General features: G+C 62.5%; 54 protein-coding genes, 1 other RNA gene and 1 pseudogene (2 of these 56 cut by a window edge). 33 read left to right on the plus strand and 23 right to left on the minus strand.

What is annotated here, in order from left to right:
• Positions 1–1,282 carry the 3' portion of an efflux RND transporter permease subunit gene (locus ABIE33_RS12100; RefSeq protein WP_429125132.1) on the plus strand. Its footprint begins 1,856 nt before the window's first position, so 1,282 of the gene's 3,138 nt are visible here — the last part of the coding sequence; the start codon falls outside the window, past its left edge; the stop codon is at positions 1,280–1,282.
• 160 nt (positions 1,283–1,442) lie between these two features.
• Here ABIE33_RS12100 and ABIE33_RS12105 read toward each other — a convergent pair whose 3' ends face one another.
• Entirely contained in the window at positions 1,443–1,883 is a 441-nt protein-coding gene (locus ABIE33_RS12105) for a DUF1772 domain-containing protein (protein WP_429125135.1), read from the minus strand.
• A 405-nt stretch (positions 1,884–2,288) separates the two neighbouring features.
• Between ABIE33_RS12105 and ABIE33_RS12110 the strand changes: the two genes are divergently transcribed.
• Both ABIE33_RS12110 and ABIE33_RS12115 read left to right on the plus strand, forming a co-directional pair.
• Complete coding sequence (locus tag ABIE33_RS12110; RefSeq protein ID WP_429125136.1) at positions 2,289–3,695, plus strand: FAD-binding oxidoreductase; 1,407 nt, start codon at positions 2,289–2,291, stop codon at positions 3,693–3,695.
• 164 nt (positions 3,696–3,859) lie between these two features.
• Positions 3,860–7,597, plus strand: a complete 3,738-nt coding sequence (locus tag ABIE33_RS12115) for an AsmA-like C-terminal region-containing protein (protein ID WP_429125139.1) — start codon at positions 3,860–3,862, stop codon at positions 7,595–7,597.
• A gap of 200 nt (positions 7,598–7,797) precedes the next feature.
• Here the strand turns inward: ABIE33_RS12115 and ABIE33_RS12120 are convergent.
• Positions 7,798–8,061, minus strand: a pseudogene (locus tag ABIE33_RS12120) (hypothetical protein); the annotation flags it as partial.
• A gap of 296 nt (positions 8,062–8,357) precedes the next feature.
• Here ABIE33_RS12120 and ABIE33_RS12125 point away from each other — a divergent pair.
• Positions 8,358–9,242 (plus strand): GGDEF domain-containing protein, encoded by an 885-nt coding sequence (locus ABIE33_RS12125; protein ID WP_429125142.1) that lies wholly within the window; start codon positions 8,358–8,360, stop codon positions 9,240–9,242.
• Here the strand turns inward: ABIE33_RS12125 and ABIE33_RS12130 are convergent.
• From ABIE33_RS12130 to ssrA, 4 genes are all read right to left on the minus strand, one after another.
• Positions 9,222–9,458: a ribbon-helix-helix domain-containing protein gene (locus ABIE33_RS12130; protein ID WP_429125145.1), complete on the minus strand. Its 237-nt coding sequence runs from the start codon at positions 9,456–9,458 to the stop codon at positions 9,222–9,224. The genes ABIE33_RS12125 and ABIE33_RS12130 overlap by 21 nt on opposite strands.
• A 301-nt stretch (positions 9,459–9,759) precedes the next feature.
• The gene (locus ABIE33_RS12135) at positions 9,760–9,969 is read right to left on the minus strand and encodes a DUF4169 family protein (RefSeq protein WP_429125148.1); all 210 of its coding nucleotides are present in this window, start codon (positions 9,967–9,969) and stop codon (positions 9,760–9,762) included.
• A 20-nt stretch (positions 9,970–9,989) separates the two neighbouring features.
• Positions 9,990–10,505 (minus strand): SspB family protein, encoded by a 516-nt coding sequence (locus ABIE33_RS12140; RefSeq protein WP_429125151.1) that lies wholly within the window; start codon positions 10,503–10,505, stop codon positions 9,990–9,992.
• A gap of 111 nt (positions 10,506–10,616) precedes the next feature.
• Positions 10,617–10,980: a transfer-messenger RNA gene (ssrA, locus tag ABIE33_RS12145) on the minus strand.
• 142 nt (positions 10,981–11,122) lie between these two features.
• Between ssrA and ABIE33_RS12150 the strand changes: the two genes are divergently transcribed.
• From ABIE33_RS12150 to ABIE33_RS12190, 9 genes are all read left to right on the plus strand, one after another.
• A complete protein-coding gene (locus tag ABIE33_RS12150) occupies positions 11,123–11,431 on the plus strand; it encodes a DUF2853 family protein (protein WP_429125154.1) in 309 nt (102 codons plus the stop codon).
• Positions 11,432–11,596: 165 nt separating this feature from the next.
• Positions 11,597–12,391, plus strand: a complete 795-nt coding sequence (locus ABIE33_RS12155; RefSeq protein WP_429125157.1) for a thymidylate synthase — start codon at positions 11,597–11,599, stop codon at positions 12,389–12,391.
• A 155-nt stretch (positions 12,392–12,546) separates the two neighbouring features.
• Positions 12,547–13,152, plus strand: a complete 606-nt coding sequence (locus tag ABIE33_RS12160) for a glutathione S-transferase (RefSeq protein WP_429125159.1) — start codon at positions 12,547–12,549, stop codon at positions 13,150–13,152.
• Positions 13,145–13,681 (plus strand): dihydrofolate reductase, encoded by a 537-nt coding sequence (locus ABIE33_RS12165; protein WP_429125161.1) that lies wholly within the window; start codon positions 13,145–13,147, stop codon positions 13,679–13,681. Before ABIE33_RS12160 ends, ABIE33_RS12165 begins: the two co-directional genes overlap by 8 nt.
• A 155-nt stretch (positions 13,682–13,836) precedes the next feature.
• Complete coding sequence (gene hflK, locus ABIE33_RS12170; protein ID WP_429125163.1) at positions 13,837–14,928, plus strand: FtsH protease activity modulator HflK; 1,092 nt, start codon at positions 13,837–13,839, stop codon at positions 14,926–14,928.
• The gene (gene hflC / locus ABIE33_RS12175) at positions 14,925–15,848 is read left to right on the plus strand and encodes a protease modulator HflC (protein WP_429125165.1); all 924 of its coding nucleotides are present in this window, start codon (positions 14,925–14,927) and stop codon (positions 15,846–15,848) included. The genes hflK and hflC overlap by 4 nt, the downstream gene beginning before the upstream one ends.
• Positions 15,849–15,855: 7 nt before the next feature.
• Positions 15,856–16,041, plus strand: a complete 186-nt coding sequence (locus ABIE33_RS12180) for a DUF2065 domain-containing protein (RefSeq protein ID WP_025427670.1) — start codon at positions 15,856–15,858, stop codon at positions 16,039–16,041.
• Between the two features lie 6 nt (positions 16,042–16,047).
• Positions 16,048–16,434 carry an ACT domain-containing protein gene (locus tag ABIE33_RS12185; RefSeq protein ID WP_429125168.1) on the plus strand — a complete coding sequence of 129 codons (387 nt, stop codon included), beginning with the start codon at positions 16,048–16,050 and terminating at the stop codon, positions 16,432–16,434.
• Between the two features lie 362 nt (positions 16,435–16,796).
• Complete coding sequence (locus ABIE33_RS12190; RefSeq protein ID WP_429125550.1) at positions 16,797–18,236, plus strand: DegQ family serine endoprotease; 1,440 nt, start codon at positions 16,797–16,799, stop codon at positions 18,234–18,236.
• A gap of 365 nt (positions 18,237–18,601) precedes the next feature.
• Here ABIE33_RS12190 and ABIE33_RS12195 read toward each other — a convergent pair whose 3' ends face one another.
• A complete protein-coding gene (locus tag ABIE33_RS12195) occupies positions 18,602–18,724 on the minus strand; it encodes a hypothetical protein (protein ID WP_429125171.1) in 123 nt (40 codons plus the stop codon).
• 95 nt (positions 18,725–18,819) lie between these two features.
• On the opposite strand from ABIE33_RS12195, the gene ABIE33_RS12200 reads away from it, so the two are divergent.
• A complete protein-coding gene (locus ABIE33_RS12200) occupies positions 18,820–19,722 on the plus strand; it encodes a LysR substrate-binding domain-containing protein (RefSeq protein ID WP_429125174.1) in 903 nt (300 codons plus the stop codon).
• 76 nt (positions 19,723–19,798) lie between these two features.
• Here ABIE33_RS12200 and ABIE33_RS12205 read toward each other — a convergent pair whose 3' ends face one another.
• Complete coding sequence (locus ABIE33_RS12205; RefSeq protein WP_429125177.1) at positions 19,799–20,374, minus strand: GNAT family N-acetyltransferase; 576 nt, start codon at positions 20,372–20,374, stop codon at positions 19,799–19,801.
• The gene (gene serB / locus ABIE33_RS12210) at positions 20,371–21,258 is read right to left on the minus strand and encodes a phosphoserine phosphatase SerB (protein ID WP_429125180.1); all 888 of its coding nucleotides are present in this window, start codon (positions 21,256–21,258) and stop codon (positions 20,371–20,373) included. Before serB ends, ABIE33_RS12205 begins: the two co-directional genes overlap by 4 nt.
• Between serB and miaA the strand changes: the two genes are divergently transcribed.
• Positions 21,257–22,168: a tRNA (adenosine(37)-N6)-dimethylallyltransferase MiaA gene (gene miaA, locus ABIE33_RS12215; RefSeq protein WP_429125183.1), complete on the plus strand. Its 912-nt coding sequence runs from the start codon at positions 21,257–21,259 to the stop codon at positions 22,166–22,168. The two genes, serB and miaA, sit on opposite strands and share 2 nt — an antisense overlap.
• A gap of 163 nt (positions 22,169–22,331) precedes the next feature.
• On the opposite strand, the gene ABIE33_RS12220 is transcribed toward miaA, so the two are convergent.
• Entirely contained in the window at positions 22,332–23,810 is a 1,479-nt protein-coding gene (locus tag ABIE33_RS12220; RefSeq protein ID WP_429125186.1) for an arylsulfatase B, read from the minus strand.
• 515 nt (positions 23,811–24,325) lie between these two features.
• Between ABIE33_RS12220 and ABIE33_RS12225 the strand changes: the two genes are divergently transcribed.
• Together ABIE33_RS12225 and cax are read left to right on the plus strand one after the other, a co-directional pair.
• Positions 24,326–24,559, plus strand: a complete 234-nt coding sequence (locus ABIE33_RS12225) for a potassium channel family protein (protein WP_429125552.1) — start codon at positions 24,326–24,328, stop codon at positions 24,557–24,559.
• A gap of 77 nt (positions 24,560–24,636) precedes the next feature.
• Complete coding sequence (gene cax, locus ABIE33_RS12230) at positions 24,637–25,737, plus strand: calcium/proton exchanger (protein ID WP_429125189.1); 1,101 nt, start codon at positions 24,637–24,639, stop codon at positions 25,735–25,737.
• Positions 25,738–25,879: 142 nt separating this feature from the next.
• Here the strand turns inward: cax and ABIE33_RS12235 are convergent, their stop codons facing one another.
• The 3 genes from ABIE33_RS12235 to ABIE33_RS12245 form a co-directional block, all read right to left on the minus strand.
• Positions 25,880–26,680, minus strand: a complete 801-nt coding sequence (locus ABIE33_RS12235; RefSeq protein WP_429125192.1) for a transporter — start codon at positions 26,678–26,680, stop codon at positions 25,880–25,882.
• 135 nt (positions 26,681–26,815) lie between these two features.
• Complete coding sequence (locus ABIE33_RS12240) at positions 26,816–27,217, minus strand: VOC family protein (protein WP_429125195.1); 402 nt, start codon at positions 27,215–27,217, stop codon at positions 26,816–26,818.
• Between the two features lie 266 nt (positions 27,218–27,483).
• Positions 27,484–29,535, minus strand: coding sequence for an ATP-binding protein (locus ABIE33_RS12245; RefSeq protein ID WP_429125198.1), 2,052 nt, complete (start codon positions 29,533–29,535; stop codon positions 27,484–27,486).
• 437 nt (positions 29,536–29,972) lie between these two features.
• On the opposite strand from ABIE33_RS12245, the gene ABIE33_RS12250 reads away from it, so the two are divergent.
• On the plus strand, positions 29,973–30,506 hold the full coding sequence (locus ABIE33_RS12250; RefSeq protein ID WP_429125201.1) for an SRPBCC family protein: 534 nt from the start codon (positions 29,973–29,975) through the stop codon (positions 30,504–30,506).
• 251 nt (positions 30,507–30,757) lie between these two features.
• On the plus strand, positions 30,758–31,975 hold the full coding sequence (locus ABIE33_RS12255; protein WP_429125204.1) for an MFS transporter: 1,218 nt from the start codon (positions 30,758–30,760) through the stop codon (positions 31,973–31,975).
• A gap of 192 nt (positions 31,976–32,167) precedes the next feature.
• Here the strand turns inward: ABIE33_RS12255 and ABIE33_RS12260 are convergent, their stop codons facing one another.
• The gene (locus ABIE33_RS12260) at positions 32,168–32,689 is read right to left on the minus strand and encodes an ABZJ_00895 family protein (RefSeq protein ID WP_429125207.1); all 522 of its coding nucleotides are present in this window, start codon (positions 32,687–32,689) and stop codon (positions 32,168–32,170) included.
• Between the two features lie 326 nt (positions 32,690–33,015).
• On the opposite strand from ABIE33_RS12260, the gene ABIE33_RS12265 reads away from it, so the two are divergent.
• The 3 genes from ABIE33_RS12265 to ABIE33_RS12275 all read left to right on the plus strand — a co-directional run bounded on the left by ABIE33_RS12265 (position 33,016) and on the right by ABIE33_RS12275 (position 36,844).
• Positions 33,016–34,794 (plus strand): acetolactate synthase 3 large subunit, encoded by a 1,779-nt coding sequence (locus ABIE33_RS12265; RefSeq protein ID WP_429125210.1) that lies wholly within the window; start codon positions 33,016–33,018, stop codon positions 34,792–34,794.
• Between the two features lie 23 nt (positions 34,795–34,817).
• A complete protein-coding gene (gene ilvN / locus ABIE33_RS12270) occupies positions 34,818–35,390 on the plus strand; it encodes an acetolactate synthase small subunit (protein ID WP_429125213.1) in 573 nt (190 codons plus the stop codon).
• 404 nt (positions 35,391–35,794) lie between these two features.
• Entirely contained in the window at positions 35,795–36,844 is a 1,050-nt protein-coding gene (locus tag ABIE33_RS12275) for an NADP-dependent oxidoreductase (protein WP_429125216.1), read from the plus strand.
• 305 nt (positions 36,845–37,149) lie between these two features.
• Here ABIE33_RS12275 and ABIE33_RS12280 read toward each other — a convergent pair whose 3' ends face one another.
• Entirely contained in the window at positions 37,150–37,995 is an 846-nt protein-coding gene (locus ABIE33_RS12280; protein ID WP_429125219.1) for an aldo/keto reductase, read from the minus strand.
• A 128-nt stretch (positions 37,996–38,123) separates the two neighbouring features.
• Positions 38,124–39,032, minus strand: coding sequence for a LysR family transcriptional regulator (locus ABIE33_RS12285; protein WP_429125222.1), 909 nt, complete (start codon positions 39,030–39,032; stop codon positions 38,124–38,126).
• Positions 39,033–39,154: 122 nt separating this feature from the next.
• On the opposite strand from ABIE33_RS12285, the gene ABIE33_RS12290 reads away from it, so the two are divergent.
• From ABIE33_RS12290 to ABIE33_RS12315, 6 genes are all read left to right on the plus strand, one after another.
• A complete protein-coding gene (locus ABIE33_RS12290) occupies positions 39,155–40,066 on the plus strand; it encodes an MBL fold metallo-hydrolase (protein WP_429125225.1) in 912 nt (303 codons plus the stop codon).
• Positions 40,067–40,447: 381 nt separating this feature from the next.
• The gene (locus tag ABIE33_RS12295) at positions 40,448–41,041 is read left to right on the plus strand and encodes a LysE family translocator (protein WP_429125228.1); all 594 of its coding nucleotides are present in this window, start codon (positions 40,448–40,450) and stop codon (positions 41,039–41,041) included.
• Between the two features lie 172 nt (positions 41,042–41,213).
• Positions 41,214–41,852: a nitrile hydratase subunit alpha gene (gene nthA, locus ABIE33_RS12300; protein ID WP_429125231.1), complete on the plus strand. Its 639-nt coding sequence runs from the start codon at positions 41,214–41,216 to the stop codon at positions 41,850–41,852.
• A complete protein-coding gene (gene nthB, locus ABIE33_RS12305) occupies positions 41,849–42,508 on the plus strand; it encodes a nitrile hydratase subunit beta (RefSeq protein WP_429125232.1) in 660 nt (219 codons plus the stop codon). The genes nthA and nthB overlap by 4 nt, the downstream gene beginning before the upstream one ends.
• Positions 42,477–42,866, plus strand: a complete 390-nt coding sequence (locus ABIE33_RS12310; protein WP_429125233.1) for a nitrile hydratase accessory protein — start codon at positions 42,477–42,479, stop codon at positions 42,864–42,866. Before nthB ends, ABIE33_RS12310 begins: the two co-directional genes overlap by 32 nt.
• Before the next feature lie 95 nt (positions 42,867–42,961).
• Entirely contained in the window at positions 42,962–43,207 is a 246-nt protein-coding gene (locus ABIE33_RS12315; RefSeq protein WP_429125235.1) for a hypothetical protein, read from the plus strand.
• A gap of 108 nt (positions 43,208–43,315) precedes the next feature.
• On the opposite strand, the gene ABIE33_RS12320 is transcribed toward ABIE33_RS12315, so the two are convergent.
• From ABIE33_RS12320 to ABIE33_RS12335, 4 genes are all read right to left on the minus strand, one after another.
• Positions 43,316–44,140: an anti-sigma factor family protein gene (locus ABIE33_RS12320; RefSeq protein WP_429125237.1), complete on the minus strand. Its 825-nt coding sequence runs from the start codon at positions 44,138–44,140 to the stop codon at positions 43,316–43,318.
• Positions 44,137–44,691, minus strand: a complete 555-nt coding sequence (locus ABIE33_RS12325; RefSeq protein ID WP_429125239.1) for an RNA polymerase sigma factor — start codon at positions 44,689–44,691, stop codon at positions 44,137–44,139. Before ABIE33_RS12325 ends, ABIE33_RS12320 begins: the two co-directional genes overlap by 4 nt.
• Positions 44,675–45,046, minus strand: coding sequence for a COG4315 family predicted lipoprotein (locus ABIE33_RS12330; protein WP_429125241.1), 372 nt, complete (start codon positions 45,044–45,046; stop codon positions 44,675–44,677). The genes ABIE33_RS12325 and ABIE33_RS12330 overlap by 17 nt, the downstream gene beginning before the upstream one ends.
• A gap of 137 nt (positions 45,047–45,183) precedes the next feature.
• Positions 45,184–46,272, minus strand: a complete 1,089-nt coding sequence (locus ABIE33_RS12335) for an AbrB family transcriptional regulator (RefSeq protein ID WP_429125243.1) — start codon at positions 46,270–46,272, stop codon at positions 45,184–45,186.
• Between the two features lie 397 nt (positions 46,273–46,669).
• Between ABIE33_RS12335 and ABIE33_RS12340 the strand changes: the two genes are divergently transcribed.
• Positions 46,670–47,797, plus strand: coding sequence for an ATP-dependent DNA helicase (locus tag ABIE33_RS12340; RefSeq protein ID WP_429125554.1), 1,128 nt, complete (start codon positions 46,670–46,672; stop codon positions 47,795–47,797).
• A gap of 53 nt (positions 47,798–47,850) precedes the next feature.
• Complete coding sequence (locus ABIE33_RS12345) at positions 47,851–49,254, plus strand: M20 family metallopeptidase (protein WP_429125245.1); 1,404 nt, start codon at positions 47,851–47,853, stop codon at positions 49,252–49,254.
• Positions 49,255–49,305: 51 nt separating this feature from the next.
• Here the strand turns inward: ABIE33_RS12345 and ABIE33_RS12350 are convergent, their stop codons facing one another.
• From ABIE33_RS12350 to ABIE33_RS12360, 3 genes are all read right to left on the minus strand, one after another.
• On the minus strand, positions 49,306–49,980 hold the full coding sequence (locus tag ABIE33_RS12350; protein ID WP_429125247.1) for a hypothetical protein: 675 nt from the start codon (positions 49,978–49,980) through the stop codon (positions 49,306–49,308).
• A 204-nt stretch (positions 49,981–50,184) separates the two neighbouring features.
• A complete protein-coding gene (locus ABIE33_RS12355) occupies positions 50,185–50,865 on the minus strand; it encodes a MerR family transcriptional regulator (RefSeq protein ID WP_429125249.1) in 681 nt (226 codons plus the stop codon).
• 416 nt (positions 50,866–51,281) lie between these two features.
• Positions 51,282–52,394: a hypothetical protein gene (locus ABIE33_RS12360; RefSeq protein ID WP_429125251.1), complete on the minus strand. Its 1,113-nt coding sequence runs from the start codon at positions 52,392–52,394 to the stop codon at positions 51,282–51,284.
• 456 nt (positions 52,395–52,850) lie between these two features.
• Between ABIE33_RS12360 and ABIE33_RS12365 the strand changes: the two genes are divergently transcribed.
• The 3 genes from ABIE33_RS12365 to ABIE33_RS12375 form a co-directional block, all read left to right on the plus strand.
• Positions 52,851–53,603 carry a pyridoxine 5'-phosphate synthase gene (locus ABIE33_RS12365; RefSeq protein ID WP_429125253.1) on the plus strand — a complete coding sequence of 251 codons (753 nt, stop codon included), beginning with the start codon at positions 52,851–52,853 and terminating at the stop codon, positions 53,601–53,603.
• Between the two features lie 299 nt (positions 53,604–53,902).
• Positions 53,903–54,526, plus strand: a complete 624-nt coding sequence (locus ABIE33_RS12370; RefSeq protein ID WP_429125254.1) for a histidine phosphatase family protein — start codon at positions 53,903–53,905, stop codon at positions 54,524–54,526.
• A 161-nt stretch (positions 54,527–54,687) separates the two neighbouring features.
• Positions 54,688–55,620, plus strand: the 5' portion of a protein-coding gene (locus ABIE33_RS12375; RefSeq protein ID WP_429125256.1) for a multidrug effflux MFS transporter. Its footprint extends 282 nt past the window's final position; only the first 933 of its 1,215 coding nucleotides appear in the window; its start codon is at positions 54,688–54,690; the stop codon falls past the right edge of the window.

A 55,620-nucleotide genomic window follows, 5' to 3' on the forward strand; every position in this document is an offset into this window, starting at 1 on the left:
TAGCGGTTTCATGGTGCTGACGCTTGCGCCCTGGGACAAGCGCGACCGCAGCCAGCAGCAGATCGTCTCCGAGATCAACAAGGTGACGGCACGCATCCCCTCGGTGCGGGTGTTTGCGATGCAGCCCAACAGCCTTGGCATCCGCGGCGCCGGCAGCGGCCTGCAGGTGGCGCTGGTCGGCAACGACTACACCAAGCTCGGCGATGCCGCGGCAAAGCTCGTGCGCCAGATGGAAGACACCGGGCGCTTCGAGAATGTGCGGCTGAATTACGAGGCCAACCAGGCGCAGCTTTCGATCACCATCGACCGCGAACGCGCGTCCGACATGGGTGTCGACATCGGCGGTCTCGCCTGGGCGCTGCAGGCGATGCTCGATGGCAACAGCGTCGTCGACGTTTTCGTCGATGGCGAATCCTACCCGGTCAAGCTTCTGTCCTCGACCAACCCGGTCAACGACCCGACGGACCTGCAGAACATCTTCCTCAAGGCCGGCGACGGCAAGATCGTGCCGATGTCGACGATCGCCAGCGTCGAGGAAACCGCTGTGGCGCCACAGCTCTCGCGGGAATCCCAGCTTCGCGCGGTATCGTTGTCGGCCGGGCTCAAATCCGACCTGGCGCTCGGCGAGGCGCTGACGATGGTCGAGCAGATGGCCGAGCCGCTGTTGCCGCCGGGCTCGCGCATCATGCCGCTGGCCGAGGCTGCGACCCTCAACGAGAACGCCAACGGCCTCGTCATCACCTTCGGCTTTGCCCTCGTCATCATCTTCCTGGTGCTGGCGGCGCAGTTCGAGAGCTTCATCAGCGGCTTCATCATCATGGCGACGGTGCCGCTCGGGCTTGCCTGCGCGATCTTTGCGATGATCATGACCGGCAACACGCTCAACATCTACAGCCAGATCGGTCTGGTGATGCTTGTCGGCATCATGGCGAAGAACGGCATTCTGATCGTCGAATTCGCCAACCAGCTGCGTGACCGCGGGCAGGATGTGCGCACGGCTATCGAGAACGCCGCCAACATTCGCCTGCGGCCGGTGATGATGACGATGATCGCCACCATCGTCGGCGCGGTGCCGCTGGTGATGGCAAGCGGTGCCGGTGCCGAGGCACGCATTGCGCTCGGCTGGGTGCTGGTCGGCGGTCTCGGCCTTGCCGTGGTCGTGACGCTCTACCTGACGCCCGTCGCCTATCTCGTCATTGCCGGGCTCACCAAGCCGCACGCGGATGAGGAGCGCAAGCTGCACGAGGAAATGGAAGCGGCAGCCGCGCTCGAAACGAAATAAAGGCGGCCGCGCGGCGGTCAGGCCTGCGTCGACAACCAAGACGCCGACGCTGAAAGCGCGCTTTGGCGTTGCAGATCGTTTCGACTTGAGGTGGTCGCGTGGGTGCGTTTGGGCGGAACCGGACGTGCCGTGCGACGCTGGCTCCGTAGCCGAATGGAAGCTAGCCCTGAAGCTCGATCCAGGCGGCAACAAGAAAGACCGCCGCCGCGATCGCGCCAAGCGCGCTCCTGCCGGCGTGAAGCCTGCCCCACCGAAGGAGAAGCTCGTGGGTTTCCTTGCTCACTTCATCCGGGCGCGTTGCCTCGAGGCGTCGATTGACCGGCATGACGAACAGCATCGTATAGGGCCAGTTCAGGATGATAATTGCTGCCCCGAGACCCCAGAGCGCATTGCCGCTCTGCCACCATGCGGCAGCGCCGAGCAGGCCCGAGATAATTGCAAGTGAGGCTTGCATCTCGAAACCTCGCCGGTAGGCCGGAACCCATTCCGCCAGAGCCGCGCGATTATCGAGATGGAGCCTTGCCGGGTGTTCGGCCACGTTGATGTAGATGGCGGCGCCGAAGAATACCGAGGCAGTGAGCAAAGCGAGCAGACCCAGCATTTGACCTTCTCCTCCCTTCCTTCAGCATATTACGCCACAGGCGGCTAAACGACAGGTGTTTTCCCTAAAATCGCATCTTTCGCGAGTGGCATCGGAAAAAGGGTCGCCCGGCGCTTTGGCAGGACCTCGTGGCAGGCCAGTGTCGTCAGCACACAACGCCGACTGAGTAGGTCGCGGCCCCGGATCGATTTCGGGAGAAGATTATCGCGCCGGTTATCCGCCGCAACACGAAAGCTTTGTGACACTCAGGTCTCACCACCGGCGTTTTCACGCGATAGTCTGCCAGAGCCTGCGTGAACGTCTGGACAAAGTGATTCCGATTTGCACAGTAGCGCCTTGAAATGAAAGCGCTTCCCCATGGTCGGATCGGGGCGGTGGGAATGGCATGAAGAAGGGACGTTTTCCGTGGCATTGAAGGCGATCAGAGCTGGCTCGAGAAACGAAACCGGGATCGATACCGCAAAGGGACAGCTTGCTGCCCGATTCGGCGATCGGTTCCAGACGGGCGAGGCAATCCGCGCTCAGCATGCCCACACCACCACCTATATCCCGGCGCAGCTTCCCGATGGCGTCGTCTTTCCTGAGAATGCAGACGAGGTGCGCGAGATCGTTGCGATCGCCGCCGCAAATGCTGTGCCGCTCATTCCCTTCGGCACCGGCTCCTCGCTCGAGGGCCACGTTAACGCGCCGAATGGCGGCATCTCCGTCGACATGATGCGGATGAATCGCGTGCTCGAGGTCAACGCGGAAGACCTGGATTGCCGGGTCGAGCCCGGCATCACCCGAGAAGAGTTGAACACCTATCTGCGCGATACCGGCCTGTTCTTCCCGATCGATCCCGGCGCCAACGCCTCGATCGGCGGCATGGCCTCGACGCGGGCGTCCGGCACCAATGCGGTGCGCTACGGTACGATGAAGGACAATGTGCTGGCGCTGACGGTGGTGACGGCCGACGGGCGCGAGGTGCGCACCGCGCATCGGGCGCGCAAGTCGTCTGCCGGCTATGACCTCACCCGGCTCTTCGTCGGCGCCGAGGGCACGCTCGGCATCATCACCTCGATCACGCTTCGGCTGCAGGGCATTCCCGAAGTCATCTCCGGCGGCGTCTGCCCGTTCCCGACGATTGCCGACGCCTGCAACGCGGTGATCCTGACGATCCAGTCCGGCATTCCGGTTGCCCGCATCGAGCTTTTGGACGCGCTGCAGATGAGGGCGTGCAACAACTATTCCGGCCTATCCTATGAGGAGACGCCGACGCTTTTTGTCGAATTTCACGGCAATAGCGAGAGCGTCGAGATGCAATCGCGGCATTTTGCCGAAATAGCGTCGGAATTCGGCTCTAGCGGTTTCATCTGGACGACCAACCCGGAAGAGCGGGCGCGGCTGTGGAAGGCACGGCACAACGCCTACTGGGCCCAGAAGAGCCTGATCCCCGGGGCAGCAATTCTCTCCACGGATGTTTGCGTGCCGATCTCGCGGCTGGCCGATTGTGTTGCGGCAACCCATGAGGATATCGCAGCGCACGGTCTGACGGCGCCGATCGTCGGACATGCGGGCGACGGCAACTTCCACGTCGGCCTGCTGTTTGACGACAAGGACGCCGCCGACGTGGCGCGGGCCGAGGCCTTCGTCGAGCGGCTGAATGCGCGGGCGCTGTCGATGGACGGGACCTGCACGGGCGAACACGGCATCGGTCAGGGCAAGATGCTGTTCCTCGAAGCCGAACTCGGCGATGCGCTGGATCTGATGCGGCAGGTCAAGCGTTCTCTCGACCCGCAGAATATCTTCAACCCCGGCAAGATCTTCGCCTGACGCGAGATGACGGGCGAGGGGAAAGCGGCCGCGGCCGCTACCGCTTTGGGGCAAAGGCGGGTGCGCCCGCGCAATTGTGATGGACGGAAACGTCCCTTTGGCGTTCATATGGACGCAGGCGGCGCCGACAGGCGCTGCGAGAACTTGATGGGAATGTAGGCACGGTGCTTTCGCGAATTCTGGTTGCCATCGGCGGTCTTGTGGTCGTTGCGCTCTTTGCGGCGCTGATCGCCCCGTGGTTCATCGACTGGACGGGATTCCGCAAGGAATTCGAGCGCGAGGCAAGCCGCATCATGGGCAAACCCGTCGTCGTGCACGGCAGCGTCGACGCACGCCTGATCCCATTCCCGACCGTGACGCTCCACGACGTGCGCGTCGGCGGCAACGATGCCCGCGAGCCGTTGATCCAGGTCGAAAAATTCTCGATGAGCGCGGAGCTTGCGCCGTTCCTGAGCGGCGAAGCGCTGATCTTCGACATGCGCCTCGACCGGCCGAAGGCCAAGGTCAGGCTGCTTTCCGACGGCACACTCGACTGGGCACGCGGCACGCGCACGGCAATCCCGGCCAAGACCGTGGTGCTCGAAAACGTCGAGATCACCCAGGGCGAGATCGAATTCATTGACGAGCAGACTGGCCGCACCCGGCGCGTGACCGACCTTTCGGCCGATCTTTCGGCCCGGTCGCTGGCCGGTCCCTGGAAGGTCGAGGGCCGCGCGGCTCTGGACGGCGAAGCCGGCAGTTTCGCCTTTTCCAGCAATGAGGTGGACGAGGCGGGGGCGCTCAGCCTCAAGGCGCGGGTGACGCCGGACAAACGTCCCTTTGGCGTCGAGCTCGACGGCGCGCTCAAGATCGTCGACTTCAAGCCGGTTTACGGCGGCCGCTTCACGCTGACGGAAAACCGCCCGCAGGGCGAGGCGAAGGACGTCGACGGCCATGCGCCGCTGCGCATCAACGGCGATTTCCAGCTGACCAATGAGAGCATCCGCGTGCCGGAATATCGCTTCGAAGTTGGCCCTTCCGATGATCCTTACGTGGTGACCGGCGAGGCGACGCTCGACACCGGCAAGGACCAGAAGTTCCTGCTGATCGCCGACGGCCAGCAAATCGACGTCGGCCGCATCGGCAACAACGGCAACAACGGCAAGACCGGCCGCGACCCGGCGATCTCGATGCGTCAGCGGCTGGAAGCGATGCTGGCGATTGCCGCCGACATTCCCATTCCGCAGGTGCCGGGACGGGCCAGCCTGAAATTGCCGGCGATCGTCATCGGCGATACGACGGTGCGTGACGTGCGCATCGACGTGCAACCGGATGGCGCCGGCTGGGTGATCGACAATGTCGTGGCGCTTCTGCCCGGCCGCACCCAGCTCGAGGCCAAGGGACGCCTCAACCTCAAGGGCCAGCGCTCCTTCCGCGGCGACTTGCTGCTCGCGTCCAACCAGCCTTCGGGCCTGGCGAGCTGGCTGGCGGGCTCCGTCGATCCGGCGATCCGCAAGCTGAAGACCGCGGGCTTTTCGGCAACCGTCAACCTGACCGATACCCTGCAACAGTTCGAGAACCTGGAAGTTGCGGCCGGCGATGCCAGCCTCAGGGGCCGGCTTGAGCGTCAGTCCTTCGCCGAGCAGCAGCCGAACCTTTCGCTGCAGCTGAACGGCAATCGCATCGATCTCGAAGCCCTGCAGGCGCTGGCAGGCCTGGTCGCCGGCGACGCCTCGGCCTCGACGCTGATGCAGCATGCGATCGCCGCCGACCTTTCCGCCGACGAGTTCTCCGCCTTCGGCGAAGACGCGCGAGACGTTCAGGCGGTCGTGACCCTGAAGAACGGCCAGCTTCAAGCCGAGCGCGTGGCGATCGGCTCGCTTGCCGGTGCGCAGCTTGCCTTTTCCGGCCGCGCCAGCGGTGATCTCGCAAAGCCCGTCATTTCCGCCAAGATGAAGCTTGCGGCCAACGACCTGACGCCGTTCCTGGAAATGATCGGCCGGCACGCCGTCGATCATCCAGCCCTTCGCCGCCTGACCAAGGCCGGTCCATACTACACGGACGCCGCCTTCGACGTGACGCTGACCGCCGGCAATAAGGAAGGCAATGCGCCTGCGACCTTCGGCATCTTCGGTACGGCCAACGGCACCAAGATCGCCGCCAGCTATCAGGCGCCCGACATGGCCCAGGCGCTTGCCGGCAAGGGCATGCTGCTCGAAGCGACGCTCGAAAACCCGCAGACGCTGCTGTTGCTCGGGCAGGCCGGGTTCGATCCATTGCCCTTCGATGCGGACGCCAACGGCATCCTCTCCGTCAAGCTGCAGAGCACCGACGGGTCCAACGCCAATGGCACGGTGACCTTTACCACCGAAAAGACATCGCTTGCCGCCAAGGGCAGCTTCGATCTCTCGCGCGACCATTTCCTCGAGGGCCAGGCCAAGCTGACGCTGCAGACGGAAGACCTCGAACCCTATCTCTTGCAGCAGGGCATCGCCCTGCCGCAGACGGGCAGCGGCCTGCCGATCTCGGTTTCGGCCGACGTGGCGACGACGCCGGAGGCGATCGCCCTTACAACGGTCGAAGGCAAGGCCGACAACAACGGCTTTGCCGGCGCGCTGACGATCGACCGAAAGGTGCCGGGCAAGGCGGAGGGCCAGATCAGCCTTGCAACGCTCGATCTCGCCTGGCTCGCCGAAGGCATTCTCGGGCAGGTTCAGGACATGTCGAGCGGCGCGCTGTCGAAGACGTCGGTGGCGCAGGCCGCCTGGACCGGTCTCAACGTCGCGCTCGACGTGCAGGCGGCCAATTTCTGGCCAGGCTTCTATGGAGCCGTCGGGAATTTTGCCGGCAAGATGGAGTGGAAGGGTGACGAAATCGCCTTCACCGATGCGACGGGCGACTGGCTCGGCGGCAAGCTCGAGGGCCGGGTGCAGATCGGCAATGCCAATGGATCCGGTTTCCTGCGCTCGCGGCTCGACGTCAAGGGCGGCGATCTCGCACAGGCGGGCTGGATGCGGGCAGGCGCGCCCGTCGCCACCGGTACATTCGATCTGTCGGTCGCGCTCGAGGCATCGGGTGCGAACGCGGAAGCCATGGCGCATTCGGCAAGCGGCTCGGGCACCGCAACCTTCAACGGCGTGACGCTCAATGGCGTCAACAGCGCGGCCCTGCCGAAGCTGATGGCAACGGCCGATGCGCTGAAGACGGAGATTTCGGCCGACGCGATCCGCCAGGCGGCGGAAGTGGCGGTGTTTTCCGGTCAGTCGGTTGTCGGTGTCGTCAAGGTTCCCTTCAGCATCGCCGGCGGCGTGCTGCGCGCACAAAATGTGACGGCGGCTGACGGCAACGCAGCCTTTGCGGGTGAGGCGTCGCTCGACCTTGCGGCTGAACGCATCGATGCCGGCATCGACATGACCTTCCGCGCCGGAGAAGAGGCGCTTGCCGGCGCTGAGCCGCGCGTGCGGCTCGGGTTTGCAGGGTTGCTGGCTTCGCCGGGCGTGAGCCTCGATGTTGCCGATCTCTCGAATTTCCTGTCGCTTCGGGCCTTCGAGCGCGAGCGCCGGCGTGTCGAGACGCTGCAGGCCAATGTGCTTGAAAAGCAGCGGCTGCGCCGCGAGGTGCAGCTTTACAAGGCAAAGGCGCAGCAGCGTGAAGTCGAGCGCCTGCGGGCGATCGCCGAGGAACGGCGGCGTGCGGCGGCAGCAGTCGAGGCGGAACGGGTAAAGGCCGATCTCGCCGCCCGCGCCGAGGCGGCCCGCAAGGCCGCCGAAGCTGCAGCGCAGGCCGAACGCGAACGCCAGCAGCAGCAGCAACTGGGCGCGCCATCGCAGGCGCAACCGGGTACAGGTACCGTCGAAGGCCCACAGAAGCCGGGCGGTGAAGGGTTGAATTTCGACGTCTTGCCTGACGTTACCGTGCAATAGCTTTGCCGGCACCGCGGTCGCGCGCCGCATAGGCGCTGGCCGAGCTTTGGTGTCGCCGTGTGTGCTGTCAGGCGTCAATGTGTGCGGCAGCGGGTTGGCAGCGGGTTGATCGCGCGCAGGCCCCACTGCGCGGATCACGCTCGGTCTGGGGGCGGGCACCCGTTCGAAGCCTTTCTTCTCCGGCGTCGCCGTGTCCCGGTTCAGAAGCGGATGGCGACGCCGAGGATCGGTCCGTGTTGTACGGTGTCGAACTTGAAACCGTCGTCGCTGTAGTCGACGCCGAGCGCGCGGTAGCCGATGACGGCCGAGATCGTATCCGTGAACTTGTAGCCGAGACCGAGTGCTGCATCCCAGTCGAGATCCGCACCGCCCGCACCGATCAGGCCCCAGCCGGTCAAATAGAACTCGGGCGTGAAATAGTAGGCGCCGCGTAGGCCCGCGACCGCATCGACTTGTTTGCCCGATCAGGCTGCGCGGAATTGCCCGAACTGTGGCGTCAAGCACACAGGAAGCGGTAAGGTACGCTTTTATTGCAATCACAGGTCTATGTTTCAGCTGGTGGAGGGCGTCGGCTTTCCCGCAATCGTGCGTCCAGGGCCGGCTGCGGAGGCGTGGGTTTTGCGTTCCGAGAACGGTTCGGCTCCTGGGCCGAACGCCTGCTTTCGTGCACTGAAATGCGTTAACCCCTAAAATCCTAATGGATTGATTGAGCAGGAGTTAGCATCCTGCCTGCACAGTGCGCCTTGCAACGGGGGGTGGCATGAAGTCGCTGGAGCAGGGCCTTGATCGCCGCGCGATCATCTGGATCATGAACTGGACGTTCTCCGGCACCGCCGGCTGCACGGCCGTTGCCCTTCTCATCACCTATTACTACATCGCCCCCTTCGGCGGCGAGGTGATGGCGACGTCGATGCGCCTTGCATTGTTCATTCCGTTGCTGCTGGCCATTCCGCTTTTCGCATTCATCGGCATCAAGCTCCAGCAACTGGCACGCGCCAACGATCTGTTGACGCTGGCGAGCCGATATGACGGCCTGACGGGCTGTCTCAATCGCGCTGCCTTCACATCGGATGTTACGGCGTTCTTCGCCGAACAGGACCGCAAGCCCTTTCCGGCGACATCAGCGCTGATGGTGCTGGACGCCGATCACTTCAAGCGCATCAACGATCACCACGGTCATCTCGCCGGCGATCAGGCCTTGGTGGCGATCGCAACCGAGATGCGCACGGCCGTGGGTGATAGCGGCTTGATAGGGCGCCTCGGCGGCGAGGAATTCGCGGTGTTCGTCCCCTATGCCAGCCCCGAAACGATTGGGGCGATGGCGGAGCGTATCCGCCTGGCGGTGGCTGAGCGCGGGCAGGCGATTGCGCCGGGCGCAGATCCGGTAACGGTCAGCGTCGGTGTGGCGCTGTTCACCTTTCCCGCCCACTACGAGGATATCTTCAAGATCGCCGACGACCAGCTCTATCTCGCCAAGAACACGGGACGCAACCGGGTGTGCCTGATCGAATATGCGCGTCTGCCGGGGGGCATCAGGGCGATGGCGGCCCAACTGCGTGAGGGGATTTCGGGCGCCTTCACCGACGTATTCGGGAACGGCGGTGATGACCTGGGCGAGGAGCCGTCACGCGTCGCCGGACGCTGACCGGCCGGTATTCGACTTGATCCAGTCAAGAACATAGACCCGCAGCGCCGAGGACAGGTTGCTGTCGCCGCCGCGCGCATCGTCGATCTCGACGATCAGCTGGGCGATCGGCATGGCACGGGCGGCCGCGATCGTCTTCAGCTCCAGCCAGAACGGGTCCTCCAGCGAGAAGCTGGTGCGGTGTCCGTGCAAGGTGGCGGAGTGTTTTCGGATCATCGCCGGAGCTCGCAGATTGATTCAAGTCGTTGGCGGTTTGATTCGGAAAGCGGACGTAAGCTTTTGTGCCGGAATCGTTTTTTACGGTGTCGCGCATCAAATGGGACGCGTGAGAGGCGCTTGGAACCCGCTGCATAATCTCGCCTCAAGTCGATCCCGATCCGAAGCGCCATGCAGTGGCGGCTACTGCATAATTCCTTAAATCGGATCCGATTTAAGGATGAAATTATGCAGCAAGTTTAAAGTGTTACAGCGTCCTTAGCGCGTCATATTTGATGCGCGGCGCTGTAAGCCGGACTGCTCAGTCCTCTGCCTCATCTGGTCGATCGCCGGCAGGTTCGCGCCGTCCCTGGTCGAGGGCCTTTGCCGCCTTTGTGTTCAAGGCGTCGGTCAGCGATTTCTCGGCCTTGGTGCGGCCGAACGAGATGCGGTTCTGTTCGGCCTGCTTTTCTTTTTCGGCGCGGGCATTGCGCTTGCGGAACTGGCGTAGGTTGACGACGTCACCACTCATGCCGCGTCCTTTCGCTTGCCTCAGTTCTTCTTGCGGAAGGAGTCGAGCGAGACCACCGAGCCGCCGCCATTCTTGGCTTCGCCGGATTTCTCCGCGTCCTTGGGCGGTACTTCGCCGTCGGTTTCAGGCACGGGGTAGGCGGTGATCTCCGCCGATTCGGCCTCTTCCTCTTCGGCCGTCGCCACGTCGAACTCGAGTTCGAAATTGACCGAGGGGTCGTAGAAGCCGCGAATGGCATTGAACGGAATGACCAGCCGCTCCGGCGTATCGGAGAAGGAGAGACCGATCTCGAAGCCGGCTTCGGAAACCTTGAGTTCCCAGAACTGGTGCTGGACGACGATCGTCATCTGCTCGGGATACTTGGATTTCAGGTGCTGCGAGATGCGAACACCCGGCGCGCCGGTCAGGAAGGTGATGAAGAAATGGTGCTCGCCGGGCAGGTGGCCGGTGGCCGCAACCTCGGTCAGCACCTTGCGGATGACGCCGCGAAGCGCGTCCTGCGCCAGAATGTCGTAGCGAATGTGGTCCTGGCCCATGAGATTCCCGTCTTTCTCGAACTCAATTCTACTGTCGGCTTTCCATTGCCCGTCTCAATATGACGAGTCAATTATTCAAGCATCTATAGACCATTTCGAAGCGGGGGAGAAGGTGAAGGCTTCTGTTGCCAGGTGCCTTCGGACCCCGCCTTACGGTGCTACCCGGAAGGACTTGATTTGAAGTGTCGCACCGCCGTTAGGCAGCGAGACGTGCTTCAGCATAGTTGTCGTTTGCAACTATAAGTTTAGCCCGATAACGGTGGTACAATGCCGAGCAAAAAGTCGATCTTTACGCCCTTGTCGATCCTATTTCGCCCCCATCAAAAGCCGGTCATCGAAATGTCGACCGGTTTTTGGTGGAGGCGCCGGGTACCGCCCCCGGGTCCAATGGGTTTATTTCACCGCCCGTTTATTGCCATAGCCGCCCGAAGACGGCATCTGTCATATAGGTCTTTCCGGCGCTGAAGAAAAGGGGAAAGCATGGATATATCGCTGCTTTTCCAAAACCCTTGACATGATGGGCAGCCATGAAAAACTCCGGCTGCTGCAGGCGGACTACCCAGGCAGGCTTGCCAGGACATGCTGCAGTTCTCGAGCAATCTCAATGCGGAGGCATCATGACCGACTATCTCGCAGATGTGCAGAAGTATGACAGCGGCGCCGACGAAGCTGTTGTGAACAAGATCGTGCGCCATCTCGGCATTGCGCTGCGCAACAAGGATTCCTCGCTCGTGTCGGCCACCGACCCCAAGGAACTCGAGCGCGTCAGGGAGAAATGGTGCGAGAAGAAGCTCGGTGTCGCAGGCGCGGAAGCGGACGCGGCCATTTCTGCAACCGCAAAGGCCATGTCGACGGATCGCTCAAAGTCACGCGTGACCTTCTACTACCTGGTGGCCAAGAACCTCGGTAAGCTGCAAACTCTTTAGAGCGATGATTTTCATAGGTGAGGCGGGGTGGAAGCCGAAAACCGCGCACTTTTCCTCATCCCGCCATGAGTGCGGCTGAATTTGCGGGATAAACATCCCCGGGACATTGGTTTGCCGCCGGCTTCACCCTAAATTTGGGACAACACGAATCGGCGGCGCCAAACCATGCAGCAATATCTCGACTTTCTCGACCATGTGATGACCAGCGGAACCGACCGGGGCGACCGGACGGGAACGGGGACGCGCTCGGTCTTCGGCTACCAGATGCGTTTCGACCTTTCGGAAGGCTTCCCGGTGCTGACCACCAAGAAGCTGCACCTGCGCTCGATCATTCACGAACTGCTGTGGTTCCTGAAGGGCGAGACCAATATCGCCTATCTCAAGGAAAACGGCGTCAGCATCTGGGATGAATGGGCGGACGAAAAGGGCGATCTCGGACCGGTGTACGGCTACCAGTGGCGCTCCTGGCCGGCGCCGGACGGGCGGCATATCGATCAGATCGCCGGCCTTGTCGAAAGCCTGAAGACCAATCCCAATTCGCGCCGTCATATCGTTTCCGCCTGGAACCCGGCGCTCGTCGACGAGATGGCGCTGCCGCCGTGCCATTGCCTGTTCCAGTTCTATGTCGCCGACGGCAGGCTTTCCTGCCAGCTCTATCAGCGCTCGGCCGACATCTTCCTCGGCGTTCCCTTCAACATCGCGTCCTACGCGCTTCTGACGATGATGGTGGCGCAGGTGACCGGACTGAAGCCGGGCGATTTCGTCCATACCTTCGGCGACGCGCATATCTACCACAACCATTTTGACCAGGCGCGGCTGCAGCTTGCCCGCACGCCGAAGACGCTGCCGACGATGCGGATCAACCCTGATGTCAAGGATCTGTTTTCGTTCCGTTTTGAAGACTTTACCCTCGTCGGCTACGAAGCTGATTCAACCATCAAGGCACCGATCGCCGTCTGACGCTCCGCCACCTCGGGCGGCGCGGGCAGGGCCATGGATACCGACATTCGCATGGCGGCGGGAGACCGGGAGGGTTTTTCGCCTCCGATGTAATTCAAGCGTTACAGCGCCTCTTACGCATCATGTTCGATGCGCGGCGCTGTCGGGAGGTTTCGATGCTGACGCTCATCCACGCACCGCTGTCGCGCTCGTCGCGCATCGTCTGGCTGCTCGAGGAGATCGGCGCGGAATACGAGATTCGCTATGTCTCTATCCGCCGCTGGGACGGTACCGGCGCGCCCGACGACAACAATCCACATCCGCACAAGCAGGTGCCGGCGCTCCTGCACAAGGGCGCGCTGATCTGGGAATCGGCGGCGGTGGTGCAGTATCTCACCGACCTCCATCCCGAGTGCAGCCTCGGCCGGGCGCCTGGCCATCCCGAGCGCGGCGCCTATCTCTCCTGGCTTGCCTATTATGCCGGGGTGATCGAGCCGACGGCGCTGGCACACATCACCGGCGCGACGATCAACAATCCGGCGCAGGCGCGGCTCTACAGCGAAATGTGCGCCCATGTGATCGACGTGCTCAGCCGGCAGACTTATCTGCTCGGCGCGACGATGAGTGCTGCCGATCTGCTTTTGGCAAGCGCGCTGCAATGGATGCGCAAGATCCTGCCCGAGAGCGAGGTCGTGGACCGCTACATCCGGGTGGTCACCGACCGGGCAGCCTATGTCAGGGCAGGCGAAATCGACAGCAAACCGAATGGGTTCCATGACTGATACCAGCACCAACGAACCGAAAATCTCCCTCATCGCCGCGGTTGCCGCCAACGGCGTCATCGGGCGCGAGGGCGATCTGCCGTGGCGGCTCCCGACCGACCTCAAGCGCTTCAAGGCGCTGACGCTCGGCAAGCCCGTGATCATGGGGCGCAAGACGTGGACCTCGATCGGCCGTCCGCTGCCGGGCCGGGCGAACATCGTCATCAGCCGCAGCGCCGATTTTTCCGCCGAGGGCGCGATCGTCGCGCATTCGCTGGAAGAAGCGCTGGCCGCGGCGCGGCGCGAAGCCTCGGCAACCGGCGCGGACGAGGTCTGTGTCGTCGGCGGCGGCGAGATCTATCGCCAGGCGATCGGCGTGGCGGATGTCCTGCATATCACCGAGGTTCCGGCCGACGTCGAAGGCGATGCCCGCTTTCCTGAAATCGATCCCGCAGTCTTCGACAAGGTGTTCGAAGAAGATCTGCCGCAGGGCGAGAAGGACAGCCATGCCATGCATTTCGTGACATGGCGCCGGCGCGCCCTGTCCTGAAGGCCCATTCGTCAACTATTTTGAACCATTTACGGTGAACTCTGGCGTATCGCGTTGAAAGCGATGCATGTCATACCTATAACGGGTTCACATCGTGAACGTCCGTGCATTCGCGCGGCAGTTCATCGTGAGCAGTATTCAAAAGAGAGGTTTTGATGCCCTGGAGCAATCAGAATGGCGGCGGCGGCCCTTGGGGCGGCGGCGGCGGCAATCAGGGGCCATGGGGCCAGGGGCCGAACCGGCCGCGTGGCGGCGGCAAAGGCGGCCCGCCGGATCTCGAAGAGATCATTCGCCGTGGCCAGGATCAGCTGAAGAACGTCGTTCCCGGCGGTTTCAATGGCGGCGTCTTCGCAATCATCGGCCTGCTGATCGTCGGCTTCATCCTGATCAATTCGATCTACACCGTCCAGCCGGATGAACGGGGCGTGGAAATGCGCTTCGGCAAGCCGAAGGACGAGATCTCGATGCCGGGCCTGCACTATCACTTCTGGCCGCTCGAAACCGTCGAGTTCGTCAAGATCACCGAGCAGCAGCAGAACATCGGTGGCCGCAACAGCGGTCAGTCCAATGCCGGCCTGATGCTGACCGGCGACCAGAACATCGTCAACGTCCAGTTCTCGGTGCTGTATTCCGTCACCGATCCGAAGGCTTACCTCTTCAACGTCGAAAATCCGTCCGACACCCTGCAGCGGGTTGCCGAAAGTGCGATGCGCGAAGTGGTCGGCCGCCGTCCGGCCCAGGATATTTTCCGTGACAACCGTCAGGCGATCGCCGCCGACGTGAAGAGCACGATCCAGGCAACGATGGACAGCTACGGCACCGGCGTTTCCGTCAACACCGTGGCGATCGAGGATGCGGCCCCGCCGCGCGAAGTCGCCGATGCGTTCGACGAAGTGCAGCGTGCCGAGCAGGACGAAGACCGCTTCGTCGAAGAAGCCAACCAGTACGCCAACCAGATCCTCGGCAAGGCCCGCGGTCAGGGCGCGCAGATCCGTGAAGAGGCAGCCGCCTACAAGGGGCGCGTGGTCAAGGAAGCGGAAGGTGAGGCCCAGCGCTTCATCTCTGTTTATGACGAATATTCCAAGGCGCCTGACGTAACCCGCAAGCGTCTCTATCTCGAAACGATGCAGGACGTGCTCGGCAAGTCGAAGAAGGTCATCATCGACGAGAAGAACGGGCAGGGCGTCGTGCCCTATCTGCCGCTGAATGAAATCACTCGGCCGGCACAGTCGGGAGGCGCACAGTGATCAACAATCGTACTTCAATCATCCTGATCCTGCTCGCCGTCGTCTTCGTCGGTCTCTACTCGTCGGTCTTCGTGGTCAACGAACGCCAGCAGGCGGTCGTCGTCCGCTTCGGTCAGATCCAGGACGTCAAGAGCCAGCCGGGCCTCTACTTCAAGCTGCCCTTCGCCTTCATGGATGCCGATCGCGTGCAGTATGTCGAAGACCAGGCGCTGCGCTTCGATCTCGATAACATCCGCGTTCAGGTTTCGGGCGGCAAGTTCTATGAAGTCGACGCCTTCGTCGTCTACAAGATCGCCGACCCACGCCGCTTCCGCGAAACCGTTTCGGGCGACCGCGATTCTGCCGAAGCGCGTCTGCGTACCCGTCTCGACGCATCGCTGCGTCGCGTCTACGGTCTGCGCGGCTTCGAGGCGGCACTGTCGGACGAGCGTGCATCGATGATGCGCGAAGTTCGCGCCGACCTCAAAACCGATGCCGAATCGCTCGGCCTCAACATCGAGGACGTTCGCATCCGTCGCACCGACCTTACGCAGGAAGTCTCGCAGCAGACCTTCGATCGCATGAAGGCCGAGCGTCTGGCGGAAGCCGAACTGATCCGCGCCCGGGGTAACGAAGCCGGCCAGCGTCGCCGCGCCATCGCCGACCGTCAGGTCGTCGAGATCGTCGCCGACGCCCAGCGCGAATCGGAAATCCTTCGCGGTGAAGGCGAAGCTGAACGGACGAGGACTTTTGCCGACGCATTTGCGCGCGATCCGAAGTTCTTCGAATTCTACCGTTCGATGACCGCCTATACGGCGTCCATCGGCAGCTCGGATACGACGCTCGTGCTGTCGCCGCATTCGGAGTTCTTCCGTTATTTCAATGACTCGGAAGGCACCGCACCGGCTGCAACAACGACGCAACCGGTGACCGGGAACTAAGCGGACAATGTCCGACTTTCTGACCGGGATCGCTTTTTTCCTGATCATCGAGGGGCTGGTGTACGCACTGGCCCCTTTGGTTTTAGTGGAATTGGCGAAGCGTTTGCCGTATGTCCCGGAGCATCAGCTTCGACTGGCCGGGGTATTTTCTGTTGCCGCCGGTGTCGGACTTGTCTGGTTGCTTCGAGGATAATGCGAAATGCCACATAAACTGCTGATCCGGCTGGTCGATGCCGAATATGCGATCACCCGTCTCAATGTCGGTTCCCAGATGCCGGAATGGCTGCCGGGACCGGGTTTCTGGACCGTGTCCAGCTCGCGAGAGGAAATGACCCTCGTCTGCCGCGCCGCGCGCGTCCCTTCCAGCACCCAGAGTTCGCTCGGCTGGCGCTGCTTCCGCATCGAACAGCATTTCAGCGTTGACGTGCCCGGCGTGCTTTCGTCCGTGCTCAGGCCGCTGTCGGCTGCGGGTATCGGCGTCTTTGCCAATTCGACCTTCAGCACCGACTATATCTTCGTGCCCGGTTCCGATCTCGACAGGGCAGTGCAGGCGCTGAAAGAACACGGGCACGAGATCACCATCTGATCGTCGCTTTGCATCCGCTCTTTCGGACGGATCAGAAAATCGTGTCTGGACGCTTCTGAATTCCGCCGTATCTTCACTGGAAGATCGGGCGGAACGCGATCCCCGGATCGCGTCGCTGTCACCAGCCGCATAACGCCTCCGATCTGGATCGATCGAAGGAAGAGTTATGCGGCACATCAAAGTCGCTGCAGCGACCCTTGCGCCTCGTCGGACGCATGGGGCTGCAGAGCATCGCATGACGCGGTATCCCTGCCGATACCGCACCGCCGAGACAACGTGAGGAGCTCCGCGAATTGTCCACTCGATCGAAATCCTTCGGCGCCCTGGCGCTGGCCGCCTCGCTGCTTCTGTCCAATGTCGCGATGGCGCAGACGGCCGCCGTCCGCCCGCCGAGCAATGGCCCCGCATCCGTCGCCGATCTTGCCGCCGGCCTGCTTGATGCTGTCGTGAACATTTCGACGTCCCAGCGCGTCAAGAACGACGACGATGCGCCGACGCCGCAGGTGCCGGAGGGCTCGCCCTATCAGGACTTCTTCGACGAATTCTTCAAGGGGCAGGGCGACAAGGGCGGCAACCGCCAGCGCACCGTCAATTCGCTCGGCTCCGGCTTCGTCATCGATCCCGCCGGCGTCATCGTCACCAACAATCACGTTATCGACGGTGCCGACGATATCGAAGTGATCTTCGCCAACGGCAGCAAGCTCAAGGCAAAGCTCGTCGGCAAGGATACCAAGACGGATCTCGCGGTGCTCAAGGTCGAGCCGAAAGCGCCGCTGAAGGCGGTACCTTTCGGCGATTCCCGCAAGATGCGGATTGGCGATTGGGTCATGGCGATCGGCAATCCGTTCGGCTTCGGCGGCTCGGTATCCGTCGGCATCATCTCGGCGCGCGGCCGCAACATCAATGCTGGCCCCTACGACAATTTCATCCAGACGGACGCCGCCATCAACCGCGGCAATTCCGGTGGCCCGCTGTTCAACATGCAGGGCGAGGTGATCGGCATCAACACCGCGATCATTTCGCCGACAGGCGGCTCGATCGGCATCGGGTTCTCCGTCCCGACCGAGCTGGCCGCCAATGTGGTGCTGCAGCTCAAGGATTTCGGCGAGACGCGCCGCGGCTGGCTTGGCGTGCGCATCCAGCCGGTGACGGATGATATCGCCGAGAGCCTGAAGATGGCCTCGCCGCGTGGCGCGCTGGTCTCGGGCATCATCGAGGGCGGGCCGATCACCAAGGGTGAGATCAAGGCCGGCGACGTCATCATCAAGTTCGATGGCAAGGACGTCTTCGAGATGCGCGACCTGCCGCGGGCGGTCGCCGAAAGTGCCGTCGGCAAGGCCGTCGATGTGGTGATCATCCGCGACGGCAAGGAGCAGACGGTCAAGGTCACGCTCGGACGGCTCGAGGATGGCGAGGACATCGCCAATGCCGCGACAACCACCAATGATGAAGGTGGCGAGGACAAGAAGACGGATCAGCCGCCGGCAGCCGAGTTGCCCGCCACCGACACGGTGCTCGGCATGAAGCTGACGACGCTCAATGCCGAAAGCCGCAAGAAGTTCGGCATCGCTGACGATGTCGAGGGGGTGGTGATCGCCGAGGTCCAGGCAGGGTCTGCCGCCGCTGAACGCCGGGTGGAACCGGGCGACGTTATCGTCGAAGTCGGCCAGGAAGCGATGGATACGCCTGACGACGTCTCCGACCGTGTCGAAGAGCTGAAGTCCGACGGCCGGCGCAATGCACTGCTGATGCTTTCCAACAAGACCGGCGAATTGCGCTTCGTTACCGTGCGCATGGAATAGGACGGCGTGGTGCGATGGCATTTTCCTGAATCCTTTCAGGGCCATCGCGCCACTCTTTCACAGGTCGACTCCGACCCCTGACATTTCGATTCAACGCTGCATGTTTCTCGAAACGGCATCGATCTGAAGAGGGGATTGTGCGGCGCCCTTTGCGCGTTCCGCTTGGCGCCCTGCGCTGCGGCGACTGGCCATGTCGGCCGCTGTCTTTGAGCGTTTCCGGTTTAGACGGAGACGCAGAAACGTTCTATCTCTTTGTTTTTTACGCATTTCCTGACGGAAAACCGCTTCGCACCTTTCCTGGAAATGCTCCATAGGTGCCGCGCGCAGCCTGTTTGAGGGCAATGCGGCATGATGGGACAAGTCCGTTAGTCTTCGGCGCAGGACATGCTCCTGGTCCGTTCCGATCGGGTGCGGTGGGCGCTCTGCCGCAGGGGCTGGAAGGTCATCAGGCGCAGTGCGTCGATCAGGGTCTCGAGGATGGCAGACATGGCCGGATCCTCCTTTCTGTTTTCCACATTTCAACGCACTTGTCGCCAGGTCTCAAACGAGTTTACAGTCGCGTTCGGATGACTTGAGGTTATGCATGAAGCGCGGCCGTCTACCCCTGACAGCGTTGCGGAGTTTCGAGGCGGCGGGCCGGCTCGAAAGCTTCACGCTGGCCGCCGGCGAGTTGTTCGTTTCTCAAGCCGCGATCAGCCGGCAGATCCGCGAACTGGAAGACCTCGTCGGCCGGCCGTTGTTCGAGCGGCGCCACCGCAGCGTCAGCCTGACGGCGGAGGGGCGGTCGCTGCTTTCGGTGCTGACTTCCGCCTTCGACATGGTGGGAGACAGCCTGGAGGCGCTCTCCGGGCGCGAGCTTGCGCATACGCTCAGGGTCAGCGCCGAGCCATGTTTTGCCGGCTGCTGGCTGGTGCCGCATCTGGCACAGTTTCAGAGCGAGCATCCCGAGATCGACCTGTTGATCGACGCCGACCCGCGGCTGGTGGAATTTCGCAGCGGCGACGCCGACATCGCCATCCGCCACAGTTTGAAGCTCTCCTCCTGGCCGCGCGTCGAGGCGCGACAGCTTGCGCAGGTGGAGATGATCCCCGTGATTGCGCCGGAGCTTGCCCGGTCCGGCAGCCCCCTGTCGACGCCTGTCGATCTCATGCAGCATGCGCTTCTGCACGAGGACAATCGCGAGCTTTGGGAGCAATGGTTCGCCGCCGCCGGCGCGGGGCCCGTTCGTATCGAGCGAGGTGCTATCTTCAATGATGGCGCCATGGTGTTGCAGGCGACACTGCGCGGCAACGGTGTCGGGCTGATCGACCGTGACCATGTGCGCGACGAGCTTGCGGCCGGGCGCCTGCTGCAGCCGTTCGACATCTCCGTGCCCTATGGCGCCTTCTTTCTGGTCGCGCGGCGGTTTGATGCTCTGTCCGAGGCGGCGCAGGCGTTCGCTGCCTGGGTCGAGCGGATGTATCCGGGGGCGGGGCGCAGGACGTGAGCTTCGAGTGCCGCACGACTGACCGGCAGGCCGACAGCGCAAGCGCAAGCCGTTACTTACCGGCGCTACCGCGCGATCACGCCCCGGTCTTGGCCCGCTGCGACTGCCAATCCGCCCGGGTGATCGCGTAGAGCACATGGCGCGCGAGTTGTGGCTTGTCGGCGGGGATGCGGGGGTGGTCGAAGTCGCGCGCGGGGTCGCGGTGCATTCGCAGGCGCGCCATCACAGCCGTCGAGCGCGTGTTTTCGGGGATGGCGAAGGAGACGATTTCGCGTAGGTCCTTTTCGTCGAAGCCATAACGTAAGAGATCGAGGGCTGCCTCGGTGATATAGCCCTTGCCCCAGAAGGGGGCGGCGAGGCGCCAGCCGATCTCGACGGTGCCTTTGGGCATGTGGGGCTCGAGGTCGGTATAAGCGAGGCCGCAGAAGCCGATCGGCCGGTCGTCGGCCTTGAGCGCCACCGCGAAGAAGCCGAGCCCGGTTTCGGCAATGCCGCGACCGACGCGGTCGAACAGGGCGTCGGATTCCTGCCGGCTGCGGCGATGGGGGAAGAACTCCATCACCTTGGCATCGTTGTTGATCTCGAAGAAGAGATCGCGGTCGCTCTCCTTCCAGGCGCGGATGCGCAGCCGTTCGGTCTCGGAAACGATCATTTGACGAAATCGGTCTTGCGGTAGCCCTGCAGATAGAGAAGGGCCGTGAGGTCGCCATGATCGATGCGGACCTTCGCCTGTTCGGCGACCACCGGCTTGGCATGCAGCGCGACGCCGGTGCCGGCAAGCTGCAGCATGCCGAGATCGTTGGCGCCGTCGCCGACGGCAAGCGCCTCGTCGGTCGAGATGCCGAGGCGGCCGGCAATGTCGAGGAGCGCGTCGACCTTGGCCTGCTTGCCGAGGATCGGCTCGGCGACCTCGCCGGTCAGCGTGCCATCCTTCTCGATCAACGTGTTTGCGCGGTTTTCCTGAAAGCCGAGCATGTCGGCGACCGGGCCGGTAAACACCGTGAAGCCGCCGGAGACGAGCGCGGTGTAGTAGCCCTTTGCCTTCATGGTTGCGATCAGTTCAGGGCCGCCCGGCGTCAGCGTGATGCGCCTGGCGATGACATCGCCAACGACGCTTGAGGGCAGGCCCTTCAGAAGCGCGACGCGCTCGATCAGCGCCGGTTCGAAAGCGATCTCGCCGTTCATGGCGCGCGCGGTGATGGCGGCAACCTTGTCCTTGAGCCCGACTTCGGCGGCAAGTTCGTCGATGCATTCCTGGCCGATCATGGTGGAATCCATGTCGGCGATCAAAAGCTTCTTGCGCCTGGTGTCGGCATCCTGGACGGCGACATCGACAGGCGTTCCGTTCAGCGCGCCGCGCAGCGCCGCTTCGGCGGCAAAGAGGTCTGTGCCGTCGGTGAGCGCCAGGTCGCAGGCGACGCCGTCGGCGAGCCAATAGAGACCGGATGCCCTAACGGCGTCAGCGGCGGCTTCCGCGAGCGCTGGCGTCAGAACAGGATTTGACGGATTGGCGATAAGCGTGGCAACGAGAGCCATGGACAACAACCTTGAAACCGATACGGACGCGATCCTGATAACCGGGCCGACCGCCAGCGGCAAGTCCGCGCTTGCGGTCGAATTGGCGCGCCAGCACGCAGGCGTGGTCATCAACGCCGACAGCATGCAGGTTTACGACACTTTGCGGGTGCTGACCGCGCGCCCCGACGAGGTCGACATGGGCGGCGTCGAGCACTGTCTTTACGGCCATGTACCGGCTGGCGGCGCCTATTCGACGGGCGCCTGGCTGCGCGAAGCCGAGGCGCTTGTCGCCACGCTGCGCGAGGATGGTCGGTTGCCGGTCTTCGTCGGCGGCACCGGGCTCTATTTCAAGGCGCTGACCGGCGGTCTTGCCGACATGCCCGAAATTCCCGCCGCCATTCGCGAGCGGTTGCGCCAGCGGCTGAAGACCGAAGGGCCGGAAGGGCTGCATGCCGAGCTTGCCGCGATCGATGCGCAGACGGCAGAGGCGCTGAAGCCCGGCGACGGCCAGCGCATTGTGCGGGCGCTCGAAGTGGTCGAGGCGACCGGCCAGTCGATCCGCGTCTACCAGCAGAGGAACGGCCCTGAGATCATCAATCCGCAACGGGCGCGAAAGCTGGTCGTGCTGCCGGATCGCAAAGTGCTGCGCGACCGCATCAACCGCCGATTCGGCTTGATGCTGGCCGGCGGGGCGATCGACGAGGTGCACGCGCTCATGGCGCTGAACCTCAGCCCGGATATGCCGGTGATGAAGGCGATCGGCGTCAGCCAGATTGCCGCGCTATCGCGCGGTGAGATCGATGAGGCCGAGGTGATCGAGGCCGGCTCTGCCGCAACCCGCCAATATGCCAAGCGGCAGATGACCTGGTTCCGCAACCAGCTCGACGACAGCTGGCGACGCATCGAGAATGCTGCGCAGGTCGTTTGAGGGCTGAGCGGGTGACCGCGCCACCGAATGCCGTGTGCGCGTTCATCAGATATGTCTCGATCACACCGATTAATTGCAGTTCTTTTCATACAATCGAAAGCCTTGAGTTTTGATGCTCTGTCTCTACCTCACGATCCGGGTCTGTGGGTGCTCACCACTTCGTCTAGTCAGGGTTTATGAAATAAAACTCCGGTGTGGAGGGGGCTGTGCTCGTCGCCATGCGCATAACGTCTGCGATGAACAGAGGCGGCACCGCCTCGCGGGCAAGATCTTCGATCCTTGCTTGCAATTCCTTCACCTTTTCGGGGTTCGCCTCCGCGAGATTTGTTGCCTCGGAAACGTCCTTCGATAGATCGAAAAGCTCCACCTTCGGCGGCAAAAGCGCCGCCCAAACGAGTTTCCAGTCTCCTTTGCGCACCGCACCCCGGAAGGGTTCAACATTGTAGACGACTTCGTCGCGCGGGGACGGTTTGCCCTCGCTAATCGCTGCCCAGACATCCAGTCCATCAAGTTCCTTGTTCTTGCCAAGCTTCGCTCCGGCAACGCCTGCGAGGCTTGGATACATGTCAACCACATGGACCATTCCATCGACCACACCCGGTTGGACCCGGCCGGGCCAATTGGCCAGCCCAACGGCGCGCGTGCCGCCCTCGTAAAGCATCCCTTTACCGTCGCGATACGGCCCGTTGTTGGGCGGGAGTTCACCCTTGACCTCAGACTCGCCAGCGAACTTCGCGGATCGTGTTCCGCCGTTGTCGCTATGGAATATGACGAGCGTGTTCTCACGCATATTGCGCTTCTCAAGCGCATCGAGAACGCGGCCAATCTGGTCGTCCATGGCGCTGATCATTGCGGCATAGGCGCGGCGAGACTCGTCGGCAATATGCGCATTACGGTCGAGATATTCCTGGGGTGCCTGAAATGGCGTGTGGGGCGCAGTAAAGGCGAGGTACAGGAACAGCGGCGTCTGAGGATCCTGCTCGTTGATCAGCCGGACGGCATCGTTTCCGAAGAGGGTCGTATCATATCCCGGCTCTTTGACCTGCTCGTTGCCTCGATACCAGTCTACGACGCCGTGCGCCTCGTGCTCGAAATGATCGATCTCGCCGACCAAGGCCCCGTAAAAGTAGTCGAACCCGCGCTGTGGTGGCCAGTATTCAGGTTTTCCATGGCCAAGATGCCATTTCCCGATCAGTGCCGTCTTGTACCCTGCTTCTTTGAGGGCCTGTGGCAGCAACCACTCATCAGTAGGAATACCATAGAGCCCGCCCGAGGGAATGACGGCGGTCTGCAGGCCGTAACGCATAGGATAGCGCCCGGTCAGGAACGCTGCGCGCGTCGGCGTGCACATGGGCTGCACATAGAACTGGTCGAACTTAACTCCAGTGTCGGCGAGTTTATCGAGGTTCGGCGTTTTGATGTCGGACCCGTGAAAGCCGACGTCTTTCCAGCCCAGGTCGTCGGCAACGATGTAAAGGATATTGGGAGGAGTGGAACCCTGAGCAGGCACCGGACTGGCGACAGTCAGCACCGTTGTCGCCACGATCCCTGCGGCCACCAGTGAGCAAGTGCTCAGGAGAACATCTCGCCGTCTCATACCCGTGGTCGGATCAACAGCCTTTGATAACGCAATGTGGTTCATGCGACCGTCCCCCATTGGTTTTCTCGGAAACATTCTCAGAAGCCTGCAAGCTATTCCGCGTCGGAATGCAGGAAATTGCAGCGGCGGAGTCCACACGCCCCGGATGACCGGTGGTTCAGATTGCACCTTGCTACGGAATCCGTAAAGCTAAATTAGGTGTTATTTAAATAATGGCTTCGACGTGATCCGGCGAACGCCGTAACCGTCGTGACCGCAAGGTGCCTATGAGTTGTTGGAAGTTATCTTATCTAAACGGCAGGACCCATCCGTCGTTACTGTTACAGAGTTGACATTTCTCCACATTAGATCACCCTAAATTGCATATGGACTGCAGCAGTACGTTTGTCGTCGGCACAATCTGGAAATGTCCGTCAGACGGTCATCGGTGGGATAGACGGCTTTCGTTTTTCAGGCGGGGTCCGATGCGGTCTAACCAAACAAGACTGATTTTCTTCAAAGAGTTCTATCGCCAGCTTGGCGTTGTCTGGCCAATCTTGTCCGGTATTCTTTGTGTCATGGTCGGGTGCGGCCTGTTGATTGGGCGAATAGAGGGATGGCGGATGACCGACGCCTTGTATTTTACCTTCGTTACCGGTCTCACCATCGGCTACGGAGATTTTGCGCCGAGCCATACTTCTTCACGCGCGCTGGCACTCGTGATCGGTCTTACGGGGATTGTGCTGACTGGCCTCGTTGCCGCCGTCAGCGTCCAGGCGCTGAGAACCACGGCCGATAAACACAACGAGTGAGAGCCGCTACAACTGAGCCTTGTTCACTGTCGCCGTCCACATTCCGGTCGAGAAGCCTCGATGCGTTTGGGGGTATCATGAGCCAGCTTTGGCACGAAATTCGGCACACGCCGCTCCTCTGGCTCCTGGTCCTGGGGCCGGTGGTGCTGGTGGCGCATACTGCCGCGCCCGATGCGCACACGCTGCTTTTCCTGCTTTCGGTCTTGGCGATCATTCCGTTGGCAACTTTGTTGAGCCATGCCACCGAAGCCGTCGCCGCCAGGACGGGCGATACGGTTGGCAGCCTTCTCAACGCGACCCTCGGCAACCTGACCGAACTTATCATTGCGCTGGCCGCCTTGCGGCTTGGTCAGTACACGCTGGTGAAGGCCTCATTGGCCGGCGCCATCGTCTGCAACACGCTTTTCATGCTGGGCGCTTCATTCCTGCTCGGCGGCCTGAAATACCACGTTCAGGACTACAATCGCGTCGCCGCCCGCCTGCAAACGAGCATGCTTTTCCTGGCAACGATCGCCCTGATCGTTCCGTCGGTAATGGCCGAGGCCGATAGTCTCGCGGCGGCGCCCGAGTTCATGCAGGAACTTAGTCTCGGTCTGGCGATCCTTCTGATCATCGCATACGGGCTCGGTTTGTTCTTCTCCCTGAAGAGCCATCGCGAATTCTTCGGCAGCGTCGAGCATGCTGCCGCCTCGGACGAGGCTCCCTGGCCGTTGAGTGTTGCGCTTGCGACGTTGGCCGCCGTGACGGTCATGGTCGCCCTGGTCAGCGAAGTCTTCGTGGAATCGGTGCAGCAGGCGGCAGAGACGTTCGGAATGACGCCCGCATTCGTCGGGTTTATCGTCGTGGCGCTGGTGGGGGCGGCGGCCGAAATGGCGTCGGCATTTTCCGGCGCGCGCAAGAACCGGCTGGACCTGAGCGTCGGCATTGCGCTCGGCAGTGCGGCACAGATTGCCCTTTTCGTTGCTCCCGTTCTCGTGCTTTTGAGCTACGTCATCGGGCCTACGCCGATGGACCTGCAGTTCTGGCCGGGTGCGGTCATCATGGTGCTCTTCGCCACGATGACGGCCTTCATCGTCACGACCAGCGGCCGGGCCGCGTGGTTCGTGGGTGTGCTGATGCTGATGGTCTATCTGATCTTCGCCATGACGCTGTATCTGCTGCCGCCCAAGCTCTTGTGAGCTCAGGCGTCGGCACGCATGCCGAGGCTAGAGCGTTTCCTGTGCACACGGAATCGTGGAAACGCTCTATCTCTTTGTTTTTACGCATTTCCTGACGGAAAACCGCTTCGCACTTTTCCTGAAAATGCTCTAGACGCGGCTGTCATTCCGGAAACAGGAATGTCATCGTCACCCGGAAGCCCAACCCCTCCGGACCATTGTCGGGTGCTGCCGCCCAATAGCGCACGCCGGCGCCAAGGCTGATCGGCTGCTTGTCGATGGTGAACAGCTTGGAGATGTTGAAGTTGATCGGGACGCTCCATTCGTCCGCCTTCCAGTCATAGGTGGATTCGCTGTTGAGCGAAAAGGTCCAGGCGTCCTTCGTGGTGTAGGACAGGAACGGCTGCAGGAAGGTGGAGCTGATGTCGTTGCGCTCGTCACTGCCGGCAAACGACCAGATATGGTTGGCAAGCGCGCCGTAGGTCCATTCACCGTCCTGCTTGAGCACCACGACGGTCGGGCCGATGCCCCATTTCTCACCGCCGAGCAGATCGTCGGTCGCCGTCGGGATCAGGAAGGCCGGGCCGGCGCCCCAAATGATGCCGCTTTCGGTCGGCCTGGCTGGCGAGAAGAAGAAGCTCTGCAGCGTGTCGCCGAGACCAAACTGCGAGCCGCTCGGGCCGGCAATGTCGTTCTGGGAGGTCACCGGCAGAATGGTTCGCGAGATCACCGTCCAGTCGGCGTTGAGGTGGAAGGGAATGACCGGCTGGATGTTGAGCGTCGACTTGTTGCCGTCGTTCGGTCCGTAGCCACGGTCATAGTTGAACTGGAAGGGAACGCTGATCATCGAGGCCACCGGGTTCGACAGCTTCTTGGCCAGTTCCTGGTTCGAATCCTGGGCCTGCGCTGCCGTCGCGAAGATTGCAGACAAGGCTACAGCGCATTTCCACCCGGCATGTCTCATGATGATTCCCTCAGTCGCGCTTTCCGCTGCACGCCTGGGCTGTGCCCGGTCGCGACTCTAGCGTGCGGGCAGTCTGGCGGTGTGATGCGACTTTAGCAACTGCAATAAAGCAGGGGAAAATTACGGGCAGGCGGTTCAGGGCAGGTTGATCTGCCAGGAGACGCCGAAGCGATCGTTGATCCAGGTGAAACGCCGGCTGAATCCGTAGTCGCCTGGTGGCATCAATGTCTCTCCGTCCTCGGCAAGAGCGGTGGAAAGACGGGTGAGCTCTTCCTCGCTGTCGCAATCGATGAAGAAGGAGAAGGACGGGGTGAAATCGAAGGCGTGCCGGACCGGACTGTCGATGCACTTCACGATCTGGCCGGCAAGGCGAAAGGCTGCCACCTTGACGCTGCCTTCGGCGCCCTGTTCGTCTGGACCATAACGCTCGATCGACAGGATCTCGGCGTCGGGAAACAGCGAGACGTAGAGCGCCATCGCGGTCTCGGCCTTGTTGCTGCCCTGGAACATCAGGAAAGGGGTGACGGCTGCTACCATGTCTGCCTCCTGCGTCGAATGCTTCGACCGCGCGCCGCGGCGGTGCTTTATGTCGCCTGATATCCGCACTGGAGAACGGGGATGCCGGCCCTACGGTTCCAGCTCGTTTGCCGCGCCGGTCTCTTTGCTGGCGTGAATGCGAGCGCAGTTTTGCCGCACGCGGCGGGGGGCGCAAGTCTCTGTCCGATCTGCGGTTGTCCGGCGGGGAGGGTGAAGACGCCTCGAGGGCCGGTGCGAGCCGAAGCCTGACGAGGCGCACCTGCGTCTCAGGGCTTGCGGATGATGCTGCCGAGCGGCCGCTTGAGCAGGCTGTCGCGCAGCGAGCCTTCGCGTCGCGGTTCGGTGACGGGGCGGGCTTGATAGGGATCGGCCGGTGGCGGCGGGCGATAGCCCTCCGTCGGCTCCGGTGTGTCGGTCAGAAGCTGCTGGCGGATCTGGTTGAAACGCTCGAGCTGCGGATTGCTGGGCTCGGGCGCGCGCGGCAGCATATCGGGGCGATAGGGCTCGATCTCCGCAACGTCTTCGTCGTCGAAGCCGGTAGGCGCCGGTTCGTCGGCGGCCTCGGGCCCAAGTTCTGCAGCCCAGAGCCGCTCTTCCTGGTCACCGGTGGTGGCGGCCGCCAGATAGCTCTGCTGAAAATTCGAGATGTTCGGGCCGGTGATCGCCCGCATGCGGTTGACGATCGAGCGGATGTCGACGGTCGGCGGCGCGTCCTCGTCGATCCGGTCGGTGATTCCGTGGGCGCGGGGCAGCCGCTCCTCGTTGACGCGGGTAAAGCGCATTCGCATCGGCACGGCGACCGCCTCGCCGAAGGCAATGGCTTCGCCGTTGCCGATCGACGAGATGAAGCTGGTGGTCGAGATCGACGAGTTGGGAATGGCCGAGCGGATGATGTCCTGGTCGCGGTCATTGGCCAGCCGCATGGCAAAGACCGTCGAGCACTGCGACAGGATCGTCGGATCGAGTTCGCCCGGACGCTGGGTGATGATGCCGAGAGAGACCCCGTATTTGCGGCCTTCCTTGGCAATGCGGGCAATCGCCTGGCGCGTCGGCAGGAAGCCGAGCGACGGGTCGGCGGGCACATAGCGGTGGGCCTCCTCGCAGACGACCAGCATGTGGATGGCGCCATTGCTCCAAAGGCCGATTTCGAACGCCATGCGGCAAAGCACTGAGGCGACCGAATTGACGACTTCCGAGGGGATCCCGGCGAGCTGGAATGTAGCGATCGGCCGGCCGTCGCCGGGAATGCGGAAGACCTTTGCGATCGTGTCCTGGATGGTGTCGGAGATCGTGTTCGACGAGAACATGAAGTGGTAGCGCGGGTCGTTGATCGCCGAGACGATCCTGACCTTGAGCGAACGCAGGTGCGGCTTTTCGTTTCGTCCTTCGAGCCGGCCGATGCGCTCGTCGATCAGCGCCAGCAGGTCGGCGATGCGATAGGGCACCGGCGTGTCGGCGGTGATCGAGCTTTTTTCCGTCTGGCGGCGTACGAGGCCGGATTCGCCGCTGCCCTTGAAGGCTTTCTTGGCGTCGGGAATGACGTCGCGCAGGATGTCGAGTTCTTCGGGTACGGCTGGACGGCCGCGGAAAATGACCTCGGCGAACTCCTCCAGCCGGAAGAACCAGAAGGGCAGGTCAAGCGTGTCGGGGTCGATGACCACCGCAAGTTCCGGGAAGGCGGCGGCGAATTCGTTGTGCGGGTCGAGGATCAGCACGCGCAGCTTCGGATCGGCGGCAATCGCCTTGTTGAGCAGCAGCGTCACGGCGGTCGACTTGCCGACGCCTGTCGTGCCGACGATGGCGAAATGCTTGGACAGCATCGACGGCACGTGGATCGTCGCATCGAGGCTGTCGTCCTGGGTCAGCTTGCCGATGATGCAGCAATCGTCCTGGCCGGAATCGTAGATGCGGGCCAGATCGGCGGCGCGAATGCGATGGGCGACGGCGCCGAGGTAGGGATACTGGCTGATGCCGGCGGAAAATTCCTCGCGTCCATCAGGGCCGACATGGACTTCGCCCATCAGTTCGACCTCGATGCGGAAGGTGTTGTTGGCGTCTTCGCCCCATTCGCTGCTGGCAGTCTGCATGGAATAGACGAGGGCGACCACGCGGTTTTTCCCGACCGTGATCGAGATCAGCCGGCCGACCGACCAGAGTTCCGTCAGCGACGTTTCGCCCTGTTCCGCGACGGCAGCAATGGTAGCGCGCGATCCGCTGCAGGCGACGACGCGCCCGAGAAAGCGGTTGCCTCGCTTCAAGCCGTCGCGGCGATCCTGCTCTCCGGCACGGATCGAGGAATGAAGATCATTGTTCAGCAACGCAAAACCCCGGCACAACTGTCCTTCATGTTAGCGCCGGGGATTTAACAAGTGGTTTCGCGCATTTGCACGGCAGGTGGGGAGGGGCCGCCGATCCAGCCCCGGTGTGCGGAGCGGAAAGGGCACACCGTTCGTTCTTGGCTTCGGATAATCATTCAACCAAACGGTTGATTATTTGTTTGTGCGAGCGTACATTCAACCAAATGGTTGAATTATAGGTGCCTGAGATGATGTTCGTCTTTCACCCCGACCACCTGCCGAATGCTCACGAACGCTTCTGGACCGACCGTCTCGACAAGCTCGAGAGGGCGCTGAGCCAGCGCGTGCATCCATCAGCAGAATGCCACGGCCCGACCGGCCGTGGACGGACCAACTCTGCCCGGATCGAACCTCGCCCGGCCTTTCCCGACCGGACAAACCCAAGAAGGAGACGACTGATGAACGACCTTGCGACCCTCGACGACTATGGCGTGCTGAGTGAACCGGATACGTTGAAGCTGACGCGGCTTCTGCCTGGGCCGATCGAGCGGGTCTGGGCCTATCTGACCGAAAGCGACCTGCGCAAGCAGTGGTTGGCGTCAGGCCGGATGGAAATGAAGGTTGGGGCGCCGGTCGAACTCGTCTGGCGCAATGACGAACTCAGCAATCCACCCGGCGAGCGTCCGGCCGGCTTTCCCGAAGAGGACCGGATGCAGAGCCAGATCACCGAACTCGATCCGCCGCGAAAAATTTCCATCAGCTGGGCCGGCAGCGGCGACGTATCCTTCGAGCTGGAGACGGTCGGCAACAAGGTGCTGCTGACCGTGACCCATCGCAGCATTGCCGACCGCGCCACCATGCTGATGTTCGGTGCCGGCTGGCACATGCATCTCGACATTCTGGCTGCTCGTGCCAACGGCAGGGAGCCGCAACCTTTCTGGGATGGCTGGAGCCGCCTGATGAAGGACTACGACCAACGGCTGCCTGCCTGAGCGGCCGGTCAAAACAGGGCGTGCGGCGCTGCCGGGGCTTCTCGCTCCCAGAGCCCGATGCCGCACGCCAGCTGTGCTCCCGAAATCTGTTCGGGCAAAAAAAGTGCGACGACGAGTCGGATGTCCGAGCCCGGAAGCGTCCTTGTGCCGAGGGGACGGTGTGTGCGCTTCGCACGGAGGTTCCCTCCGGGCGGGCGCTGGCCGGGCCGCTTGAAGAACAGCAGTGGAGATGAGGTATGAGGAGATACCACATGCATAATCCGCACTATCGCTGGGTGATCGTCGCAGCGGGCGGCCTGTTGGGCTGCATCGCCATCGGCGCCATGTTTTCGCTGCCGGTGTTTCTTCGGCCGATCTCGCAGGATACCGGCTGGTCCGTCACCGGCGTCTCCAGTGCAATGACCATTGGCTTTGTTTCCATGGCGGTGGCAAGTATCGCCTGGGGCAGCCTGTCGGACCGGCTGGGAGCTCGGATGATCGTGCTGATCGGATCGGTTGTTCTTGCCGGCAGCTTGCTTCTGGCAAGCCGGGCGACATCGCTCATCGAGTTTCAGATCGTCTTCGGCCTTCTCGTCGGCGCGGCGACCGCCGCGATCTTCGCGCCGATGATGGCCTGTGTCACCGGCTGGTTCGATACTCATCGCAGCCTGGCGGTATCCCTGGTTTCTGCCGGCATGGGCATGGCGCCGATGACCATGTCACCCCTGGCGGCATGGCTCGTCTCCATTTACGATTGGAGAACGGCGCTGCAGATCATCGCGGTAATCGTTGCTGCGGTCATGATACCGACGACGCTGCTGGTGCGTAGCCCGCCGGTTCAGGACAATGAAAACACCGCTTCGGCAACGGATAGCGGGCCGCAATCGTCGATGTCGGTCGGCCAGGCCGTGCGGTCCCCGCAATTCATCGTGCTTCTCATGACGAACTTCTTCTGCTGCGCCACCCATTCGGGGCCGATCTTCCATACGGTGAGCTACGCGGTCACCTGCGGCATCCCGATGATAGCCGCCGTTTCGATCTATAGCGTCGAAGGGCTCGCGGGCATGGGCGGCCGCGTCGCCTTCGGCTTGCTCGGGGACCGGTTCGGAGCCAAGCGTATTCTGGTTCTGGGATTGCTCATCCAGGCATTCGGGGCGCTTGCCTATGTCTTCGTCAGCGAGCTGGGGGCGTTCTATGCGGTGGCGGCACTGTTCGGCTTCATCTATGCGGGTGTCATGCCGCTTTATGCGGTGCTGGCGCGTGAGAATTTTCCGCAGCGGATGATGGGCACGGTGATTGGCGGCACGGCCATGGCAGGAAGCCTTGGCATGGCGACCGGACCATTGGCCGGTGGCTTGATCTATGACGCCTTCGCCAGCTACGCCTGGCTCTATATCGGTGCCTGGGGCATCGGTATCGGCGCGTTCCTGATCGCTTCGACCTTCAGGCCATTCCCCAAAACCGTGCCGGTGCCCGCACCGGCGCAATGATCGCCGATCGATCGTGCTCTCGGGCACGGATCGAGGAATGAAGATCATGTTCAGCAACGCAAAACCCCGGCACAACGGTCCTCCATGTTCGTGCCGGGGATTCAACAAGTGGTTTCGCGCATTTGTACGCAGGTGGAGAGGGGCGCCGGCACCAAATCTTGCGCAGCTCCTGTTATCCGGCTCGGATGTTCGTCAGGGCGGCGATAGTCGCGCAGCCATCTTCTCGGCCATGCGCCCATACTGCCCGCGGATCATCAGATAGGAGGCCGAAAGGGTGAACACCAGCAGGCCTACAATCAGGATCCAGAACCCCAGGCCCAAGGACGTAAACATCGAAACAGCCTGTTGCCGGTAGACGTAGTAGTAGAGTTGATAGGCCGGGTCGGCGACAACAAACGCCATTGCGTAGAACCAGCCGGCTATTGCAAGCGACGGCAACACACCGACTATGATGGTCAGGCCGAAGGAGACGCGGGAGAGCTTCTTCTTCTCTTCGTCGGTCGGGCTTCGGCGATGCGCCTGCACGAACCGGCTGGCCGTGAGGGACGAGGGGAGCATTATCTGCACTACCCAGAGGCCATATTCGATGCCCTTGGCGAGCGGGCCTACGTAGGTTTCGTAGGCGATCAGCCCGGCCATCAACGCCAGGGTCGTGGCGACGCAGACGAGGGCGAAATAACGATAATAGGGCGTCAAAGACGCTGTCGGGGGCATCCGCAATTCCGTGTACGAGTGGTTGTAGCCTTTCATGGCATAGCTATCGCATGACTTGCAATAATCTGAGGGGCTGAGAAGCGGCATGCCGCGGCGGCGGCAAAAAGCTTTCCCGAAAAGCCGTTGACGCTCCCGGCTTTTGCGTTTAACAAATCGTCCCATGACAAATTTTGCGGTTATTCTTGTGGTGGGACGGCGCATGGGCAGGATGGTGTAACCATCCGGCGGTAGCCACCCATGCGCTGAACGAGGCTCCTGACGGGGCCTTTTTTTATGCCTTCAAACAAGCTAAGCACCCAACTGGGAAAAGGGATGGAAGCAAGTCAATGAGCGGTACAGAGAACCAGATGACAGGCGCGGAGATTGTTCTCCAGGCACTGAAGGACAACGGCGTCGAGCATATCTTCGGCTATCCCGGTGGCGCCGTGCTTCCGATCTACGACGAAATTCACCAGCAGGAAGATATCCAGCACATCCTCGTTCGCCACGAGCAGGGCGCCGGCCACATGGCCGAAGGGTATGCCCGCTCCACCGGCAAGGTCGGCGTCATGCTGGTTACCTCCGGTCCCGGCGCGACCAACGCCGTCACCCCGCTGCAGGACGCGCTGATGGATTCCATCCCGCTCGTCTGCATCTCCGGCCAGGTCCCGACCTCGCTGATCGGCTCGGACGCCTTCCAGGAATGCGACACGATCGGCATCACCCGGCCTTGCACCAAGCACAACTGGCTGGTCCGCGACGTCAACGATCTCGCCCGTGTCATCCATGAGGCCTTCCGCATCGCCCAGTCCGGCCGCCCGGGTCCCGTTGTCGTCGACATCCCGAAGGACGTGCAGTTTGCGACCGGCACCTACACGCCGCCGTCTGCCGTTCCGGCTCAGACGAGTTACCAGCCGAAGACGCAGGGCGACCTGAAGAAGATCGAGGAAGCGGTCGAGTTGATGAAGACGGCCCGCCGTCCGATCATCTATTCCGGCGGCGGCGTCGTCAATTCCGGCCCTGGGGCCTCGCATCTGCTGCGCGAACTGGTCGAGCTCACCGATTTCCCGATCACCTCGACACTGATGGGGCTCGGCGCCTATCCGGCTTCCGGCAAGAACTGGCTCGGCATGCTGGGCATGCACGGCACCTACGAAGCCAACATGGCGATGCATGACTGCGACGTCATGATCTGCATCGGCGCGCGTTTCGACGACCGCATCACCGGCCGCCTCAATGCGTTTTCGCCCAACTCCAAGAAGATCCACATCGACATCGATCCGTCGTCGATCAACAAGAACGTTCGCGTCGACGTGCCGATCCTCGGCGATGTCGGCTCGGTTCTGGAAGACATGGTCCGGTTGTGGCGCGCGGCCAAGAAGGCCGACGACAAGACACGGCTGGCCGACTGGTGGGAAGGCATCGTCAAGTGGCGGGCGCGCAACTCGCTGGCCTATGCGGCCAACGACGACGTCATCATGCCGCAATACGCCATCCAGCGGCTCTATGAATTGAGCAAGGGCCGCGACACCTACATCACCACCGAGGTCGGCCAGCACCAGATGTGGGCGGCCCAGTTCTTCGGCTTCGAACAGCCGAACCGCTGGATGACCTCGGGTGGACTCGGCACCATGGGTTACGGTTTCCCGGCCGCCATCGGCGTCCAGGTCGCCCATCCCGACAGCCTCGTCATCGACATTGCCGGCGATGCCTCGATCCAGATGTGCATCCAGGAAATGTCCTGCGCGGTCCAGTACGGCCTGCCGGTCAAGATCTTCATCCTCAACAACCAGTACATGGGCATGGTGCGCCAGTGGCAACAGCTGCTCCACGGCAACCGCCTGTCGCACTCCTACACCGAGGCGATGCCTGATTTCGTCAAGCTGGCGGAAGCCTATGGCGGCGTCGGCATCCGCTGCGACAAGCCGGGCGAACTCGACGATGCGATCCGCCGCATGATCGACACGCCGGCACCCGTCATCTTCGATTGCCGCGTTGCCAATCTCGCCAACTGCTTCCCGATGATCCCATCGGGCAAGGCGCACAACGAGATGCTGTTGCCGGACGAAGCCACGGACGAAGCGGTCGCCAACGCGATCGACGCCAAGGGCCGCCAGCTGGTTTGAGATAGGGACAGGAAACAACTAAAATGAGCGCACACCTTCAACCGACCGGTTCCGCCTATTTCATCGCCAAGGAAACCGAAGTCGCCGAAACGCACACGCTTTCGGTTCTCGTCGACAACGAGCCGGGCGTGCTCGCCCGGGTCATCGGTCTGTTCTCCGGCCGCGGCTACAACATCGAGAGCCTGACCGTTTCGGAAACGGAACATGAGGCACATCTCTCGCGCATCACCATCGTCACGCGCGGCACGCCGCACGTGCTCGACCAGATCAAGAACCAGCTCGAGCGGCTGGTTCCGGTTCACCGCGTCGTCGATCTCACCGTGCGCGCCGGCGCGCTCGGCCATGACCGCCCGGTCGAGCGCGAACTGGCGCTCGTCAAGGTGCATGGCTCGGGCGATCATCGCGTCGAGGCGCTGCGACTGGCCGACGCCTTCCGCGCTTCGGTCATCGACGCCAACATCGATCACTTCGTGTTCGAGATCACCGGCAAGTCCTCGAAGATCGAACAGTTCATCGCCATCATGAAGCCGCTCGGCCTCATCGAAGTCTGCCGCACCGGCATCGCTGCGATGAACCGGGGGCCGCAGGGCATGTGATTTCCGCGCGGTGAGGGTGGCTAGCCTCGCGCTCTGCGCGCGCTTGGCTTAGGGCGGGATTGCCCCTCACCCCAGCCCTCTCCCCGCAGGCGGGGAGAGGGGGCGCTGGCACTGAGTGTGCCTCATCCATTTGCCCGCTCTCGGAAAATTCTTCAGAACCTGTGACCCAAGGGGCGTTGCGATCCACCGTCACGGCCCACGTGACCTCAGTCGCAAACGGTGCGTTTGCACTGGGCGGCTGCCACGCGTTTCCTTCTCCCCGCCAGCGGGGAGAAGGTGGCCGGCAGGCCGGATGAGGGGCAGGCGAAACCCTGATGGAAGCCGTCGACACCATTCGTTGCGTTGACTTCGGCTGCATTTCTCGCCGATGAATGTCCTAGAGGCGGAACGATATCAGGTGCCGGATGAACTCCACGACGATGCAGGCATTGGTTCTGACGCGCTATGGCGGTCCCGACGCTGCGCAGCTGCGCGAAGTGCCGCGTCCGCGACCGGCACGCGGCGAAGTGCTCGTCCGGGTGCATGCGGCAGGTCTCAATCCCGTTGACTACAAGACGCGGGAAGGGATGCTCAAGGTCGTCCAGCGATATCCGTTGCCGATCGTCATGGGCAGCGAAGTTGCGGGTGTCGTCGAGGAGTTGGGAAACGACGTCACCTCCTTCAAGCCGGGAGAGCGTGTCTTTGCGCGTATGCCGAAGGAAGCCATGGGCGGCTTGGCCGAATATGCGGTCGTGCCCGAAACGTTTCTGGCGAAGATGCCCGCATCAGTCGACTTCCGCACGGCAGCCGGCGTGCCTCTCGCCGGTCTCACCGCGCTGCAGGCACTGCGCGACGAACTTGATGTGGGCCAAGGCAGCAGGATCTTCATTCCCGGGGGAGCCGGGGGCGTCGGCACTTTCGCCATTCAACTGGCGAAATGGCTGGGCGCAGAGGTTACGACCACGGCATCGCCCCGTGGCCGCGCGCTTGTCGAAGAGCTCGGCGCCGACGTGGTGATCGACTACACGACAGAAAGGTTTGAGGACCAGTTGCGCGACATGGACGGCGTCTTCGATCTGCTTGGCGGCGAAACGCTCATGAAGTCATTCAGTGTCGTCAAGCGCGGTGCAAAGGTGGTCTCAATAGCGGGCATGCCCGAGCCGGAAACGGCGCGCAAGGATCTCGGCCGCGGCGTGTTCTTGAGGACGCTTTTCTGGCTTGCGTCCTACCGGATACGCGCAGTTGCCAGGAAACATGACGTCTCCTACCGCTACCTTTTCATGCATCCGAGCGGTATCGAGCTTGCCGAGCTTGCCGATCTCATCGAGGCAAAAGCGATCAGGCCGGTCATCGACCGTGTGTTTCCGCTCGATGATGTTGCCGAAGCCTTTGCCTACCTGGAATCCGGCCGCGCCAAGGGCAAGGTGGTGGTGGAGATCGGAAGTCCCTCAGCCGCACCGGCGCCGCCGCAGTGAACGGCAGCCCGCAAGAGGGGGGATTCTCGCGGGCTTTGCGCCCCTGGCTGCCCCCTCACCCTAACCCTCTCCCCGCAGGCGGGGAGAGGGGACGTTGGCGCTGAATGTGCCGCTGACGTTCGCGGAGGCGAAACATGCCGCCGCAGGAGCACGTGTTGATTTTGCGGTGACGAACGGCATGACCGCCGGTCGCGAACGGTGCATGTTCGCCGGGCGGTCGCCATGCGTTTCCTTCTCCCCGCCGGCGGGGAGAAGGTGGCCGGCAGGCCGGATGAGGGGCCGTTTTGGCGGCGAAGGCAGAGCCCTCAAATCATCTCCAGCGACGTTTTGCGCTTCGGTGGCGGGAAGGCGTTGTCGAGAGCGGCGAGGTTTTCGGCGGTCAGGTGGATGTCCATCGCGTCGCGGTTTTCGCGGGCGCGTGTGGCCGAGCCGGTCTTGGGGATCGAGATCACGCCCGGGCGGGTTTTGAGGAAGGCGAGCGCGATCTGTGCCGGGGTTGCCTGATGCGCCTTGGCGATGTGGACGAGATCGGCACTGCGCAGGAGCCGGCCCTCGTCGAGCGGCGAATAGGCCATGACGGCGACGCCGCGCTTCTGGCACCAGGGCAGGAGATCATATTCGATGCCGCGACGCGAGAGATTGTAGAGCACCTGGTTGGCGGCGACGTTCTTGCCGCCTGGAACCCCCAGCAATTCCTCCATGTCGTCGACATCGAAGTTGGAAACGCCCCAGGCGCCGATCTTGCCGGCCTTCTTCAGGGCCTCGAAGGCGGCCACGGTCTCGGCGAGCGGATAGCCGCCGCGCCAGTGCAGCAGGTAGAGATCGATATGGTCGATGCCGAGATGCTTCAGGCTGCGCTCGCAGGCGGCCTCGGTTCCATTGCGGCTGGCGTTCGACGGCAGCACCTTGCTGACGATGAAGGCCTCGTCGCGCCGACCCTTGACCGCCTGGCCGACGATCGTCTCGGAGGCGCCATTGCCGTACATTTCGGCGGTGTCGATCAAAGTCATGCCGAGATCGAGGCCGGCCTGCAGGCTCTTTACTTCCTCTTCGGCGCGCGAACGCTCATCGCCCATGCGCCAGGTGCCCTGGCCGAGAACCGGCACGCTGCGGCCGTCGATGAGCGTGGTGGTCGGGATCGGATCGTGCATTCGGTTTCCTCGTTTTCGGACGCGGTGCCGGATCTGGCCCGGGGTGCGCGCCGTCCGTTCTCGCGTGGCAATCTAGCGCAATCGCTCGGCCTTTCGAGATATCATTTGCAGGTAAAGCCAAAACCACGTCAGGCGGTCGACCGCCGGCGCTCCTTTTCCAGCTTCTGCAGGATGTCGACGAAGGCGCGCACACGGGCGGGGCGATAATGCGATGGCGGGTAGACCACGTGAATGCCGCCAGAAGGCAGCGACCAGTCGGCAAGGACACGAACGAGCCGGCCCTCGGCAAGCTCGGTGCGCACCTGATAATCCGGCAGCACGGCAACGCCGATGCCGGCAAGGGCGCAGCAATAGGCCGCGTCCGTGCTGTCGACGGCAACGACGCTGCTGCCGACGATGGGCGCCTGTTCGCCGCCAGCATGGGAAAACGTCCAGTTAAGTGGCGCCTTGAGCGCGCCATTGGCGATCCAGCTGGCCTGTGACAGCTCCTGCAGATGCGCGATCGTACCGAGGCGGGCGGCGTAGGCCGGCGATGCCACGAGATATTGCTCGAACGTGCCGATGCGCCGTGCCCGCTCGCTGGAATCGACCAGCCAGCCGGCGCGGATGGCGATATCCAGCCGCTTCTCGATCATGTCGAAGACGATATCGTTGAACGACAGCTTCACCTGCACGGCGGGGTAGCGCGCGACATAGGCGGCGACCGCGTCGACGACGACACGCATGCCATAGTCGAGCGGCGCGGTCAGCGTCAGCGTGCCGCTTGGAATTTCCGCTTCCTCCGAGACGGCGCCGACCGCCTCGTCGGCGTCACGCAGGATCAGCACGCAGCGTTCGTAAAATCTCAGGCCGCTATCCGTCGGCCGCAGTCTGCGCGTCGTGCGGATCAGAAGGGTGGTGCCGAGCTCTTTTTCGAGCTGTGCGACCTGATGGCTGACGGCAGCCTTGGCAAGCCCGAGCTTTTCCGCAGCGGCGGTAAACGACCCCGCCTCGACGACGGCAACGAAATGCGAAAGGCGGTTTAGGTTGACGGTCACTCGGTTTTTTCCGTGATTGTCTGAAAGGATCAGACAATCTGTTCAAGGCGACCGGCTTTTTCAAGAGGGTTTCGGCCGGCATTGTCGCGCCATCGACAATTGGCCCTGATGAAGGAGACCCCATGCAAATCCAGATGACGCGGCGCGCCGCACTGAAAACGGCAATGGCCGCTGGCGCGGTTGCCCTGTTGCAGCCGGCGGGCAGCCTTGTGAGCTATGCCGCATCGACGCTCGAATGGAGATATTTCCAGGCCGCCGAGGCCGGCTTCCGCCGCACGCCGGTGCTTCTGACCGGCGAGAAGGAGGCAATCCTGCTCGATGGCGGCTTCACGCTTTCGGACGGCAAGGCGGTTGCCGAGGCGATCAAGGCGACCGGCAAGACGCTGACGACGATCTTCGTCAGCTGCAGCGATCCGGACTTCTATTTCAGCCTCCGGCCGATCGTCGAGGCGTTCCCGGATGCCAAGGTGCTGGCGGCGCCCGCAACCGTCGCGGCGATCAACGCCAATGTCCAGACCAAGCTCGATACCTGGAGCCCGCAGCTCGGCGACAACGGACCGAAGATGCTTGCCGATGTCGTGATCCCCGAAGCGTCAGAACTTTCGTCGCTGACGCTCGGAGGCAGCAGCATCGACATCGTCACGATCGAAGGCCTGAAGGATCGACGCTACGTGCATGTGCCTGATCTCAACGCTATCTTCGGCGGTGTGCTGGTCTACTCCGGCGCGCATGTCTGGGTGGCCGACGAACCGACAGCGCAAGGCCGGAAGAAATGGATCGAAGCACTCGACGCCATGGCCGCGCTTAAGCCTGCCATCGTTGTGCCGGCGCATAAGGGCGAGGGCGGGCCGGAGGGCGTCGAGGCGATCCTGTTTACCCGTGACTATCTCATTGCCTTCAACGAGGCGGAAGCCGAAGCAAGGGACAGTGCCGAACTGATCGCCGCGATGACCAGGCTCTATCCGGATCTTGCCGACGGTTCCTCGCTCGAACTTGGCGCCAAGGTGGCCAAGGGCGAGATGAAATGGGGTTGATCGGGGGCGCGAAGCTCTCTCGGAATGCCGGCGCGTTTCCGGTTTGGATGGAGTCGCGAAAACGCTCTATCGGTTGTTTCTACGCATTTTGCTGACGGAAAACCGCTTCGCACTTTTCCTGGAAATGCTCTAAGCGCGTTGAGACGATTGGCTCGTGGCGGGGCAGGCGGAAAATCCTGCCCCTCGCCAACCGGCAAGCATGGGGGTGGCGTCGTGGGACGCCTTGCCATCGACGGCCACTGCCGCTGTCGTGCCGGCCTCGACTCTCTTCCCGTTTGGTCCTATCACCGGATGATCGTTTGATGTTGTCACCGTGACAATTCCGGGCTGGTTGCGGGAGTTAGGTCAGCTATGTTGACCTAATTCAAGTGGAGGAAGACCATGCAGGCCGATACGCTCCTGGCGTTGTTTCTGTTCGCATTCACGACGTCGATCACGCCGGGCCCGAACAATATGATGCTCTTTGCCTCGGGCGTGAACTTCGGCTTCGTGCGCACCATCCCGCATATGCTCGGCATCGGCGCCGGCTTCTTTTCACTGCTGATCGCCGTCGGCCTCGGCCTCGGTGCGCTCTTACATTCGGTGCCGTTGCTCTACACCGTCCTGAAATTTGCCGGCGGCGCCTATCTCGTCTGGATCGCCTGGAAGATCGGCACCTCGCGCTCGCTTAGCGAAGGCAAGGCCGGCGCCGTGCCGATGACCTTTCTGCAGGCGGCGGCCTTCCAGTGGGTCAATCCCAAGGCCTGGGTCATGGCCGTCTCGGCAATGGCGACCTATACCGGCGGCGAGAGCTATGTCGTCAGCGTGCTTGTCGTCGGCCTCGTCTTTGCGCTGGTCAACGTGCCGAGCGTCTCCACCTGGGCCGGGTTCGGCTCGGCGCTCAGGCAATGGCTGTCGGAGCCATCGCGGCTGAAATGGTTCAACATCACCATGGCGGTACTGCTCGTGGTCAGCCTGTGGCCGATGCTGAAGTGACGAAATCGATTCCGGTCTTGCCGGTAATGCGGTAGGACTATTGAGAAATTCCTTGGCCCGATGTCGGCTAGGGAGCGAAATTACACAGCAAGTTTGATGTGTTACGGCGGGCTGGGTGCGTGTTGTTGGATGCGCGGCGCCGTAATGACGTTTCCGGCAGAGGAGCCACGGAATGTCTGCGCACGACCACGACCACAATGATCACGACCATCACCACGACAACCATTTCACTGACATGGAAGCGCGGGTGAAGGCGCTGGAGACCGTGCTGACGGAAAAGGGGTTGATCGATCCAGCGGCGATCGATGCCATCGTGGAGACCTATGAGACGAAGATCGGTCCGCGCAACGGCGCCCGCGTCGTCGCCAAGGCCTGGACCGATGCCGAATTTTCCGACTGGCTGAAGCGGGACGCGACCGCGGCGATCGCCAGCCTCGGCTATACCGGCCGACAGGGCGAGCACATGCGCGCCGTGTTCAACACTGCCGACACTCATAACCTCGTCGTCTGCACGCTCTGCTCCTGTTATCCCTGGTCGGTGCTCGGCCTGCCGCCGGTCTGGTACAAGGCGCCGCCCTATCGCTCGCGTGCGGTCATCGACCCGCGCGGCGTTCTTGCTGAATTCGGGCTGACGCTTTCCGAGGACAAGCGCATCCGCGTCTGGGATTCGACGGCGGAGCTGCGCTATCTCGTGGTGCCGGAGCGGCCGGCGGGGGCAGATGGTCTCAATGAGGTAGAGCTTGTCGAACTCGTGACCCGCGACTCGATGATCGGCACCGGTCTTGCTCTTTCGCCGGAGGCGCTGCGATGAACGGGCCGCACGATCTCGGCGGGCAGCATGGAATGGGGCCGGTCGCGCCCGAGCCGAACGAGCCCTATTTTCACGCCGAATGGGAAAAGCGGGCGCTCGGCGTAACACTCTCCTGCGGCGCTTTCGGCGCCTGGACGATCGACGAAAGCCGGCATGCGCGCGAATGCCTGCCGCCGGCAACCTATCTCTCCGCGAGCTATTACGAGATCTGGACGCGGGCGCTGGAGACGCTGCTGAAGCGCCACGGCTTCGTGACCCAGGCAGAGCTCGACGGCGGTCATATGCTCGAAAAAGGAGCCGAGCCCAAGCGCGTGCTGAAGGCCGACATGGTGCCGGCCGTGCTTGCCAAGGGCGGCCCTTGCGACCGGCCGGTCGAAACGCGCCCGCGCTTCGTCGTCGGCGAAGAGGTGCGCACCAAAAATTTCAATCCGACGACCCATACGCGGCTGCCGCGCTATGCGCGCGCCAAGGTCGGCACGATCGAGGCGGTGCAGGGCTCCTTCGTCTTCCCCGATGACAATGCCCATGGCCGCGGTGAGAGCGCGCAGTGGCTCTATACCGTGGTGTTTGACGGGGCTGAGATCTGGGGCGAGGGCGCCGACCCGACGTTGACGGTGTCGATCGATGCCTGGGAGAGCTATCTTGAGCACCTGTAGGACGACATCGCCGCTTGCCGCCTCCGCCGAGCTGCCGAAATCGCCAGAAGGCGATCCGGTCTTTGCCGAGCCGTGGCAGGCCTCCGCCTTCGCAATGACCGTGCGGCTGCACGAAAAGGGCGTCTTTTCCTGGAACGAGTGGGCCGAGGCGCTTTCGGCCGAACTCTACAAGCCCGGCCGCAAGGCGGATGCCAGCGACTATTTCGATTGCTGGGTGGCGGCACTGTCGCGGCTCGTCACCGAGCTTTCGATCACCTCCAGCGGACGGCTGGAGACCCTGACGAAGAGCTGGCAGCGCGCCGCCGAGGCGACGCCGCACGGGCATTCGATCGTGATTGAGAACGATCCGCTGCGATAGGTGCAGCAGCGCCGCGCGGACCATCCTGGTGCCGCTTCGTTCATCGACAGTTCAGGCTGGATGGCGGAGGGTGATGGCTACCGAAGGAGAGAACGATGCGTATGAAGCTTGTCCTGTTTGCTATTGCGGCGATGACGGCCAGCGTGGCTCAGGCTGGCAGCCAATCCTCGAATAGCAGCTCGAACAGTTCGTCCAACAACGGCGTTGTGCGCGAGCGGATCGTTGAGACTTATTGTGAAGACGGTTATTGCCAACGCTACGTTCGCCGTCAGGTGTTCCGCGACGATTGGCAGCGCGGCCGCGCTCGCGAATGGCTCCGTGACCGCGATGACGATGATTGATACTGCTGCATACGTTCGCTTTCGATCGTCAACGGAATAGGCAGAAAACGTGGAGATGCGTGGGTTCGAACAATACTCTGTGCCAAACAACGGTCGTTCCCGGCGTCATCAACTCTTCACCTCTCCTGCATTCTCAAACTGGCGGTAGCATTCGTCGGCGACCTGCTGCAGAAGTTCGCGCGGCACCTCGCCGGTGACGGCGTAGCCGATCGAGCCGTCGATCCAGTAGAAGGTTTCGACGCCGCCGCTGCTGTCGATGCGGAAGCTGGTTTCGCGGTTGTCTGGGTTGCGGCCGAGAAGCACGGTCAGCCGCTGGCCGCTTGGATCCTCATACATGAACAGCGCGCCGGCCTTGCCGTTGACCGGCAACAGCCTGCCGCCGACGAGCGAAAAACCGAGCTTCGAAAGGTCGGGGATGTTGAGCGGGTGATCGAGCCGCTTGCCGAGCCAGGTGGCAAGGTGGGTCTGCTGGTCCGGCCCGACCTCGACCGCGTGGCGCACCTCGCTTGCATAGATCAGAAAGGCTGATTGCGCCTGCCGCGGCAGGCTCTCAGTCACCTGGGCAACCTGCTCGGAGCGCTCGGGGGCGAAGATATGCGGGGCATAAAGCCCGGTGAGGGCTCCGGCGGCAAAAAGCAGGACGCCGGCGGCAATGCGGCGGCCAAGGCGCAAAGTCCAGCGATCACCCGACGCGGCTGCATCTCTGCCACTTGTGCCTGATAACAGCGCCCGGTCGCGCTCGTCGCTGCGGGCATAGCTCGAAAACATGGCGCGGAGTTCGGTTGCCTGGCCCTGCCATTGGCGGACCTCCTCGGCGCGCGCGGTGTGGCGCTCGAGCCATTGCTCGACCCGTGCCCGGTCCGCCTCGCTCAGGAAGCCGTCGGCATAGGCGTGCAGATCGTCTTCGGAGACGGTGCTCAATTCGTCCGTCATTTCGGTCTCCGCATGCTGATCACGTTGTCGTCCTTCATCGCTTCAGCAAGCTGGTGACGCGCCCGCGAGAGGCGCGACATCACCGTGCCGATCGGAATGGCCAGCATGTCCGCCACATCCTGGTATCGGTATCCCTCGATCACGACGAGCATCAGCACCGAGCGGTTTTCCGCCGAAAGGCCGTTGAGCGCGCGTTCCAGCCGCGAGCGCTCAAGAGGATCGCTCTCATGGGTTTCCGCCTGGAGGCCGAGACCGTCGTCGAGCTCGACCTGCGGGTGCAGGGCCGTGTGTCGGTGCCGGTTGCGGCTGAGATTGGTCATGATCGTGAAGGCCCAGGCGCGCAGGTTGACCCCGCGCCACTGGGCGCGGCGCGCCAGAACCTTCTCGACACAATCCTGCAGCAGATCTTCTCCATCAGGATCCGAGCGCACGAGGCTGCGCGAATAGCGCCGGAGCGCCGGCATCAGCGCCAGCACGTCCTCCTCGAACCGGTCGGATGCGGGGCTTTGCACCCCCGCATCCGTATTTACGCCATCACGGCTTGACGACATCCCATTCGCCCTTCACGCCGTCTCCGGTAATGTCACCCATCTTCTTGTCCTTGATCCAGAAATACAGCGGCATGCCGTCCTTGGCCCATTGCTTGGTGCCGTCCTTGCGCTCGACGATCGTAAAGGCTCCTTCAGCCTTTGCATCACCTTCGACCATGAACGGCGGCCAGTTCTTCGCACAGGCGTCATAGCAACTGGAAACGCCGCCGTGGTCGTCCTTGTAGGTGTAAAGCGTCATACCGTTGGCGGCGGCGAGCACATTGCCCTTCGCCGTTTCGACCGTCTTGACCGGAGGTGCCGCAAAGGCCGCGCCGGCGACAAGGGAAATGGCAATAGCGAGCGGTAACGTTCTCATGGGAGCTTTCCTTCCTCAAGGTGTTTCTAACGGAACGCGCAAGCGCGCGGGTCCTGACATGAGACACGAGGAGGGCAGGATTTATTCCCGGCCTTGTTGCATCGCGGCGAATTTCTCACGCGCGGGCGCGAAAGCGCTCAGGCGCGGTCGGCGACGAAGCGGGCGAGCGCCGGGCCGATCATGGTGATGATCATCAGGCGGGCGCTCTGCAGCGCCATGACGAAGGAGAGGTCGACATTGCTCGAAGCGGCGATCACCGCGATCGAATCGAGCCCGCCCGGGCTGGTGGCGAGATAGGCCGTCAGCGGATCGATGTCGGCAACCTTGATGAGCAGCAGGGCAAGCAGGCCGGAAAATGAGATCAAGACGACGATCGAGATCACCGTCGGCACCAGTGCGCGGCGCGCATGGGCGAGGATCGAGCGGGTGAAGCCAAGGCCGATGTTCCAGCCGAGCAGGGCGTAACAGAGCGCCAGCAGCCATTGCGGCAGCTCGGTGGTCATGACGCCGCTGACATTGAGCACAGCGCCGACGAGGAATGGCATCAGGAAGGCGCCGGCCGGCACCCGCAGCATCCGGCCGGCAAAGGCAGCACCGAGCCCGACGGCAAGCGTTGCCAGGAACGGCAGTGCTGAGACCGGCTCGAACCAGACGATGGCAGTTTCAGCCTCCGTGCCGGTCACCCAGAGATGGGCGACCATGGTGGCGGTGCTGGCAACGAAGATGACGCGCAGATATTGCATGAAGGCGACCAGCCGCGCATCGGCGCCATAGGCATCCGCCATCAACAGCATGGTGGAGGCGGCGCCTGCCGACGAGCCCCAGATCGCCGTCGTGCCCGGCAGGATGCGCATGCGCGTGATCACCCAGCCGCAGAGCGTGCTGACGGCGATGACGGAGAGGATGACGCCGAGGAACAGCGGCCAGTTGCCGGAAAAGGTGCCGAGCATGCCGGGCGTCATCGCGCCGGCGATCATCATTGCAAGAATGAACTGCACGCAGAAGAACAATTGCTTGGGCAGGCGAATGGTGCAGCCGTTCATGCCGAAGAGCACGGCCGCCAGCATCGGCCCCATCAGAAGACCGGCGGGAATGCCGATCAGTTCGAGGACCACCGTAAAGACCACGGAGACCAGCGTCAGAAGCAGCCATTGCAGCGTCGGCGCAAGGCGGCCGATGGCGACAGGTGCCGAAGAGGAGGGCGTGGCGGGCTGGTCGGGCTTCAAGGGCATTCTCCGGCATTGCCTCAGGCGGCTTGCGCATTCGCGCCCGCCTGATCAGTTTCGCGCCGGCTGTGTCCCATCCGGAGATCGGTTCGTCGCCGCGCAACCGCTCGTTAGCAGCATTGCGGCCGGGCATTCAAGCGGCAGGCAGGCACCAGGGCCAGAATGTGCCACAGAGGAGGGCGCGAGGCCGAAGCGGCTGGCTGAGAGGCGCAGTGGTTTGCGCCATCGCGAAGCGGCGTCGTGCAACCTGGCACTCGGCAGATCGGCGATATCGTCTTGATCTGATGCGGATTTCACCATGGCGTTCGTTGTCGGCTCGGGTGATGGGTGGCCGTCGCAGCCGGCCGGTTGGAAATCCGGGCTTGCTTGTGCACCCCGAATCCTGACACTTCGGGTCATGCAATTTGCTCCGCAACAGGACGAGGCCCTCAAGGCCGTTTCGCAATGGCTGAAAGAGGGCCGGTCGCCGCTCTTCCGGCTGTTCGGTTATGCCGGCACGGGGAAGACGACGCTTGCGCGCCATTTCGCCGAGCACGTGGATGGTGACGTGCTGTTTGCCGCCTTTACCGGCAAGGCGGCCCAGGTGCTGCGCTCCAAGGGTGCCAGCAACGCCAAGACCATCCACTCGCTGATCTACCGGCCGCGCGGCGAGGAGGAGGTTTCCGACGAGGAAACCGGCAAAACCTCGATCGCGCCGATGTTTTCCATCAACCGGCAAAGCCCGGTCGCCAAGGCGGCGCTGATCATCGTCGACGAATGCTCGATGGTCGATGAGGCGCTCGGCAAGGACCTGATGAGCTTCGGCACGCCGATCCTGGTTCTGGGCGACCCCGGCCAGCTGCCGCCGGTCACGGGCGGCGGCTATTTCACCAACCAGGATCCGGACTACCTTTTGACCGACATCCATCGCCAGGCGCGCGACAACCCGATCATCCGGCTGGCGATGCAGGTGCGCGAAGGCAACGAGATCATGCATGGCGACTACGGCACCACCCAGGTGATCGGGCGCGGGCAGGTCAACCAGGAACTGGTGCTGGAGGCCGATCAGGTTCTCGTCGGAACCAACAAGACCCGGCGGCGCTACAACCAGCGGCTTCGCGAACTCAAGGGCTTTACCAGCGAATATCCGCAGTCCGGCGACAAGCTGGTGTGCCTGCGCAACGATCCGGCCAAGGGCCTGCTCAACGGCTCGCTCTGGCAGGTCATGAGCTCGTCGAAGGAAACGGTGAAGCCCGGCATCAACCTGATGATCCGCCCGGAAGACGACGACATGGACCGCGGCGCCGCCAAGATCAAGCTGTTGAAGGCGGCCTTCGAAGAGGTCGAGGGCGAAATTCCCTGGTCGACGCGCAAGCGCTACGACGAGTTCGACTTCGGCTATGCGCTGACGGTGCACAAGGCGCAGGGTTCGCAGTGGAACAACGTCGTGCTGTTCGACGAGAGCTGGGCCTTCCGCGACACCCGCGAGCGCTGGCTCTATACCGCGATCACTCGCGCAGCCGAGCGCCTGACGATCGTTCGCTGACGCCTCGCACGCGCGTTGTTTCGAAAACCCTTGCTGGGTGTTATTTTTGCGGCATGACCCGCGATGCAGCCGTAGCGAGGGCGCAGGCCTATTTTGATTCCGGTGCCCTTCTCGAGGAATTGGCACGTCGCGTACGCATGCCGACCGAAAGTCAGAACCCTGACCGCGCGCCAGTGCTCGTCGATTACATCGAGACGGAGATCAAGCCAGCCCTTGTGGCACTTGGCTTTACCTGCCGTACATTGTTCGAGCGCGATTGGCCGTTCCTTTTTGCCGAGCGCATCGAGGCGCCAGAACAGACGACAGTACTGGGCTACGGCCACGGTGACGTGATCCGCGGGCTGGAAGACGGCTGGGAGGAAGGACTGTCGCCCTGGCAACTGACCGAGCGTCACGGCAGATGGTACGGACGCGGCGTCGCTGACAATAAAGGCCAGCATTCGATCAACATCGGTGCATTGCGGGCCGTGCTGGAGGCTCGTGGCAAGCTTGGCTTCAACGCCAAATTTCTCATGGAAATGGGCGAGGAGAAGCTATCGCCGGGTCTGCGTGAACTTGCCACGGCCCATAAGAAGCTGTTCCAGGCCGATGTTCTTATCGCGTCGGATGGACCTCGGCTGTCGGCCGGGCGGCCAACGGTTTTCCTCGGCTCGCGCGGTGCTATCAGCTTCGATATCTGGATCGATGCGCGCAAGGGCGGGCACCATTCCGGAAATTGGGGCGGCTTGCTTTCTGATCCGGCTATTCAACTCGCTCACGCACTGGCATGCATTACCGGGCCGACAGGCCAGATTCACATTCCAGAGTGGCTTCCGGGGGGTATTCCAGACAGTGTCCGGCGTGTACTGGCGGACTGCGATTTGGACACCAGCGCCGACGAGCCGAAGATCGATCCGGCCTGGGGCGAGCCCGGACTAACATCGGCAGAAAAGCTGTTTGCCTGGAGTTCATTTACGGTGCTGGCATTCGAGGCAGGTAACCCGAAGACACCCGTTGGCGCTATTCCTCCACGGGCCTGGGCGCGCTGCCAGCTGCGTTTCGTGGTCGGCGTCGATGTGACGGACGTGCTGCCGGCCCTTCGCCGGCATCTCGACCGCAACGGTTTTCATAACGTACAGATTGCACAAGCAAGCGACGAAGTCTTTTATGCGACACGACTCGACCCGGAGCATCCATGGGTCCGTTGGGCGGTGGAATCGATCTTTCGCACGACGGGCAAGAAACCGGCGATCCTGCCGAATCTTGGCGGCTCCCTGCCGAACGACGTCTTCTGCGACATCCTGCTGCTTCCGACGATATGGGTGCCGCACTCCTATCCCGGCTGCTCGCAGCACGCGCCGAACGAGCATCTTCCTCTCAGCATAGCTCGGGAGGGCCTTGAACTGATGGCGGGGCTGTATTGGGATCTCGGCGAGCCGGGCGTCCCCGGCAGTCAAAGCGCAGGAAGGAACGGCTGAGCGTTGACTGCTGCATAATTCCTCAAATCGGAATCGATCTAGGGAGACGATTTACCGCTTGGTTGCCATCCAAAGGACATGGCGGGCGCCGCCACGTTTGCCATTGGCACGCACGTTCACCTCATCGGTGGCGAAGCCGACCTCACGCAATCGCCGCGTAAAAGCGCTGTCCGGCGCGGATGACCAGACGGCAAGTACGCCGTTGGCGCGGAGCGCAGCTTTAGCGGCACGAAGACCTGTATGGTTATAGAGACTGTCGTTGGAAGCGCGGGTCAGCCCATCGGGGCCATTGTCGACATCGAGCAGGATGGCATCGTAGGCGGCCGTCTTCGATCGGATCAGCGCGCCGACATCGCCGATATGGATATCGACGCGGGGATCGTCGAGCGTGCCTTTGTGGAGATCCGCCATGGGTCCGCGCGCCCACTCGACGACAGCAGGCACGAGCTCTGCGACCACCACCCGGGCATCATCAGGCAGCGCGCCCAGTGCGGCCCGCAACGTAAACCCCATGCCGAGGCCGCCGATCAGCATGCTGGCGTTTTTCCGGCCTGCGATCCGCTCGTGAGCCAGCGTCGCCAGCGCCTCTTCCGAGCCGCTCAGCCGGCTGTTCATCAGTTCCGTCGACCCAAGCATGATGGAAAATTCGCTCCCGCGCTGCTTCAAGCGCAAGTCGTCGCCATCACCGGGAATGGTTGCGCGGTCCACCTGGATCCAGGGAAGCATCGGGGTCTCTCACTTACGTCGTTTAAGCGCCTCGTAACATGAGCGTGGCGGTGAAGACATCACATTATCGGTGAACCCGAGAGAATTACCCCCTAGCGGGTGCGTTATCGGCTACGGGAGATTTGACACGGCGATGCTTCGTCCCCGTGACGAGCGCAGGATGACGGCGAGAAAAGCGCGCCGGCGCGAAGCGTGATGCCCCAGTTATTCCGCGGCGATCATGCCTGATAGAACCGCCTTGGCGATGGCCTGGAAGCGGTTGTGGGCGTTGAACTTGCGGACGATGCCGGCCTCGAGAGTGAGGGCTGCGGCCAGATCCATCTCCATCAACCGGGCGATGCGCGAGGCCGGGTAGCCTTCGGCCATGAATGTCAGGCATTCGCTTTCGATCGGCGAGAGATGCACATGTTCGCCGTCGTCGGACGAGGCCTCGCCATGGTCCGTCTCGTTTTCCAGCAGTTCGGCGATGCGCTGCATCTGACGTCGCAGGTTGGATTGTTGCGCCGCCAGTTCCCGGCGTCGCGACAACAGCGCCTCCTTGAACAGCCGGTCAGCCTCCGTCTGGTCGTCGGCGCCGGCAAGACCCGCGAGCAGCTCCTGGATGGCTGCGATCGGCATGTCGATTTCGCGGCAGGCGTTGATGACGGCCATGCGGCGGATATGGTCCGGGCCATAGACCCGCATCGGCCCCATGCGCGCGGCGATCAGCAGGCCCTTCTCCTCATAAAAATGCAGGGTGCGGTGGGTGACGCCGAAGGCATCGGCCATATCGGCGATTGCAAGCGGGCTTGAGGGATCGTGATGGGGAAGCGGCAGTTTGGGCAGGTAGCCGGCGCGCTCGGGCACCGCCGGAACGCCCTCGTATTTCCAGTAGTCTTGCGGCATATCGATGGTCCCCGTTTGACGGCCCCGCGCGCCTGTTCAGGGCGCGGCGACGGCCGTAACGCTTCGATTTGCTGCATAATTGATCCCGATATCGTTGCCGATTTACGGAATTATGCCGCAGGCATCGGGAACCCGCCGCGACCGCGCGGTGTGACCGGAACGGGACTGACCCGCGCTCCAATGCAACCGTCGATCGTTGACGATAGCGCCTGCTGCTCGGCTGGGGCACACCGCGCAAAGGCGCGGCTACTGCTGACAATTGTGCTTGCCTGACGAGCAACCAGGCACCAATTCCCAACGCATGACCACACCGTATACGCGAATCACGTATATGAATAGTGCTTAATACTGCAGGGGAATTGCTGGTTTGAGCCATGCTGGCGCGCCCGTTGGGATGCAGGCAGCATGGCCTTCCGTCAGTGGCCGATGACCCGCAGCGGGCTGCTTGCACTGAGGATGAACAGCGGCTCATCGCCGCGCAACGGCGCCAGCTTCTGCTGGCAGGACCATGCCGTTTCGAAGCTGTCGCGGGTCAGGAGCTTCCGGTACTTTGCAGTCGCCGTCATGCAATCCATCAGCGGGCTCTGGATTTGTTCCTCGCTCGCATGTGTGTAGATTTCGCCATCGAGAGAGAACAATTCGGATGCCAGCGACATGCTTTCGAACAGCAGGTCCGGTTCGCTCTTCAACCGTTCGAGGGTGATGAAATCCTGCCGCAACGGCACGTCTTCGCCGTCATGTTTGAGAGTCACGCGCACGCCGGCTGCGGGCGCATCGTACCAGGTCAGGTCCAGCGAAAACGACAGCGCGGCATTGCGCGATACCGGTCGTCCGGTGTCGCCATCGGTGGCGCGCGCCAGCGTCTTGTGGCGCTGGGCGGCGGCGCGGAGGGCGGTGGCGAAGGCTTTGACGTCGCCGTTCTGGTCGCCTGATATGGTGACGTTGACGGAGGGCAGCACGCGCTCGATCGAATGGCGGCCGTTGAAGAGCTTCGCCTGCGCATCGATGTCCATCGTCATTTCCGGCGAAGGCAGTGGCGCAAACAACAAAAGCGGCAGTACCGACAGCACAGCCAGCGGCGAAGACAACGGCGCCGGCGGCCAGGCCGTCTTCTGGCCGGGGAGACGCTTGCGCGCCAGTTTCGGCTGGCGGGCCTGCGGCTCGGCGGGGCGGGCCGCATCGATCTGCTGGCGGCAGTATTCCGGTACATAGGTGCCTTTGGGAATGAGCAGGTGCCATTCGTCTTCGGCGCCATCGGTCTCGTAATAGGCCTTGAGCAATTTGCGCAGCTTGCCCGCATGCACCCGCACCAGCGGGTCGCTGTCGGCATTGAACGCCTGGGGGCGGTCGAAGACATCGATGGCGATCGAATAGCCCTTCAATTGCGGGCCTTCGCCGATCATCTCCTTTTCGACCACATAGGCGAGAAAAGCGCGCAGACGTTCGGAACGCGCGAAAGCCTTGCTCTCGAGGATGCGGCGAAGGTTTTGCCGTATCGTCTCGTCGCAGGGTCTTTCGACCGTCATCATCAATTGTTGCTCCAGGTCCATTCGCCGCGAAACTTTATGAAAGAGATCGAAGGGCAGACTGCCGCAATTCGATATGATTCGGAAATTTAGGCTCAAAAAAAGCTGTTGTCAGGAGGCTTGACCCCAAATCTGAGATTTATCTGAAATAAACGCAAAAATTGCGACCATCCCTGTGGCAGAACGTAGCGGTGCGATTTTTGCGATCTTGCATCGCCGACATCCGCATCGGTTTTTGCCTTGGTTGGCGGGCCTTGCAGGACGCGCTGCCTGTTAGGCCCCACCAATGTCAAGGTTTCGTCAAGGCATGGCTGGCAAACAAGCGACGCCGGAGCCGACTTTCGCTGGCGAACGTACTCTTTGGAATTGCTGCATAATCTTGGCCCAAACTGTTTTCTGTTTTTGCAATTATGCAGTAGAAGATTGCATTGACATTGCCCGCCTCTGGAAAGTTCCGACATGCCCGCAAAACTGTCCGTGAATCTGAATGCCGTTGCCATGCTGCGCAACCGGCGCGACCTTCCCTGGCCGTCCGTCACTGCGCTCGGCCGCATTGCGCTTGAAGCCGGTGCAAGCGGGCTGACAGTGCATCCGCGCCCCGACCAGCGCCATGTGCGCTTTTCCGATCTGCAGCCGATCCGCGATCTGATCGACGACGAATTCTCGACGACCGAATTCAACATGGAAGGCTATCCGAACGAGGAGTTTCTGCGCCTCGTCGAAACGCACGAGCCGGAGCAGGTGACGCTCGTGCCTGATGATCCGGCGCAGGCGACCTCGGACCATGGCTGGGATTTTCGCAAGAACCACAACCTGCTTGGCAGCGTCGTCGGCCGGCTGAAGAAGAAAGGCTTTCGCGTTTCGCTGTTTGCCGATGGCGACGAGGACATGGAGGCGCTGCGCATCGCCCGGGAAACCGGCGCCGACCGCATCGAGCTTTATACCGGCCCCTATGGCGGCTGCTATGACGACCCGGAAAAGGCGGAAAAGATTGCCGCCGAACTCGGCCGCACGGCGGAAATCGCCGCCAGCCTCGGGCTTGACGTCAACGCCGGGCACGACCTGACGGTGGCCAACCTGCCGCTGCTTGCCAAGCACATCCCGAACCTTGCCGAAGTGTCGATCGGCCACGGCCTGACGGCGGATGCGCTGGAGTACGGCATGGCCGAAAGCGTGCGCCGGTTCCGCCGCGCCTGCGGCCAGACGGTCTGACCCGACCGCTTGTACCCGGCGCCCGCTGCAACAGCTGACCGGGTCGAGCGGCTGGCGGGCATTGAGCACGACGGCAATGGGACGTTGCGAGTTTCGTGACGTACTCACGCGCTGTCATGGCGGTATAGTCGTTCTCACAGCGCCGCGCGGCGCTGTGACATTTTGAAATTGCGGCATGATCTTCTCCTTGGATCGATTGCGATTTAGGGAGCCATGCCGTTGCTGTGCCGAGAAAGCCGGCCGGCGAAGCATTCGCCTCGAGGCGTCCTTTGCGACCTGAAAGTTATGAGATTGCCGATATGAAAGACGTTTTTGTCGTCACCCACACCCAGTCCATCCATCACGAGGAGGACAAGGTGGGAGGCTGGTACGACACCGACCTGACCGTCCGCGGCAAACAGGATGCCGAGGCAACGGCTGAACGCCTGTTGGCGTTGGTCGGCGAAAGAGAAGTGGAAATCCATAGCTCGGATCTTCGTCGCGCATCGCAGACGGCGGCTGCCATTGCAAGGCGCTTCCAACGGCTGGTGACGGAGACCGCCGATCTCAGGGAAATCAGCTACGGTGTCGCCGGCGGCAAACCGCAGGCCTGGCTCGACGCGCGCTATAGCCCGGCGCCGGACGACAACCGGCTCGATTACCATTGCGGGATCGATGGCGCGGAAACCCGCCGCGAGGTGGCAGCCCGCGTCTACCCTTGCGTGAACGCCATCGTCGAGCGGCCTTGCGAGACACAGATCATCGTGACCCATGGCTTTACGCTCACGCTGGTCCTTGCCGCGTGGATGAAGCTACCGATCGATGCCTCGGGCTTCCTGAGCTTCCCGGCAAAATCCGGGAGCATCACGCATCTGCGCCAGGACGACTTTTTTCGAAATCGGGCAGTCATCAGCCTGGCGGATGTGTCACACCTGAATTTCTAGGCGCGGCAGAAACCCTGCAGGCGGCGCTGAATTTTCAGAGCCATGTCTGTCGCAAATACCAGCTCAAAAACAAAGTTTTGTGGACGGTCTTGCGACTGGCGCGCGCATTTTGCGGCAAGACTGCTATAGGTCGAGCCTATCTTTTCCCTTGTGTGCGGCCAATGACATTTCCCACCAGTTTCCGCGAGCGCATCGCTCTCTATGCCCTTCTGACCTCGCTGACCTCCATCAGCATCGATGCGCTGTTGCCGGGACTGCGGCAGATCGGAGCCGATCTCGGCGCTGCGCCGGCACTCTCCACCCAGCACATCATATCGCTTTTCATCCTCGGCATGGCGTTTGGAGAGCTGCTGCTCGGGCCGCTCTCCGATGCGATGGGACGAAAGAAGGCGCTTGTTCTCGGCCTTGCCGTCTACGCGCTCGGAACAGTCATCGCCATGGTGGCAGGCTCGCTCGAAATGGTGATCCTCGGTCGGTTTCTTCAGGGGATCGGCGTCTCCGGACCAAAGATCGCCACGCGGGCCATGATCCGCGACCAGTTCGAGGGCGATGCGATGGCCCGCGTCATGTCGTTCATGTTCACGCTTTTCATTCTCGTGCCGATGCTGGCGCCGACGTTGGCGCAGGGCATCATTGCGCTCGGGGGCTGGCGCAGCGTCTTTGCGGTCTATCTCGCGGTCGCGGGCGTTCTCGGGCTATGGCTGGTGCTGCGGCAGCCGGAAACATTGCCCGCGGCCAAGCGCATTCCGTTTCGTCCGCGGCTTCTGCTGCTAAACGGGCGGCGCATCCTGTCAAACCGGCGTGTGACGCTGCTGATCGCGGCGACCGGGCTCGTCTTCGGCGCGCAGCTTCTTTATCTCAGCACGGCGGCCGATCTCTTTCTCGATGCCTATGGGATCGGGCAAACCTTCCCGTTGTATTTCGCGATGCTGGCGACAGGCATCGGACTGGCCTCGTTCCTCAATGCGAAGCTCGTTGGGCGCTTTGGAGCGGAGGCAATGGCGCGCTATGGCTTTCTTGGCCTGGCGGCGGTCGGGTTCGTGATGCTGTCGGCCTCCGTCTTCTGGGGCGGACGGCCGCCGCTGACGGTGCTG

The organism is Ensifer sp. 4252, from assembly GCF_050434565.1.
Taxonomy (GTDB): domain Bacteria; phylum Pseudomonadota; class Alphaproteobacteria; order Rhizobiales; family Rhizobiaceae; genus Ensifer.

Excerpts from the sequence above, each read along its gene's own strand:
- ABIE33_RS12355 (WP_429125249.1), bottom strand. The coding sequence starts at position 50,865 with ATGCCGCAAGACTACTGGAAATACGAGGGCGTTCCGGCGGTGCCCGAG.
- ABIE33_RS12240 (WP_429125195.1), bottom strand. The coding sequence starts at position 27,217 with ATGGTAGCAGCCGTCACCCCTTTCCTGATGTTCCAGGGCAGCAACAAG.
- ABIE33_RS12155 (WP_429125157.1), top strand. The coding sequence starts at position 11,597 with ATGCAGCAATATCTCGACTTTCTCGACCATGTGATGACCAGCGGAACC.
- ABIE33_RS12295 (WP_429125228.1), top strand. The coding sequence starts at position 40,448 with ATGCAGGCCGATACGCTCCTGGCGTTGTTTCTGTTCGCATTCACGACG.
- ABIE33_RS12185 (WP_429125168.1), top strand. The coding sequence starts at position 16,048 with ATGCCACATAAACTGCTGATCCGGCTGGTCGATGCCGAATATGCGATC.
- ABIE33_RS12330 (WP_429125241.1), bottom strand. The coding sequence starts at position 45,046 with ATGAGAACGTTACCGCTCGCTATTGCCATTTCCCTTGTCGCCGGCGCG.
- ABIE33_RS12370 (WP_429125254.1), top strand. The coding sequence starts at position 53,903 with ATGAAAGACGTTTTTGTCGTCACCCACACCCAGTCCATCCATCACGAG.
- ABIE33_RS12325 (WP_429125239.1), bottom strand. The coding sequence starts at position 44,691 with ATGTCGTCAAGCCGTGATGGCGTAAATACGGATGCGGGGGTGCAAAGC.
- ABIE33_RS12365 (WP_429125253.1), top strand. The coding sequence starts at position 52,851 with ATGCCCGCAAAACTGTCCGTGAATCTGAATGCCGTTGCCATGCTGCGC.
- ABIE33_RS12225 (WP_429125552.1), top strand. The coding sequence starts at position 24,326 with ATGGTCGGGTGCGGCCTGTTGATTGGGCGAATAGAGGGATGGCGGATG.
- cax (WP_429125189.1), top strand. The coding sequence starts at position 24,637 with ATGAGCCAGCTTTGGCACGAAATTCGGCACACGCCGCTCCTCTGGCTC.
- ABIE33_RS12235 (WP_429125192.1), bottom strand. The coding sequence starts at position 26,680 with ATGAGACATGCCGGGTGGAAATGCGCTGTAGCCTTGTCTGCAATCTTC.
- ABIE33_RS12220 (WP_429125186.1), bottom strand. The coding sequence starts at position 23,810 with ATGAACCACATTGCGTTATCAAAGGCTGTTGATCCGACCACGGGTATG.
- ABIE33_RS12280 (WP_429125219.1), bottom strand. The coding sequence starts at position 37,995 with ATGCACGATCCGATCCCGACCACCACGCTCATCGACGGCCGCAGCGTG.
- ABIE33_RS12290 (WP_429125225.1), top strand. The coding sequence starts at position 39,155 with ATGCAAATCCAGATGACGCGGCGCGCCGCACTGAAAACGGCAATGGCC.
- ABIE33_RS12350 (WP_429125247.1), bottom strand. The coding sequence starts at position 49,980 with ATGCTTCCCTGGATCCAGGTGGACCGCGCAACCATTCCCGGTGATGGC.
- serB (WP_429125180.1), bottom strand. The coding sequence starts at position 21,258 with ATGGCTCTCGTTGCCACGCTTATCGCCAATCCGTCAAATCCTGTTCTG.
- ABIE33_RS12200 (WP_429125174.1), top strand. The coding sequence starts at position 18,820 with ATGAAGCGCGGCCGTCTACCCCTGACAGCGTTGCGGAGTTTCGAGGCG.
- ABIE33_RS12255 (WP_429125204.1), top strand. The coding sequence starts at position 30,758 with ATGCATAATCCGCACTATCGCTGGGTGATCGTCGCAGCGGGCGGCCTG.
- ABIE33_RS12140 (WP_429125151.1), bottom strand. The coding sequence starts at position 10,505 with ATGGGCCAGGACCACATTCGCTACGACATTCTGGCGCAGGACGCGCTT.
- ABIE33_RS12105 (WP_429125135.1), bottom strand. The coding sequence starts at position 1,883 with ATGCTGGGTCTGCTCGCTTTGCTCACTGCCTCGGTATTCTTCGGCGCC.
- ABIE33_RS12360 (WP_429125251.1), bottom strand. The coding sequence starts at position 52,394 with ATGATGACGGTCGAAAGACCCTGCGACGAGACGATACGGCAAAACCTT.
- ilvN (WP_429125213.1), top strand. The coding sequence starts at position 34,818 with ATGAGCGCACACCTTCAACCGACCGGTTCCGCCTATTTCATCGCCAAG.
- ABIE33_RS12150 (WP_429125154.1), top strand. The coding sequence starts at position 11,123 with ATGACCGACTATCTCGCAGATGTGCAGAAGTATGACAGCGGCGCCGAC.
- ABIE33_RS12160 (WP_429125159.1), top strand. The coding sequence starts at position 12,547 with ATGCTGACGCTCATCCACGCACCGCTGTCGCGCTCGTCGCGCATCGTC.
- ABIE33_RS12135 (WP_429125148.1), bottom strand. The coding sequence starts at position 9,969 with ATGAGTGGTGACGTCGTCAACCTACGCCAGTTCCGCAAGCGCAATGCC.
- ABIE33_RS12310 (WP_429125233.1), top strand. The coding sequence starts at position 42,477 with ATGCCTGGGAGAGCTATCTTGAGCACCTGTAGGACGACATCGCCGCTT.
- ABIE33_RS12125 (WP_429125142.1), top strand. The coding sequence starts at position 8,358 with ATGAAGTCGCTGGAGCAGGGCCTTGATCGCCGCGCGATCATCTGGATC.
- ABIE33_RS12320 (WP_429125237.1), bottom strand. The coding sequence starts at position 44,140 with ATGACGGACGAATTGAGCACCGTCTCCGAAGACGATCTGCACGCCTAT.
- ABIE33_RS12315 (WP_429125235.1), top strand. The coding sequence starts at position 42,962 with ATGCGTATGAAGCTTGTCCTGTTTGCTATTGCGGCGATGACGGCCAGC.
- ABIE33_RS12190 (WP_429125550.1), top strand. The coding sequence starts at position 16,797 with ATGGCGCAGACGGCCGCCGTCCGCCCGCCGAGCAATGGCCCCGCATCC.
- hflK (WP_429125163.1), top strand. The coding sequence starts at position 13,837 with ATGCCCTGGAGCAATCAGAATGGCGGCGGCGGCCCTTGGGGCGGCGGC.
- ABIE33_RS12260 (WP_429125207.1), bottom strand. The coding sequence starts at position 32,689 with ATGCCCCCGACAGCGTCTTTGACGCCCTATTATCGTTATTTCGCCCTC.
- nthA (WP_429125231.1), top strand. The coding sequence starts at position 41,214 with ATGTCTGCGCACGACCACGACCACAATGATCACGACCATCACCACGAC.
- nthB (WP_429125232.1), top strand. The coding sequence starts at position 41,849 with ATGAACGGGCCGCACGATCTCGGCGGGCAGCATGGAATGGGGCCGGTC.
- ABIE33_RS12205 (WP_429125177.1), bottom strand. The coding sequence starts at position 20,374 with ATGATCGTTTCCGAGACCGAACGGCTGCGCATCCGCGCCTGGAAGGAG.
- ABIE33_RS12180 (WP_025427670.1), top strand. The coding sequence starts at position 15,856 with ATGTCCGACTTTCTGACCGGGATCGCTTTTTTCCTGATCATCGAGGGG.
- ABIE33_RS12165 (WP_429125161.1), top strand. The coding sequence starts at position 13,145 with ATGACTGATACCAGCACCAACGAACCGAAAATCTCCCTCATCGCCGCG.
- ABIE33_RS12345 (WP_429125245.1), top strand. The coding sequence starts at position 47,851 with ATGACCCGCGATGCAGCCGTAGCGAGGGCGCAGGCCTATTTTGATTCC.
- ABIE33_RS12340 (WP_429125554.1), top strand. The coding sequence starts at position 46,670 with ATGCAATTTGCTCCGCAACAGGACGAGGCCCTCAAGGCCGTTTCGCAA.
- ABIE33_RS12275 (WP_429125216.1), top strand. The coding sequence starts at position 35,795 with ATGAACTCCACGACGATGCAGGCATTGGTTCTGACGCGCTATGGCGGT.
- ABIE33_RS12265 (WP_429125210.1), top strand. The coding sequence starts at position 33,016 with ATGAGCGGTACAGAGAACCAGATGACAGGCGCGGAGATTGTTCTCCAG.
- ABIE33_RS12130 (WP_429125145.1), bottom strand. The coding sequence starts at position 9,458 with ATGATCCGAAAACACTCCGCCACCTTGCACGGACACCGCACCAGCTTC.
- ABIE33_RS12250 (WP_429125201.1), top strand. The coding sequence starts at position 29,973 with ATGAACGACCTTGCGACCCTCGACGACTATGGCGTGCTGAGTGAACCG.
- ABIE33_RS12195 (WP_429125171.1), bottom strand. The coding sequence starts at position 18,724 with ATGTCTGCCATCCTCGAGACCCTGATCGACGCACTGCGCCTGATGACC.
- miaA (WP_429125183.1), top strand. The coding sequence starts at position 21,257 with ATGGACAACAACCTTGAAACCGATACGGACGCGATCCTGATAACCGGG.